Here is a 56,233-nt window from a genome sequence, read left to right on the forward strand (position 1 = left end):
TCCTCGCACGGCGAGAGTCTCGGGGCGGAAGGAGCGACCGGCGCCCTCGCTCACGTCAGCCCTGCTTCCACGGGAGGCCGGCGACCTTCCAGCCGGCCACGTTTCGGTGTCCGGCTGCGTCGTGGGGCCCTTCGAAACCTTCGAGGACGTTGTATGCCGGTCCGAGACCCGCAGCCGTCGCGGCTTCGGCTGCAGCGATCGACCTGACGCCGGAGCGGCAGATGAAGTAGAGCGGCGTTCCCTCCCCGACGCCCGCGGCGCGTAGGTCCTGGACAAAGTGCTCGTTGATGGCTCCGTCCGGGTAGCGCTGCCACTCAATGAGAACCGGCTGGTGCTGGTCATCAACGAGCGGGATGCCCACGTAGGACCACTCGGCGCGAGTCCGGACGTCGACGAGAACGGCGTCCTGGGAGGAGGCCACCGCGGCATGCGCCTCAGTGGGGCTGACGTCACCGGCGTAGGTCATGCGGCCAGCCTAGAAGGGCGCCACCCCGCGGGAGGTGGTGGTTCAGGGACCGGACTCGCAAGCGCCGAGAGGGGACCGGACGTCGGCGGATCACCGACGTCACGGTGCTGTGAGCGTCTCCGCGGTGCCGGGACCGAAATAGATGATCGCGTGGGCCCCACTCGCTCTCAGGGCTCGCCCGACCTCGAGGCGCTCGCCGAAGGAGCACGGGATGGTCACCAGCGCCTCACCTGCCTTGAGCCCCTCCTCGTGCACGAGCAGCATGTTCTGGTCGTAGCCAAGCTGCTGGAAGAAGCGCACCAACCGCGATCGGAAACCGTGCTCCTCGCCTGTGCGGTCAAAAATCCGGACTCCCTCGTCGCCCTGCAGGACCTGAACGGCGGTCGGGTCCACGAGACCCTCGGGAAGTTCCGCGAGCACCGCTGTGATGGAGGTCGGGTCGGGCAGCAGCGCCGAGACCTCGTTCACCGGCCGGTGACGGAACACGTCGACGTTGATGTGGGGACCGGTCATGGCTGCCTCCGCTCGTCGGGCTGCATCCCCCACGCTAGTGGGGAGAACCGTGGTCCGCTTCGGTCAGAGACCGGACTCCGGTGTGCGCACCAGGATGCGTCGGCACTCCTCGTGGCGGAGCACCTCGTCCTCGGGGGCGTCCTTGATGGTGCGCAGTTCGACCGGGTTGAGCTCGAGTTGGCAGCCGCCACAGCGTCGCTGTCGCAGGGCTGCAGCACCGGTGACGCTGGTGGCACGGATCTTGTCGTAGAGCGCCACGAGGTCCGCGCCGACATCAGCCACGAGGTCGTCCCGAGGGGCCTCGATCTGGGCGGCCTCGGCATCGAGCTCGGCCAGTCGCTCGTCACGGGCAGTCTCCAGCGCCGTGAGGCGATCGGTCAGTTCGCCTCGCCCGCGCTCCAGTTCGGACACGTCGGACTGGATGGCCTCGGCGCGCTCCATGATCTCGAGCTCGACGTCCTCGAGTTCGGCCTGGCGCCGACCGAGCGACTCGAGCTCATGCTGGATGGCCGTGAGGTCCTTGGCCGTGCCCACCCCGGAGTCGAGGCGCTCCTGGTCACGGGTCGCCCGTGCGCGGACCTGCTGGACATCCGCGTCGGCCTTCGTCACCTCGCGCTGCACGTCGCCAAGTTCCGTGCGCGAGCGCACGAGCTGGTCGTCGAGGAGTCGGGCCTTGCCCTCGAGGTCGGCGATCTCGGCGTGCTGCGGGAGGTTCTTGCGCGCGTGCGCGATCTGCGACAGGCGCGTGTCGAGGGCCTGGAGGTCGAGCAGCTTGGCTTGACGCGCTGGGTCGGCTTTCACGGCATACCTCCGAGGTTCTCTGCCCCGACCGTAAACGTCCACGGGTCGGTGCGCACTGTGCTGATGTCGATGTCCACCCTAAGCGCTCGCCCGAGCTCCTCCCGCACGCTCGGCAACCACACGGCCTCGCTCGACCAGTGGCCGGCGTCGATCAGGTAGGGCGCGTCGCCGCGCGCTTCCTCGCGCGCCTCGAGCGCGGGGTGGTGGCGCAAGTCGGCGGTGACGTAGACGTCAGCACCGGAGGCACGAACTGCGGCGAACTGGTCGTCCCCCGCTCCCCCGAGCACCGCCACCGTCTGGACGGGAGCATCGGCAGGGCCCGCGACCCGCAGGCCGACAGCGGACGCCGGCAAGGCGGCATACAGGGCGGTGGCGAAGGCGCCCAGCGTCGTCGGTGAGCCGAGGCGACCCACGCGACCCAAGGGTTGGTCCTCGACCAGGGAGAGCGGCACCGTGTCCGTCAGCCCTGCGGCGGTGGCGAGTGCCTCGCACACTCCAGCAGCCGCGACGTCGGCGTTGGTGTGCGCAACGTAAAGCGCGATGTCGCCCACGATGAGTCCCGTGACGCTCGCACCCTTGGCGCTCGTCGTGGCGACGGAGTGGACGCCACGCATCAGGAGCGGGTGATGCGTGATGAGCAGGTCGGCATGCTTCCCCCGAGCCTCCTCGATCACTGCCAACGTCGGATCGACCGCGAGCAGGATCCGCTCCACCGGCTGATCCGGGTCTCCCGTGACGAGACCGACCTGATCCCACGACTGGGCACTGGTGGGCGGATAGAGACGCTCGAGGACGTCCACAACGTCCCGAAGGGTGGGGGTCACGTGGGCCCGGCCGGCCTCGAACCGACGACACCCGCGGTGTAAACGCGGTGCTCTACCAACTGAGCTACAGGCCCTGGACGTTGCCGCCCCAACCGTGGGGCAACGTGTCCGCCGGGCCATTGTGCCAGTGCGCGTGTGAGCTCCTGCGCGGCCGTGTGAGGATTCGGCCATGCGGGTACTCGTGGTCGGCGCCGGCGCAGTGGGCCAGGTGATCGGATACCACCTGCGAGCCGCCGGCGCCGAGGTGACCTTCTTCGTCCGCCCGCGCCACGTTGACGAGGTCCGTCAAGGCTTCACCCTGTTTCCCTTGCACGTCCACTGGCCCCGAGGCACGGTCGATGCCGTGGCGCTGAGCGACTTCTCGGTGGTCAGCCGCCCCGAAGACGTTCTCGCGGAGGACTTCGATCAGGTCTATCTCGCGATCCCCTCGACCGGCCTCGGGGGCGCGTGGCTCGGTGAGCTCCTGCGCGCCACGGGCGAGGCCACCGTGGTCGTCTTTCCGACCGGTCCGGAGGACGTCGCGACCGTGCGAGCCGCGGGTCTGCCGGAGAGCCGCACGGTCGAGGGAATGCTGTCCCTCGTGAGCTACACGGCCCCGATGCCCGGCGAGACCCGCTTTGCCCGGGAGGGCATGGCGTTCTGGTTTCCGCCACTGGCGCCGAGCCTGCTGTCAGGGCCGGCCGACCGGGCGCACGCCATCGCCACCACTCTCCAGCGCGGCGGCATGCCGGCCAAGCGCCTTCGTGATCTGGCTCGCGTGCGCGCCTACCCGATCGCGGTGTCGTCCGTGTGGCTGCTCGCACTGGAGTCGGTCGACTGGAGCTTCCGTGAACTCTTCACAGGGCCCGCCTGCGAGCTGGCTTCCCGAGGAGTGGTGGAGGCCACCGCAGTGCTCTCCGCGGAGGGTCTACGACCGCGCTTCCCCCTCCGGGCCATGGGTCACCCTGGCGCGTTGCGCGCCCTCGTTGTGGTGGCCACGCGGATCGTCCCGTTCCCGCTCGAGACCTACGTGCGCCAGCACTTCACCAAGGTCGGTGACCAGACCAGGGGCACGATCAGGGCCATTGCTGCGCGCGGGCGGGACGCGGGCCTGAGCGTCGAGACGCTGGAGCAGCTCGCGGACGATTCCGCCACATGATCGAAGGAGTCGGCGAAGCCATCACCGATGCCTCGCCCGCGGCCTTCATCAAAACGACCGCGACGAGTCAGGCACGGGCGAGCGCTGCGTGATAGCCGCTGAAGTCACGCCGCTCGCCGATGCCCGTCACGAGCGACCAGCGGATGACACCGTCGGGGTCGATGAGAAATGTGCCGCGTCGCGCGACTCCGGCCTGTTCGTCGAAGACGCCGTAGGCCCGGGCGACGTCACCATGGGGCCAGAAGTCGGACAGCAGCGGGAAGAAGTATCCGTCGCGGTCGGCATAGGCCCGGAGGGAAAACATCGCGTCACAGGAAATCGTGAGGACCTGGACGTCCTCAGAGACGAAACTCCCGAGGTCGTCTCGAATCTCGGTGAGCTCGCCAGTGCAGATGCCGGAGAAGGCCCACGGGTAGAACACGAGAAGGACATGACGACGGCCAAGGTGCTCGCTCAGCGAGACGTCCTGGCCGTTCTGGTCACGCAGCGTGAACGCCGGCGCCTTCTCCCCCACGGCAAGCGCACCCCGAACCACAGGGTCCACGTTCTCCGTTGCCTTGGTCATGCCTGCAGTCTGCCGCAGGGCTCTGTCAGCGCCGACCCTTGGGGGTCACGAGCTTGGTCGCCCGCCAGCTCGGGGACGCGTTGAAGGCTCCAGCCGTGTGCAGCCCAGCGGTGCCCGAGGCCTCGTCGATCTCCGCCGGATCGACCGCGCCCGCGTCCCGGTCCTTGGGGGTGAGCGCAACGACGAAACCACCCTCTTCGACGACACCGACGAGGTTGATCAGAGCATCGGTGAGGTCGCCGTCGTCGGCCCGCCACCAGAAGACGACGGCATCTGTCTCGCCCGTGTAGTCCTCGTCCTCCAGTTCCGAGCCGATGAGATCCTCGACCGCGAACCGGAAGTCGTTGTCCACGTCCTCGTCCCAGCCGAACTCCTGCACGATCTGCTCGGCGGCGAACCCGAGGCGCTCGACGGTTCCGGAGCCGTCAGACCCCGAGTCGGCGGACGGTGGGGCGGGGGTGTTCACGGTAGGGCTACCTCTCGTCGGTGATGTCTGGGGGCACTAGTTGACTAGGAATATCGTCCGCTGTGCAACCGCTTCGCGCTATTTGGCGTGCATCGCGGGCTCGGCCCGACTCGTCGCGCAGCAACTCGGTCGCCGTCCCGACCTCGAGGTGGGCGATCGTGACGTCGACAGGGCCCGGGGTTGAGACGAGGGTGACCGTGGCCATCTCGAGCCGGCGTTCGAGAGGGCCCTGGTGCAGGGTCATCGACTGGACCCGCGCGTGGGGTATCACCGAGACGCGCCGCCACCACCGTCCAGTACGCAGCATCAGCGAATGCTCCGACGCGGCGAATCCGTTGCGTCGCCAGCTGAGCCAGTCGAAGACCTTTGCACGCGACGACACGAGCGTCCAGCCGCCCTTCTCGCCCTCGCCGAGGGCTGCCCGTCGCAGGTCGGTCTCGGACACCGCGGGGTCGAGGAGGGTGAGGACGTCGAGCGCCTGCTCGAGCGTCCCTGCAGGGAGGACCGTCGTCTCGTGGCCCTCGCTGCCCGAGGGGTCCTGTGCAATGCCGGCGACATTGACCTTGCAGCGCCACCAACCGAACGGACGCCACCAAAGCGGCTGAACCATCCCGATGGCCTGGATGCGGTGCAGTGGGATCGTCGTCGTCCGCTTGTCGGTGAGTCCGTGCTGGATGCGGGCGGAGGTGCCAGTGTCGGCCAACCTGAAGTTGCCGTGCTTGAGCAACTCCTGCACCCGGTTCACCGCGACACCCAGGGCCAGTGGGCCCAGTGCCGGGAGGGCGATCGCGACGCCTGTCAGCGCCTCAAGACTCGACCCGTAGGCGGCAAGAGCGACGGTTCCGGCGACCAGGGCGACCACCCCGACGAGAATCGTGCCGCCATGCAGGATCGTGGCCACGAAGAGCCTCGAATTGGGAACCCGCAACACCTCACGACCCAGGTCGATGTCCCCGTCGTCAGCGGACGACGCCAGGCCGTCTGCGCGCGCCGGTCGGGCTTCGTCCCGCCGGCCGGCCAGGACCAGAAGCTCGCGCCGGACCTCGTCGGCCCGGCCTGCGCTGAGGAAGGCCAGCTTGAGGTTGGAGTCCCCGCCGCCAGCCGACTGGACGATGACCTGGGAGAGCCCCGTGATCTGGGCGAGCAGCGGGCGGCTGATCTCGATCGCCTGAACCCTCTCGAGCGGCACCTGACGGTGCTCCCGGAAGAGCCAGCCCTTGCGGAACTCGAGCTGGCCTCCTGTCACGCGGAACTTCGAGAACCGCCATGTGAGCCAGCCGACCAGACCGATGACGGCAAACACTCCGAGGATGACTGCGGCGGTGACAAGCGAGTGCTCGAAGAGGAAACCGATTCCATTCCGCAGCCCGTCCTCTGCGGCCTCGTCGCCGGGGTCGCTTGGTCGCTCGCCTCCACCCAGCCCACGGAACAGGTCATCGACGAACTGCGTCGCGGCATACCCGAGCATCGCGACGCCGACCACACCGCCACGGAGGACGGGCGAGAGCGGGTGGAGGTGCTGCCACTCGTGGAGCTCAAGGTCTCGACGAGCCGACGCCGGTTCCGAGTTCGACTGTGTCACAGGCCCGCTCGCTGTGCTTCCCCGTGTGCGGCGAGGCGGCCACGGAGCGCCTCGGCCTCGGCGAGGGGCAGCCCTGGAAGGGTGCCGCCACTCTGCGGTGATGCCGTGTGGAACTCGCAGGAGGCGATGCCCCGGGATCGCATGAGCGGACCCGACTGGACGTCGATGTATTGAAGGCGACCGTAGGGGATGCTCACGAGCGAGCGGAAGAGCCGGCCCTTGCGGATGACGATCTCGTCCGGGAGCTCGATCCACGAGATGGCCGAGACTTGCCGGAAGATGAGCCACGCGCCCCACGCGAGGACGACACCAGCGACGACCGCGCCGATCCAGAACCATGGAGACAGGACGATGGCGAGGACTCCGAACACCACCACGACGGGCGTCAGGAACGCGAACAGGGTGATGAGACGGACGGTGCGCAGTGCCGGGCTCACCGGCTGCCAGGGCAACTCGTCACCCCGGAGCGTCACGGCGGTGGGATCGAGCTCGGTCGTCATGGCCCCAGCCTGCCAGCCGACCCGAGTGTGACGGCGACCACTCCCCAGTGACAGGATGTGATGACGACCTCACCGGTCGGATCCGTCAGTAGAAGGGACAGCGTCGTGACGTTTCGCGAGGAAGCCGGACCGATCCTCAATGGCCTCCCCAGCAGCCTCACCGACATCGACCCCGAGGAAACCTCGGAGTGGTTGGCGTCGCTCGACGCGGTGATCGACGAGGGTGGACGCCAGCGGGCGCGCTATCTCATGCTGCGCCTGCTGGAACGGGCCCGCGAAAACCAGATCGGTGTCCCCTCCCTCACAGCGACTGACTACGTCAACACCATCGACGCCGAGCAGGAGCCGTGGTTCCCCGGCGACGAGGACGTCGAGCGGACGTACCGCCGCTGGATCCGCTGGAACGCGGCCGTCATGGTGCACCGCGCGCAGCGCCCCGGGGTTGCCGTCGGCGGCCACATCTCCACCTATGCCTCGGCGGCCACGCTCTATGAAGTCGGCTTCAACCACTTCTGGCGCGGACAGGACCATCCCGGTGGCGGGGACCAGATCTTCTTCCAGGGCCACGCCTCCCCCGGCATGTATGCCCGGAGCTTCCTCGAGGGTCACCTCACGCAAACCCAGCTCGATGGCTTCCGCCAGGAGAAGAGCCACGTGGTCGACGGCTCGATCCAGGCGCTGTCGTCCTACCCGCACCCGCGGATGATGCCGGACTACTGGCAGTTCCCGACCGTCTCCATGGGACTCGGGCCGATGAACGCCATCTACCAGGCACAGTTCAACAAGTACCTCCACGCGCGCGGCATCAAGGACACGAGCGACCAGCGCGTCTGGGCCTTCCTCGGCGACGGCGAGATGGACGAGCCGGAGTCGCGCGGACTCCTGCAGCTCGCCTCCTACGAGGAGCTCGACAACCTGACGTTCGTCGTGAACTGCAACCTCCAGCGTCTCGATGGTCCGGTGCGAGGCAACGGCAAGATCATCCAGGAGCTCGAGGCCTTCTTCCGCGGTGCGGGCTGGAACGTCGTCAAGGTCATCTGGGGGCGCGGCTGGGACCCGCTGCTCGCCGCCGACCGCGACCACGCCCTGCGCCACATCATGAACACGACCACTGACGGTGACTACCAGACGTTCCGAGCCAACGATGGCGCCTACGTCCGTGAGGAGTTCTTCGGTCGCGACCCGCGCACCCGCAAGATGGTCGAGAGCCTCACCGACGACCAGATCTGGCACGACCTGCAGCGCGGCGGACACGACTACCGCAAGGTCTTCGCGGGCTACCAGGCCGCGGTGCACCACACCGGTCAGCCGACCGTGATCCTCGCCCACACGATCAAGGGCTACTCCCTCGGCAAGGGCTTCGCCGGTCGCAATGCAACGCACCAGATGAAGAAGATGACGGTGGAGGACCTCAAGGGGTTCCGCGACGTCCTGCGCCTGCCCATCACCGATGCGCAGATCGAGGAAAACCCCTATCAGCCGCCGTACTTCCACCCGGGCGAGAACGACCCGGCCCTCGAGTACATGTTGGAGCGCCGCCGTGAGCTGGGTGGTCCGATCCCCGAGCGGCGGAGCAAGTACACCCAGATCACGCTGCCCGGAGACGACGCCTACACGCAGGTGAAGAAGGGCTCAGGCAAGCAGACGATCGCCACGACGATGGCCTTCGTGCGCCTGCTCAAGGACCTCGTGCGCGACAAGGAGTTCGGCAAGCGCATCGTGCCGATCATCCCCGACGAGGCGCGGACGTTCGGAATGGACAGCTTCTTCCCGACCCTGAAGATCTACAACCCGCACGGGCAGAACTACACCCCGGTCGACCACGACCTCATGCTGAGCTACCGCGAGTCCGAGCAGGGCCAGATCCTGCACCTCGGCATCAACGAGGCCGGCTCGGTGGCGGCGTTCACTGCGGCAGCGACGAGCTACTCGACACATGGCGAGCCGATGATCCCGATCTACATCTTCTACTCGATGTTCGGGTTCCAGAGGACGGGTGACTCGATCTGGGCCGCTGCGGACCAGATGGCACGAGGCTTCCTCATCGGAGCCACCGCCGGCCGGACGACGCTCACCGGAGAGGGAACGCAGCACGCCGACGGGCACTCCCCGCTACTCGCCTCGACCAACCCCGCCGTCGTGGCCTACGACCCGGCCTACGGCTACGAGATCGGTCACATCATGCGCGACGGTCTCCAGCGCATGTACGGCGAGAGTCCCGAGGACCTCATCTACTACCTCACCGTCTACAACGAGCCCATCCTGCAACCCGCTGAGCCCGAGGGCGTCGACCGTGACGGCATCCTGCGGGGCATGCACCTCATCGAGAAGGCGGACACGTCCGGCTGGACGCACACACCCGCGCGCGCGCAACTCCTCGCCTCCGGCGTCGGCGTGCCCTGGGCCCTCGAGGCCCAGCGACTGCTCGCGGACCACTGGGGCGTTGCGGCCGACGTCTGGTCGGTGACGTCGTGGGGCGAGTTGCGCCGCGACGGCCTCGACTGCGACGAGCAGGCCTTCCTCCACCCCGAGGAGGACGCTCGCGTTCCCTACGTGACCCAGAAGCTCAAGGATGCCGCCGGTCCGGTGCTCGCGACGTCCGACTACATGCGCGCGGTCCCGGACCAGATCGCCCAGTGGGTCCCCGGCGAGTTCCACTCGCTCGGTACGGACGGTTTCGGGTTCGCCGACACCCGTCCGGCGGCCCGGCGGTTCTTCCACGTCGACGGTCCGTCCCTGGCTGTCCGCACCCTTCAGGTCCTCGCGGCGCGCGGCGAGGTTGCTGCCGACGTCCCGGGCAAGGCCGCGGAGAAGTACGACCTGCTCGACGTGCGTGCCGGCACGAGCGGCAACGAGGGCGGCGACAGCTGACCTGACCCGGTTGTGTCCGCAACTTTGGTCGCCACTGCGACCAAAGTTGCGGACGCCAAAAACCGGGTATGCCGTCCGCTCGCCTTTGAGCGTCCGCCGCTGCGGTCAGTCGAGGAGGCCGAGGCGCCGCGCGGTAGCGACGGCTGCCGTCCGGGAATCCGCACCGAGCTTGCCGAACAGATGCCCCAGGTGGGTTTTCACGGTGGCCCGGCTGATGAAGAGTGCCTTGGCGATTTCGTCGTTGGACAGCCCCTCCGCAACGAGCACGAGGACCTCGCGCTCACGGTCGCTCAGCTGTCGTTGTCCGGCCCGCATGGTCTCGACGACCCGCTCCGTCAACTGGGCCGACAGCACGGTCTCCCCGACTGCTGCCGCCCGGATCGCCGCGACGATCTCCTCGGGGAGCGCGTCCTTGAGCAGGTAGCCCGCAGCACCGGCCTCGACAGCGCGGACGATATCGGCGTCGTGGTCGAACGTGGTGATGATGAGGACTGCGACATCGTCGTGAGCGGCTCGCACCGCCCGGGTCACGCCCACTCCGTCGAGCCCGGACCCCAGTCTCAGGTCGGTGAGCACGACGTCGGGGGACGTTGTTTCGACGAGGCCGAGGGCTTCGCGCCCGGTCGCAGCCTCGCCGACGATCTCGATGCAGGGGGACGCCGCAAGAAGGGTGCGCATGCCTGATCGCACCACGGGGTGGTCATCGACGATGAGCACCCTGATGGGCTTCTCGGGGGGAGTTGCTTCGGCCGCCGACATCATGTGGCTGAGCCGATGGGCAGATGGGCTGACAGAGCCGTGCCGTCCCCGGGTGCGGACTCGAGTTCGAGGTCACCGCCCAGTTCACGCAGTCGGGCCCTGCTCGACGGCAGCCCGTACCCCCCGAGGCTGTAGGCGCCGGCGCGTTCGGTCAGCGCGTCGGGGTCGAAGCCGCGCCCGTCATCGAGGACCTCGAGGAGCACCCGGTCCTCCAGTCCTGAGAGGGTCACGACGACACGGCCCGCCCCCGAGTGGGACCGGACGTTGGCCAACGCCCCCTGCGCCGTGCGCAGCAGCGCCACCTCTGTGGCAGTCGGGAGATGCAACGGCTCTCCCTCCACCCGCAGTTCGGTCCGGATCCCCGTCTCTGTCTCCAGTGCCTCGAGGATCCGACCGAGCGCCTGGGTCAGGCCATGGTCCGACAAGGACGTCGGCGCCAGGGCGCCGACGACACTGCGTGCCTCGACGAGGTTGGCACTCGCGGTGGACTCGATCTGGTTGAGCAGCTGGTTCAGGTCCCGCTCGCCCGCGACCACGGACCTCCCCCGGGCGAGCAGGACGATCGACGAAAACCCCTGGGCCAGCGTGTCGTGGATGTCCCGTGACAGCCGACCTCGCTCCTGGAGTACACCGGACTCACGCTGCGCCGCGGCGAGCTCGTCGTGCAGAGCCGCCATCTCGTCCTGCGCCCGGACGAGCGAGTCGACGAGACGCTGGCGCTCGATCGCGTCCCGCACGAGCTGGTGCTGTCCGCGTGACAGGGCGAAAGCGAACATGGCACCGATCGCCGGCCCGATCGCTTCGGCGACCGAGAGGTCGCCGGTCGCGAACCACGGCCGCCAGATCACGACGGCGAGGACGGCGAGGCTCAGGACTGCCGCCCATCGCACTGGAAGGAAGTGCGGGATGAGGAGCCAGAGGCTGAACGCAAGCCAGACGTTCTCGGCAGAGACGAGGACGAGTGCCAGCCAGCAGGCGACGAGACCGACGAGCCACCACCGAGCCTGCGGGCTGCCCTCACCCACGCCGGAGAACCCGGCCGACCGATCAGTGCTGCGCGCACTCCACCGCAGGCCCACGGCATACCAGGCAATGAGAATCATCGCGGCGACGACCAGCGGGACGCGCGGGGCGCCGGTGGACCAGGACCGCGTCACGCAGACGGCAGTCAGTACCCCGAAGAGAATGTGCTGGACCACGGTCAGGGTGCGCATGACGCGGTGCATGTGGCGACGCTACTTCAGCCGACGGTGACGAAGTCTGCAGCCTCGGAGTGCGTAGGCGCCATGTCCACGTCAGGTCCACGAACCGGCCACCAGATCCGATCGCCCAGCAGGGCGAAGATCCCTGGCACGAGCACCGTGCGGACGAGGAAGGTGTCGATGACGACACCGAGTCCGACGATGAGGCCCAGCTGGCCCAGGGCGACGAGCGGCAGGACACCGAGCGCGGCGAAGACCGCGGCGAGGACGATGCCGGCACTCGTGATCACGGCGCCGGTCCCGTGGACCGCTCGCACCATGCCGCGGCGAGTGCCGAGGGCTGCTGCCTCCGAGCGGGCGCGATGCACGAGGAAGATCGTGTAGTCGATGCCGAGCGCGACAAGGAAGAGGAACGACAGGAGCGGCACCTGCAGGTCGAGCGCCGACCAGTCGAGCACATGGCGCCCAATCCACGAACCGGCTCCGATCGTCGCCAGCGCGCTGACCAGGTTGACGCCCAGGAGGACCGCCGGGGCGACGAGCGAGCGGGTCAGGGCCATGAGGACGAGCGCGTTGACCAGCAGGATCATGGGCACGATGAGCAGGAGGTCGCGACGGTTGCCCTCCCTGGCATCGACGTCGGTGGCCTGCTGCCCACCCACGAGCGCCTCTGCACCCGACACGGCGTGGGCGGCGGCACGCACATCGGCCACCGTCTGCCGCGCCGTCCCCGTTCCCGGGTCGGCCGTGGTGACCACACTGATGCGCCCGAGAGACCCCCGCGTGTTCGGAGCGTCCTCGAGAGGTCGGGCATGATCCACGCCCGGGACGGACGAGACTGCCGCCGCGACGTCCTCGACTCGGTCGGCCCTGGCCACGATCATCAGGGGTTGCGCCGCACCGGCCGGGAAGTGCCGACTCAGGACCTCGAGCCCAGTGGCCGATTCGGAAGGGACTCGGAACTGCTCCGTCTGGGCGAGGCCGACCTTCGTGCCCAAGAGTCCGCCTGCGAGCAGCCCAAGAGCGAGCAGTCCCAACGTGACGACGACCCCGGGCCGGCGCATGACGGCCGTCGCAATGGAGCCCCACGTCGACGAAACGGGCTCGTCCTTGCGGGCGGCCCTCGGGATGTAGGGCCAGAAAACGCGACGACCGGTGACGGCGAGCGCCGCCGGGAGGAGGGCGAGCACGGCGACCAACGCCACCACCAGACCCGCCGCAGCGGCAATACCCAACCCCCGAGTGCCCGGGATGACCGCCGCCGCAAGGGTGGCCAACGCGAGCACCACCGTGACGTTGCTCGCAACGATGGCCGGCAGGGTTGCGCGCCAGGCACGAACGAGCGCGACTCGGTGGTCGCTCTTGTGCCACAACTCCTCGCGGTAGCGAGAGATCAGGAGCATCGCGTAGTTCGTGCCCGCCCCGAAGACCAGGACACTCACGATCCCGGTGTCGAACGAGAAGTCCAGCGCCGATCCCAGCGCTGTGGTGAGGACGGTGGCGACCTGATCGGCCACGCCGACGACGAGCACGGGTACGAGCCACAGGACCGGTGACCGATAGGTGAGGAGCAACAGGAGGGCGACGACGCCGATGGTCACGAGAAGCAGCGTGACGTTCGCTCCGTCGAAGGCCTGGGCGATGTCGGCGCCGAACGCGGGTCCCCCCGTCACGAGCACTGAGAGATCGTCGGGTGCCCGCTCCCTCACGAGATCGCGCAGGTGAGAGATCGTCTCCGCGTTCTCACCGTTGTCCGCCGATGCGGTCATCGGTATCTGGACCAGGGCTGCGCGGCCGTCCTTGGACGGCATGGCAGGGCTCGTCGGATGCCCGGGGGTCGCGGGCAACGAGGTCGCGAGAGAAGTCAGCGCTGCCATGTCGCTGGTGGTCAACGCGGCATCGTCGTCCCGCGTGGCCACGAGGAGCACGCTCTGGACGTCGGCGTCGGGGAACCCTGCGACGAGCTCCGCGACCCTGGCGGACTCCGAGGTTGTCGGAGCGGCGTCGGCCCGCGGCGGCGCTTCCGCCCCGCGAAGTCCGCCGATGACTCCGAGGCTGAGGAGGAGGCCGAGCGCGAGTGTGATCCACGCTCCACGGCGGGAGGTGAAGCGCGAGATGAAGGGCATGCCTCGACGGTAGGAATGAGGTGTCTGCCGACGCCTCCGCCGGGCATCAACCTTTCGGACGATGACGGACCGACTTTGTGCCCGAATGGGACACGCTTCGTCGGCCGTAGGCCTCCATCAGCGTGTCCCATTCGGGCACAAAGTCGAGCAGCGGGGTGTGTCAGAGCCAGCCGCGGTCGCGTGCGTGAACTGCGGCTTCGGCCCGCGTCGAAGTAGCTGTCTTGGCCATCGCCGACGACAGGTAGTTGCGCACCGTCCCCTCGGACAAGTGAACAGCCTTGGCGACAACGGCGATCGGCGCACCGCCCAGGGCGGCACGCAGGACGTCCTGCTCACGGACGGTGAGCGGGTTGGCGCCCTCGATGAGGGACTCGGCCGCGAGCGCGCCGTCGATGACGCGCTCCCCCGCGTGCACTCGTCGCACCGCGTCAGCGAGCTCGGATGCAGGCGTGTCCTTGACGACGAACCCCGCAGCGCCGGCTTCCAGGGCCCTCCGGACGAACCCCGGTCGCCCGAAGGTCGTGACGATCAGTGACCGCACTCCCATGCCCGAGGCGATCAACGACCGACACACCTCGATGCCGTCCATGCCGGGCATCTCGACGTCGAGCAGGGCGACGTCGACGTCATGTGCCCGGACCAGGTCGAGCACCTCGTCACCACGACCTGCCTCGGCAACGACGTCGAGGTCCGGTTCGAGCCCGAGCAAGGTGACGACCGCTCCGCGCACGAGCGCCTGATCGTCGGCGACGAGCACCCGGATCACAGGGACACCTCGAGCCGGACTCCGGGCGACACATCGATCACTCGCAGCTCTCCCCCGGCTGCGTCGACCCGCTCGCGAACCCCCCTGAGCCCGTTGCCCTCTCGCAGGCCGGACGGGCCTCGTCCGTCGTCCTCGACGGTGAGTGAGGACGGCCCCAGGACCACACGGCATACGGTGGCATTGCTGTGCCGCACGACGTTGGTGACGGCCTCCCGCAGCACCCAGGCGAGGACCACCCGATGGCGCGGGTCGACGATCGTGAGGTCACTCGGCATCTCCGACCGGATGCCGGCCGAGGCGAGCACCCGCTCGGCAGAGGCGATTTCGTCGCTCAGACTCGCCGAACGGATTCCGCCCACTGCAGCCCGCACCTCAGCGAGCGCCTGACGGCTCAACGCGGCGACCTCAGCAATCTCACGCCGGGCCCGTTCGGGGTCGGTCGCCACCAGGCGCTCCGCCACGTCGGCTTTGAGGCTCATGGCGGTGAGGGTGTGCCCGACGACGTCGTGGACGTCCCGCGCGACCCTGTCACGCTCGGCAGCCATGGCCAACTCGCCCGTCAGCTGCTCATAGAGGACCGTGCGCCGGTCGAGCCCGCGCACCACTCCGGTGACCACGGCGATGAGCACGACGATCCCCATGAGGAACCACTCGTCCGCCCCGCCTGCCCCCGTGGTCAGCCAGAACGTGAGGACGAGGACCGCCGCTGTCATCAGCACCCCGGCCCAGAGCGGCAGGACGAACATCGACAGGGCGACGAGATAGGGGCCAGCGCCGACGGAGAACGCACCGACGAGGGCATGGATGGCGCCACAGATGAGGAGCAGCGCGACGAGATGGGCGACTCCGTCACGACGCACCGACCGCTCCGTCGAGGGACGGCCCATCCGGACAAAGGCTCGGATATAGACCAGCCCGAAGAGGACGAAGAGTGCGACGGCGCCGACGGTGCGCGGTCGACTCTCGTCGCTGGCCACGACACCCGCTATCGGGAAGGCGAGGAAGACGAGCCACACCGCGCCCATGACCCACCCCCAGCGCCGCCACGGATCGGTGGGCTGGGAGTGGGTCGACACTGCCTCGGCGTTCACTGTCGGCCGCGACTGCGCTGCACCAGCCACGTCGCGAGCACTGCGAAGATCACCGTCCACACCACAACGTTAGTCACCGGCATCCAGAGGGGCTGGTGCGTGAGGTTGCCGGCGGTGTCGACCACGTCGCCCCCGGTCAGGGGGTAGCGCGCCAGGGAGACATAGCCGTACAGCGGGGTGAACCGGGCGAGGTCGAGGAGGAAACCACTCAGCGGGAAGAAGATGTTGCCGAGGAAGCCGAGGATGACGAGCGAACCCGATGCGGCCGAGACCGAGGACTCGGACCGGAACGCCATCCCGAAGATCAGCCCGTAGAGCGCGAACATGACCGCGCCCGCAACCAGGATCGCTGCGCTGCCCGCCCAGGCCATCAGGCTTCCCTTGGCTCCGGTGAAGGCCCCGAGGACATAGACGACGAGGATCGGCAGGATCGCGATGAGCAGGGCGACGGTCGCCTTGATCGCGACGAAGGTGCCGTCGCCCAGAGGGGTGAGTCCCAACTGCCGGCCCCACCCCTGCATGCGCTCCACTGCGGCCGTGCCGCCGACGCCGACCGTCGCGGTGACCGCACCGTAGGCGGCCATCGAGATCATGACGTAGAGGGCGACGTTGCCGTTGCCGGCCGATTGCTGGGACCAACCGGCGCTCGCGCCGAAGAGCAGGTACATGAAGGCCGGGAGCGCCACGACGAAGAACATCGTCACGAGATCGCGCGTCACGCGCTTCAGTTCAAGACGGAGGTATGCCGTCCGCTTGCCTCGCTCGGTCGGCTCTCCGAGCCCGGTCACCCGAGGCTTCCGTGCCGGGGTCTCAAGGGTGCTGCTGGGCTTCGTGGTCGCGGTGGTCATGCCACTGCTCCTTCGGTGTCTGAACGGGTGAGTGCGATGAAGGCCGACTCGAGTGAGCCGCTTGTGATCTCGAGGTCGTGGGCGCCCCATGACGTCAGGAGCTCTCGAGCCACCGCGTCCGAGTCGGAGGACTCTACGGTGAGGCGGTTCTGCTCGACGGCGACGTCATGCACGATGGCCATGACACGCAGGTGGGCGACGGCGTCAGGTAGGCGTTCCGAAGGCACCCGGGCTGACACGCGGCGGCCAAGCGCGCGGGCCCTGATCTCGTCAGTGGGGCCATCGGCGACGATCTCCCCGTCCGCGACCAGGACGATGCGGCCCGCGAACGCATCGGCCTCTTCGAGGTAGTGCGTTGCGAAGAGGACGGTCCGGCCTGCGTCGGCCTCGACCTTCATCGCGTCCCAGAAGGCGCGCCGGGACTGGACGTCCATGCCCGCGGTCGGCTCGTCGAGGATGAGTAGGTCCGGGTCGGGCAGCAGGGCGAGCGCGAACCGCAGCCGTTGCTGCTCTCCACCCGAGCACTTGGACACGCGCCGCTTCTCGATGGGGGTGAGACCCGCGCGACGCACGACGTCGTCGACAGGCGCGTGGACGGCATACGTGCTCGCGATCATCTGGACCGTCTCGCGGACGGAGAGGTCACGCAGGAGACCGCCGGTCTGGAGCACGGCCGAGACCTGCCCGGCGCGAACCGCTTCCCGAGGTGACCGTCCGAGCACACGCACATCGCCGGACGTGGGGCTGGTGAGTCCGAGGACGAGGTCGAGCGTCGTGGTCTTGCCGGCGCCGTTGGGGCCGAGGAAGGCGACGATCTCTCCGCGCCTGATGGTGAGGTCGATGCCCTTCACTGCCCGGACCGCTCCTGCACGGCTCGGGAAGGACTTGCTGAGGCCCGTCAGTTCGACGGCGGCTGAGTCGGTGGGTGTCATGCATCAAGCGTGCGGCGGCGAGGGCGGCTCCCGGCAGTGCCGGAAGCCACCAACTCACCATGACATCTGTCAGGTGCAGTCAGCCCGCGACGAGGGACCGCCTCAGCTCGTCGGCCCCTGCACCTTCAAGCTCATCGATACGGGCCGTGCGGCCGGTCATGAGAAGCAGGAGGGCTCCCGCCGACGCGCGCACGTCGAGGCCCTCGCCAACGGACCAGTCGGTGTCCGTTGCAGTGAGTCGGTAGGGGTCCAGCGAGTGGTTGCGGAAGACGACGCCCAGCCAGGTGTGGCGCGTCGCCCAGACCCGCTCGGCGGCCTCCGCGGCTGCCTCCGCGGGCATGTCGAGAGTCAGGCCCAGTGGGAGGGCGATGTCCTGACCGTGCACGAGGATGTCGATGAGGGACCCACGCTCGGTGACGAAGGCATTGTGCCGACGCAAGCCCTCCATGCCCCGGATGCGTCCGATGATCTCCGCCTCGGACAGCTCTGCGGCAAGGAGCACCGCCGAGTCGTGAATGATGCCGTTCAGGGAACCGGCTCGGAGCACCTTGGGGTGACTCGCCATGAAAGAGATGGCATCCCTGATCCGCTGTTGCTGCATCGTTGGGGTCAAGTGGGCTGCGACGTGGCGGACCGACCACCCGTCACAGAGGGACGGGTGATCCCACTGCTCGGCCGTGAGCGTCTCGAGCAGGTTGGCGGTGCGCCGCCGCTGGTCATCGATGGCGGCCCAGATCTCGTCGCTGTTCATGTGCGGACCCCTTCGTCGTAGCGCTCCTGCGGCGCGTACCAGACATCAGGTGGAGCGATTCGGCTGCGCTTGAACTCGAAGAAGTCCTGGCTCTCGGACACGAGCCGGATTCCGTCGAACAGTCGGACGGCTGCATCGCCCATCGGGACCGCATTGAGGATCGGGCCGAAGAAGGCAACGCCGTCGATGTGGACCACCGGTGTGCCGACGTCGAATCCGACCGGCAGGATCGCCGCGTCCGTGGAGGCGCGAAGCGCGTCGTCGTACGCATCCGACACCGCGACCTCCGCGAGCGCCGCCGGCAGTCCGGTCGCGACCAGCGCGTCGAGAGCGGCAGCGCGATACTCCCTGGGCGTCGGAAAGCGCCAGTGGTCGAAGATCCGGTGGCCGAACTCGCGGTGCCAGGTGGCGAATGCCTCGCGCCCGTGCTGTTGGACGACGGCCATCGCCACGCGAGAGGGCCCCACCATCCCGGCATACCGCTTCTCGAGGACACCGCCGGCGTTGAGCAGGTGCAGGCTCATGACGTGGTGACGGACGTCGATCGCGCGCAGTCTCCCTACCTCCCGCAACCAGCACGAAGCGATCCAGGTGTAGGGGCAGATCGGGTCGACGTAGAGGTCGACGACAGTCGGTGCGCCTGGAATGGTCGCGTTGCTCGCCCGCGCGGCCTCGATCCGCTGGAGTGTGCCCCTGGGCGGAGCGTGACGCTGGACCTTCTTCAGATAGGCCGTCACCGCGATCTCCCACTTCGCCAGATCCGGGGCGCCGTTGCTTGATACGAGTCTTTCCATGTCCCCAGCGAATCGGTTGAGCGGCCGCGCGCGCATCGTGCGAATTGCTCATTCCGCCTGCTCATCGGGAACGGCCGCGTTCGGTCCACGCCGCGATCTGCGCCCGGTTCACGAAGCCGAGCTTGCCCAGGATGTGCTGCACGTGGTTCTGGGCGGTGCGCTCGGAGATGACCAGTCGCGCCGCGATCTCCCGATTGCTGAGACCATCCGCGACCAATCCGGCGATCTGTCGCTCTCGAGGGCTGAGTGGATCGTCCCGCACAGCCAACTGCTCCAGCCTCCTTGCCCATGGCACCATCCCGAGCGTGCGGGCAAGTGGGAGCGCCTCCCTCGCAACGACTGCGGCCGCGACCGGATCTCCCGACCCGTCGAGCGCCTCGGCGAGCAGGCAGTCGGCCTCCACTCGAAGACCTGGCACGCCACCCTCGTGGCACAAGGCTGAGGCCCGACGCAGATCCTGCTCAGCCGCAGTCCAGTCGCCGAGTGCCCTCGCACATGCCCCGACAGCCAACTCGACCGGCCCCATGCACGCCGTCGCCCCGCCGCCAGCCACGACATATCGTCCGCGATGGCGTTCCAGACGAGCGCGGAAGTACCGGACATCGTCGGCCGCACCCACAGCCGCAGCCACTCTGGACGCGATCGCCCACACGAGGAGCACGCCCGTTCGCGGAAGATCCCACCCCTGCGGGGCACCGCAACGCTGGTAGAGCGCGGCCGCTTCTTCGGTACGGTCACAGTCGACCAGCACGAACGCGCGGATCAGCCGCGTGCCCAACGCCCAGCGTGGATCAGTGCCGAAGTCCCAGACCGCAGGGCCGAGCAGTTCGTTCGAGTGCCCGACGTGGTGACCCAGCAAAGTCCGGAACGACACCCACGCACCGTGCACCGCCGGGTGACCGAGCTGCTCCAGGATTTCGATGACCTCAGCGTGCAGCCGCTCGGCCTCCGTGAAGTCCGCCCGGGCCAACGCCAACGCGGCACGCGCGCCGAGAAGGTGCCATCGGCTCGCGCCACCGGGGATTCGTCCGACACAGCTCTCCAATCGACTCGACTCCACCTCGATGGCCGCCAGGTCGCCCAGGAACCACAGCGCGTCGATGCGCCAGAGACAGGCCCACATCTCGACGTCGGCGCGACCGGTCGACGTCCCGAGATCCGCCATCCGATCGGCGAGCCGGAGCAGTTCATCGATGTCGTCCGGACCGCTTGTCGCGAGCTGCCGTGCCGTGAGCGCCTCGATGAGGAGCGACGCATCGCCGAGCACGTCGGCACCGCGGAGGGCTTGGCCGCTCGCGGCGAGCGCCTCCGTCCAGCGGCCGCAGTAGACCGCCGCCTGTGTCTGCCGGGCCAAGAGCCGGACCCGGGTCGCGCCATCGAGCGCCGGGGCCGCCAGAGCCTCGGCGCACCATTGGTACACGTCACCGTCCCATGAGGACTCGCCCAGTGGCTCAAGGGTTGAGGCCGCATCCGCCAGCAACGCAGCGGAACCGGAGGTGCGTGCCACACCCATCGCGGCCTGCACGGCGGCGCGTGCAGTTCCGAGATCTCCGGCGGCCACGGCATGCGGAGCCAAGCTGATCTGCGTTCGAGCCCGCTCCAAGGGATCCACGGTGGCTGCGGCAGCGGCCAAGAGATGCCTGACGATCTCCCCGTGATCCTGATCGGGTTCAGATGCCAACGCCTCCGCGAACCTCCGGTGAAGGTCGGCCCGATCCGCCAGGGCCAGTTGTGTTTCGACAGCACGGCGAGCACCCTCACCCGTGAACCACCCTTCGCCGGCATCCGGTGCCAAGGCCAGCACACCCGCGCGAACCGCCCGGTCCACGGCCGCCAGACCGTCTCCCGCATCCAGCTCCAGGACCTTGGCGACCACGACGAGCCGGAAGCGGGGACCAGCCACGGCAGCGGCACCCAGGAGCCGCGCCACAACCGGATCTTCAGCCCACGTGCTGGTCACCCTCGGAGTCTGATCGCCCGGCGACCCCAAGGCAATCGGGTCGCCCTGGCTGCGGGCTCCCCGAACCTTCGCGGACCGTTCAGCGGTCGCCACCCCGGAGTCCCAGCAGTGCCATCGCGATCGCCCCAGCGAGGCCCGTCGCGAACACCGGCGTGGCGAGCGCATCCCGGTGTCCACTCCACAGGGGCGTCTCCCGCTCGATGAGGTAGCCCCCGATCATGATGGCGCCGAGGACGCCAAGGGTTCGTCGCGCGCGCGGGCTTCCGTCGCGTGCCAACTGGGCGGCGGCGACGGCCTGCGTCATCATCATGATGTTCGGTGCCGACTGACCTGTCCCGAGGACGATGGCGTTGCGAACCATGTGGTCACGAGGGAGGTTCCAGTGACCCAGCATCGGGTCGGAAGGGCGCCCCCTCCGGGCTGCGATCGCCTCACCCACGAGGCCCGCGGTCAGTTGTGCCGCAGCTGTGGCGACAAGGGCAGCGTTCCGTGCCATGCCTCCAGTGTGCTCCCGCGCGTCGTTCCGCGTCAGCCCCGTGCACACCGGAGCCGAACGGCCAGTTCGGTCGAGGATGTCGGGCTGGTCGCAGAAGACGCCACGAGTCCCCGACACCTGCGCGGACGGCATACGGTCAATTTGTGGTTATACGCCCGACTGTATAGTCTTGCATCGTGTCCAAGGTACTCACTTCCCTGCCCGTCGGCGAACGCGTCGGCATCGCCTTCTCCGGAGGTCTCGACACCTCTGTCGCCGTTGCCTGGATGCGAGAGCGAGGGGCCGTGCCGTGCACCTACACAGCGGACCTCGGCCAGTACGACGAGCCCGAGATCGACACCGTGCCTGACCGCGCCGGGCAGTACGGCGCCGAGATCGCCCGGCTCGTCGACTGCCGCAACGCACTCGTCGAGGAAGGACTGTCCGCCCTCGCGTGCGGCGCCTTCCACATCCGCAGCGGCGGCAAGACCTACTTCAACACCACGCCCCTGGGCCGCGCCGTCACCGGAACCCTTCTCGTGAGGGCGATGCAGGCCGATGACGTGTCGATCTGGGGAGACGGTTCCACCTTCAAGGGCAACGACATCGAGCGGTTCTACCGCTACGGCCTGCTCGCCAACCCCAGCCTGCGGATCTACAAGCCGTGGCTCGACCCGGCGTTCGTCGGCGAACTCGGCGGCCGCCACGAGATGAGCGAGTGGCTCACCGCCCGCGACCTTCCCTACCGGGCCAGCGCCGAGAAGGCCTACTCGACCGACGCCAACATCTGGGGCGCCACCCATGAGGCCAAGACGCTCGAGCACCTCGATGAGTCGATGGAGATCGTCGAGCCCATCATGGGCGTCAAGCACTGGGACCAGTCCATCCTCATCGAGCAGGAGGACGTGCGGATCCGCTTCGTTCAGGGGCGGCCCGTCGCGATCAACGGTGAGGACCTCGAGCCGGTGGCTCTGGTCAACGTGGCCAACACCATTGGTGGTCGGCACGGGTTGGGCATGTCCGACCAGATCGAGAACCGCATCATCGAGGCGAAGTCGCGCGGCATCTACGAGGCCCCGGGCATGGCCCTGCTCCACATTGCCTACGAGCGGCTGCTCAACGCCGTCCACAACGAGGACACGATCGCGAACTACCACGCAGAGGGTCGGCGTCTCGGTCGCCTTCTCTACGAAGGCCGCTGGCTCGACCCGCAGTCCCTCATGATGCGCGAGTCGATCCAGCGCTGGATCGCCTCGGTGGTCACCGGCGAGGTGACGCTGCGACTGCGGCGCGGCGATGACTACTCGATCGTCAACACCCAGGGTGAGAACTTCAGCTACCACCCCGACAAGCTGTCGATGGAGCGCGTGGAGAACGCGGCATTCGGTCCACTCGATAGGATCGGACAGCTCACCATGCGCAACCTCGACATCGCCGACAGTCGGTCCAAGCTCGAGCTCTACGCCGGACAGCCGGTGACCCAGGGACAGCTTCTCGTCGAGAACGGCACCCTCTTCGGGGAACTCCCCGCAGGCGGCTCAGACCGCATCACCGCCAACCCCTCGCCCGCGGGGCCCGACGACGAGTCCCTGGACCGCGCTGCCATGGAGTTCGGCACCGACTGACACCCCGCGCCGTTTGGGTGGATGCTTCGGGGATGGACGGACGAAAGTTCCTGGAGCGCATCGCGGCTGCCCTCGGCATCGCCGGGCTGTTCGTCGTGTTGCCGTTCTACATCTCGTCGGGCCTCGCAGCGCCACTGTGGGCCATCGTGCTGCTGCTGGCCTTCTGGTTGACGCTGCTCGTCCTCGCGATCCGGTGGTTCACCCTGCGACCGTGGTGGATCCTGGGCTTCCCCTTCCTCGCGGCGGCGGTCTGGTTCCTGACCATCACGCTCGGCGAACAGGTCCTCGGCTGGCAGGCCTGAGCCAGTCCGCAACGACACCGCACGTATGCCGGGTGGTTGTGTACGGCATACAAATAGACTTCCGAGGTGGCCACCTCCAAGAGCCGACCATCGGCGGCGACTCGACGACGCGTCGAGCAAGCTGCGGGCGACCTCGGTGCCGCTGCGGTGCAGCAGATGGAGACGCAACACGAGTGGTATCGCGCGCTGCCCGCCGAGGAACGATCCTGGGTCGGCCTCGTCGCGCAGGCGGGCATCCGCTCGTTCATCGAGTGGTTCACCGGACCCCAGGACCACGCACACGTCACCGCCGACGTCTTCGGAACCGCTCCCCGCGAGTTGACCAGGTCCATCAACCTGGGCCAGACCCTCGACTTGGTGCGCACCGTGGTCGATGTCGTGGAGCGGGAGTCGACCGGTCTCGCGGCGCGCGGCGACGAGGTCAAGGTCCGGGAGGCGGTCCTGCGCTACAGCCGTGAGATCGCCTTCTCGGCCGCTGAGGTCTACGCGCACGCAGCCGAAGCACGGGGAGCCTGGGACGCACGACTCGAAGCTCTCGTCGTCGACGCGGTGATTCGCGGGGAGGCTGACGACTCGATGCAGTCACGGGCCTCGGCGCTGGGTTGGGGCACGACGACGGATGTCTGCGTCATCGTCGGATCGACGCCCAGTTCAGGCCCTTCTCAGGTCGTCGAGGAGTTGCATCGTGTTGCCAAGAGGCATGGTGTCGAGGTCCTTGCCGCCATCCAGGGTCGTCGCGTCGTGTGCATTGCCGGGCAGGTCGCCGATGCGCTCGAGAGCGCGTCCGAACTTGGCCCGGTCTTCGGCGACGGCCCGATTGTCGTCGGTCCGGTCGTCCCCCACCTGTATGCCGCGGGGCGGAGTGCGCGTGCGGCGCTCAGTGGGCACATGGCGGCGCCTGCCTGGCCGACGGCGCCTCGGCCCGCGCGGAGCGACGACCTGCTCGCGGAGCGGGCCCTCCTCGGGGACCTGCCGGCACGGGCGGCTCTGGTGTCGTCGGTCTACGCCCCCCTGTCCGCGAGCGGGGGCGGGAACCTCCTCGAAACAGCGGCGGCCTACCTCGACGGTGGGCTGGGTCTTGAAGGCACCGCACGCACGCTGTTCGTCCACACGAACACCGTGCGATATCGCCTCGCCAAGATCGCGGATTCGATCGGCTACGACCTCACCGACCCTCACGATGCACAGACGGTGCGACTTGCTCTGGCCTACGGACGAGTAGCCCCTGAACCGTCGCAACGCGTTTCCCGCGCGTCCGCGGCACGTTCATCGGAGTTGTAGGAACCCTACAGATCTTGGCGCACAGAATCGTCTCGAACCGTCACGCCCGGAGGCCACCCGAAACGCGACGCTGAAGGGGTGCTCGTGATCGTCTGCCCTGGACAGGGCTCCCAGACCCCCGGATTCCTCACCCCCTGGCTCGCCATCCCCGGCGTCCGCGAACGCCTTGGCTGGCTTTCCGCGGTCGCGGGGATCGACCTGCTCAAGCACGGCACCGAGTCGGACGAGGAGACGATCAAGGACACGGCGGTCGCCCAGCCCCTCATCGTGGCTTCCGGGCTCGTGTCGCTGCTCGCCCTCTTCGAGCACCCCGCCGACGGGTTCCGCCTCGTCGGGGCGGGCGCCGGCCACTCGGTCGGTGAAATCACCGCAGCTGCGGCTGGCGGTGTCATCTCCGCCGAGCAGGCGATGGTCTTCGTTCGCGAGCGTGGGCGCGCGATGGCCGAGGCCAGCGCCGTCCGGCCGACGGGCATGAGCGCCGTCATGGGCGGGGATCCCGCGGAGGTGACTGCGGCGATCGAGAGCCACGGCCTCACCCCCGCCAACATCAATGGCGCAGGTCAGGTCGTCGCTGCCGGGACGATGGAGCAATTGGCGGCCCTCGCTGCCGAGCCGCCAGCCAAGGCGCGGGTCATCCCCCTCAAGGTCGCTGGTGCCTTCCACACCGAGCACATGGCCCCCGCGGTCGATGTGCTGTCCGGCTATGCCCGGGCCATGTCGACGCACGACGCGCGCGTCCCCCTCGTGTCCAATCGTGATGGCGCTGTGGTCCACAGCGGGCGTGAGGTCCTCGGCCGGCTCGTGAGCCAGGTGAGCAACCCGGTCCGCTGGGACCTCACGATGGAGACGTTCAAGGAGCTCGGCGTCACCGGGATCATCGAGATCCCACCAGCGGGCACCCTCGCCGGTCTGGCGAAGCGTGCCCTCAAGGGCGTCGAGATCCTTGCGCTCAAGACCCCGGACGACCTCGAGCAGGCGCATCGGATGGTCAAGGAGCACGGCGTGGCGTCCGGGGTGGCACAGGACCCCACATGGCGACTCGTCATCAGCCCGGCCAAGGGCATGGTCTCCTTCGCCGCAAGTGAGGTGGGCGCAGCAGTGTCCGCGGGCACCGTCGTGGCGACCGTAGGCACGCTGCGTGACACCTACGAGGTCGTGGCCCCGCACGGTGGCCGCGTCGTGGAGTGGCTCGTCGAGGATGGCGACCCGGTCTCCCCCGGTCAGCCCGTGCTCCGTCTGCACCCCCAGGAGGCCTGACATGTCTGGACTCATCACGCCGGCGTCCGGCGCGGCCCACACACGCATCTCCGGCGTGGGCGCCTACCGACCTCGCCGTGTCGTCCCCAACTCCGAGATCGTCGAGGCCATCGACTCCTCCGACGAGTGGATCCAGGAGCGCTCCGGCATCAAGACCCGCTACCGCGCTGAGGACGGCGAGAGCGTCATCGAGATGTCGGCCGAGGCTTCCCGTGGCGCGCTGGAGATGGCTGGCCTCGAGCCGTCCGACGTCGATGCCGTCCTCGTCGCGACCGTGACGCACCCATACCAAACTCCCGCAGCGGCACCGGCGCTCGCGCAGGTGCTCGGCATGAGCAGTCCGGCCGCCTTCGACATCTCTGCCGCCTGCGCCGGCTACTGCCACGGCATCTCGCTCGCCAGCGACATGGTCAGGGGCGGCAGCGCGCAGAACGTCCTCGTGGTGGGCGTCGAGCGACTCTCCGACTTCACGAGCCCGACCGACCGTGGCACGGCGTTCATCTTCGGCGACGGGGCAGGAGCAGCCATCGTCTCCGCCTCCGACACCCCGGGTATCGGCCCCACCGTGTGGGGCTCCGAGGGCGACAAGTGGGACGTCATCGCGCAGAACGACAGCTGGGTCGAGGTGCGCGACCAGGACCTCGGCTGGCCGACGATCGGCATGCAGGGCCAGAGCGTGTTCCGCTGGGCCGTATGGGGCATGGCCCCCGTGGCCCAGAAGGCCCTCGACGCGGCCGGAGTCACCGCCGACCAACTCGATGCCTTCATCCCGCACCAGGCCAACGTTCGCATCATCGACGCGATGTGCAAGCAGCTCAAGATGCCCGAGCACGTCGTCGTCGCCCGCGACATCGTCGAGACCGCCAATACCTCTGCTGCCTCGGTCCCCCTCGCCACGGAGCGCCTGCTCCGCGAAGGCCTCGTGCCGCGAGGCGGACTGGCGCTCCAGATCGGCTTCGGCGCCGGTCTGGTGTATGCCGCGCAGGTCGTCGAACTGCCCTAGAGACTCCCGCGGTCCGCGGGTCATCCGGACCACTGCACCAACGCACCACCAGCACACCCGCACCACCAGAGCGTCCGCATCCGGCGGATGCGCATCACGAAGGAGACAGGACATGGCTCAGAGCGAGCAGGAGATCCTCGCGGGTCTCGCAGAGATCGTCAACGAGGAGACCGGACTCGAGCCCGAGGCCGTGCAGAGCGACAAGGCGTTCACCGACGACCTCGACATCGACTCGCTGTCGATGATGACGATCGTCGTCAACGCCGAGGAGAAGTTCGGCGTGCGCATCCCCGACGACGAGGTCAAGAACCTCCGCACCGTCGGAGACGCCGTCTCGTTCATCAAGTCCAACCAGAGCTGATCCGTCGGCGCCGCCCCACGACCTGGGGCGGCGCCGGGACCATCCATTCCTAGGAGTCATCGAACATGAGCACCGAACGTCGCGTCGTCGTCACCGGTCTCGGCGCCACCACCCCCCTCGGCGGCACCATCACCGCGACATGGGACGCCCTTCTCGCCGGCACCCCCGGTGCGCGTCCGCTGACTCAGGACTGGGTCGCGGAGCACGACCTCCCCGTGACCTTCGCCGCCTCGATCCACACCTCCCCCGAGGAGGTGCTCACCAAGGTCGAGTGCCGGCGCATGGACCTCAGCGCGCAGTACGCCATGGTCGCCTCGCGTGAGGCGTGGGCCGACGCGGGCGCCCCCGAGGTCGACCCCGAGCGCTTCATGGTCGCCATCGGATCCGGGATGGGCGGCGTCACCACCCTGCTTGACCAGTGGGACAACCTGAGGGAGAAGGGCGTCCGCCGTGTCTTCCCACTGACCGTCCCGATGATCATGCCCAACAGCAGCAGTGGCAACGTCTCGCTGCACCTCGGTGCGCGTGCAGGGGCACACACCGCGGTGTCCGCGTGCGCCTCCGGCGCCGAGTCGATGGGCCTGGCCGTCGACCAGATCCTCGCGGGCCGGGCAGACATCGTCATCGCCGGCGGCACCGAGGCCGCCATCCACCCGCTGCCCTTCGCCGGGTTCGCGCAGATGCAGGCCCTCTCGACGCGCAACGACGACCCGGGGCGCGCCTCCCGGCCCTACGACACCGAACGCGACGGCTTCATCATGGGCGAGGGTGCGGCGGTGATCGTCCTGGAGTCCGAAGAGCACGCCAAGGCCCGCGGCGCCAAGATCTATGCCGAGCTCGCGCCTGCCGGCATGTCCTCGGACGCGCACCACATCACGGCCCCCGAGCCGGAGGGCGCGGGCGCCTCACGCGCCATGCGCGAGGCAGTCCAGCGGGCCGGGCTCACCCCGGCCGACATCGTCCACATCAACGCGCACGCGACGTCGACGCCCGTGGGCGACGTTGCCGAGGCCAACGCCATCCGCCGCGCCTTCGGTGATGCCACCGACGGCATGTGCGTGAGCGGCACCAAGTCCATGACCGGTCACCTTCTCGGTGCTGCCGGTGCACTCGAGGCACTCTTCACGATCCTCTCGGTCCATCACCGCATCGCGCCGGCGACGATCAATATCGAGAACCTCGACCCCGAGATCCACCTCGACGTCGTGCGTGACGAGCACCGCAAGCTCCCCGAGGGCGACATCGCCGCGCTGAACAACTCCTTCGGCTTCGGTGGCCACAACGTCGCCCTCGCCGTGAAGAGCATCTGATGGCGCACCAGCCCAACGAGGCTTCGGCCACGGCGTCAGCCGCGACGAAGCCCAAGCCGGACCGCGCCACCGACCCGCGCAACCCGCGGCTCCGCCTTCAGGCCTTCTTCGACGAGGATTCCGTCGAGTTCATCACCCCTGAGGACGATTCCGGGATGCTCGCGGCCGTCGGCACGTGCCAAGGCACTCGTGTTGTCGCCTTCTGCTCGGACGCGACGATCATGGGCGGGGCGATGGGCGTCGCCGGCTGCAAGGTCATCGTGGCGGCCTACGAGCGGGCGCTCGCGGACGGCATACCCGTCGTGGGCATTTGGCACTCAGGGGGCGCTCGTCTCCCTGAGGGTGTCGTGAGCCTCCACGCCGTCGGCGAGGTGTTCGCGATCATGACCCGCGCGTCGGGCAAGGTCCCTCAGATCTCGGTCGTCATCGGGGCTGCCGCCGGTGGGGCGGCCTACGGTCCGGCGCTCACCGACATCGTCGTGCTCGCCCCCGAGGGCCGCATCTTCGTCACCGGTCCCGATGTCGTCCGCTCGGTGACTGGTGAGGCCGTCGACGCCCTTCGACTGGGAGGACCCGAGCCCCACGGGCGCCGCAGCGGCGTCGTCCACGTCGTCACGGAGTCGACCGAACAGGCCTACGAGCGCGGCCGACAGCTCTGCTCACTGCTCGCCGACCAGGGCACGCTCGACGTCGGGAGCATCGAGGACTTCGACCTCGAGGAGACCTTCCCGGAGTCCGAGAAGCGCGCCTATGACGTCCACCCGGTCGTCGACAACGTCCTGGACAAGGGCGCGGATTCCATTGAGCTGCACCCGCGTTGGGCTCCCAACATCGTGACGCAACTCGGCCGCTTCGGTGGTCGCACGGTGGGCGTGATCGCCAACAACCCGATGCGTCTCGGCGGTTGCCTCGACTCCCCATCCGCCGAGAAGGCCGCGCGGTTCGTCCGCATGTGCGACGCGTTCGGTGTGCCGCTCATCGTCCTCGTCGACGTTCCCGGCTACCTGCCCGGCGTCGGCCAGGAGTGGGATGGCGTCGTGCGCCGCGGGGCCAAGTTGCTCCACGCCTTCGCCGAGGCGACCGTGCCCCGAGTCACGCTGGTCACCCGCAAGACCTACGGCGGCGCCTACATCGCGATGAACTCGCGTTCCCTCGGTGCGACCCGTGTGTTCGCCTGGCCCACGGCTCACGTCGCCGTCATGGGTTCCGTGGCCGCCATCCGGATCCTCCACCGACGTCGCCTGGCGGAGGTCGACGACCACGAGCGCCCGACGGTCGAGCAACAACTGGCCGACGAGCACGACCGTCTGTCCGGTGGTCTGCCGCGGGCGGTCGAGATCGGTGTCGTCGACGAGATCGTCGAGCCGTCGGTCACACGGTCCGCCCTCGCCAGGGCGATCGCCGAGGCACCCCAACGGCGAGGCGAGCACGGCAACATCCCCCTGTAGCCCCCTACTTCCCCGCCGGAAGTGGGTTGCTCGGACTTCGCCCACCTTCGTTTGCCATGCGAAGTCCGAGGTTCCGCGCCGGACAGCGCGAGGCCCGCTCCCCCTGTACGGGAGCGGGCCTCGCGACGTCTGAAGGTGCCTGCTGTCAGGCGGTCGGGTGTATCAGCCGACCTTGTGCAGCCAGCGGACGGGCGCACCGTCGCCGGCATAGCGGAAGGGCTCGAGCTCGGCGTCCCACTCGGTGCCGAGCACTTCCTCGAGCATCTCCTCGATGGCGTCGGTCGAACCCTGGGCCAGCATGAGGATCTCCTTGAGGCGCTCCTCGTTCACGACGGCATCACCACTCGCGGAGGTCGTCGCGTGGTGGATCCCGAGGCTGGGGGTGTGCGACCAGCGAGACCCGTCGCACCCCGCGCTGGGGTCCTCCGTGACCTCGTAGCGGAGACCCTGCCAGCCGCGCAGCGTCGAGGCCAGGTGGGCGCCCGTGCCCTGCTCGCCGATCCACGACCACTCCCCGCGCATGTGTCCGGGCGCGGCGGGCTGAGCGGTCCAGTCGATGACAACCCTGGATCCCGTGGCCTTCTCGAGGGCCCAGGCGATGTGAGGGCACAGCGCTGCTGGGGCTGAGTGGATGAACACCACTCCCCGGGTCGACACACGTCGCGTCGCGACAGACATCCTGGCCTCCTTCACGTGCAAGGGACGTCTTCCCCAACGCCGTCGCACGTTCGTTCTTGGAGGGCACAGATCTGTATGCCGGCCAGCTCACTGTGAGGGCACCTTGCGTGCCGCTGTTTGTCGCCTCACGAGCGAACTCGTGACACGTGAGGCTCATCATGCCGCATGAGCACCACGAACATCACGCGCGACACGAACCAACTTCCACCCCGCCGGGGAAGCTCACCAAGCCTCGGCTGCACAGTCGAGGTAGTAGGAAACGCCGAAGCAGCACCACTGACTTCGGCGTGTCTTACTACCTCGACTCAGCGCCGGCGATGCGGAAACTCGAACCGTGGTGGGGCGACTCGGGCTTGAACCGAGGACCGACGGATTATGAGTCCGCTGCTCTGACCGACTGAGCTACCGCCCCTGAAAGCGGAGCCGAGCCTACCTGCGGAGGGTGAGCACACGGCATACGCCATGGAACGTGGCGACACCAGACATTGCGAATCGGTGTCGCATCGACGCGTATAAGCGTGACGGGCACCACGTAGCGGTAGGTTTCCGAGCATGACTGAGCCTCTGGTCGTCCTCAAGGACGTCAACAAGCACTTCGGCGACCTCCACGTCCTCAAGGACATCAACATGGAGATCGGCAAGGGAGAGGTGGTCGTCGTCATCGGCCCCTCCGGCTCCGGCAAGTCGACCCTCTGCCGCGCGATCAACCGCCTCGAGACGATCGAGTCGGGCACGATCACCATCGACGGAAAGACCCTCCCGGAGGAGGGCAAGGCGCTGGCCCACCTGCGCGCGGACGTCGGCATGGTCTTCCAGTCCTTCAACCTCTTCGCGCACAAGACGATCCTCGACAACGTCACGCTCGGCCCGATCAAGGTCCGCAAGCAGAAGAAGGGCGAGGCCGAGAAGCGCGCCATGGAGTTGCTCGAGCGGGTCGGCGTCGCGCACCAGGCACAGAAGTTCCCGGCACAGCTCTCCGGTGGCCAGCAGCAGCGCGTCGCGATCGCACGGTCGTTGGCCATGGATCCCAAGGTCATGCTCTTCGACGAGCCCACGTCGGCCCTCGACCCCGAGATGATCAACGAGGTTCTCGACGTCATGGTGAGCCTCGCCAAGGAGGGCATGACGATGGTCGTCGTGACCCACGAGATGGGCTTCGCCCGCAAGGCCGCCAACCGCGTCGTCTTCATGGACGACGGACAGATCGTCGAACAGAACACGCCCGAGGAGTTCTTCACCAATGCCCAGAGCGACCGGGCCAAGGACTTCCTCGGCAAGATCCTCACCCACTGACCCAGCCCAACCCAGGAGGAAAAAATGAAGGTTCGTCAGTTCAGCGCGATCATCGCCGCGTCGGTGCTCACGCTCGGTCTCGCCGCGTGCGGCGACAGCGCCGACGACGGAGGTGCTGACGCCGGCAGCGGCAGCACGGGCGGCGGCGGCAAGGCCGTCAAGATCGGCATCAAGTTCGACCAGCCAGGGCTCGGCCTCAAGGAGGGTGAGAACTACACCGGCCTCGACGTCGACGTCGCCAAGTACGTCGCGAAGGAGCTGGGTAGCGAGGAGGGCGACATCACCTGGGTGCAGGCGCCGTCCGCTCAGCGCGAGACCCTCATCTCGACCGGTCAGGTCGACATGATCTTCGCGACCTACTCGATCACGGACAAGCGCAAGGAGACCGTCTCCTTCGCCGGCCCGTACTTCATCGCCGGTCAGGACCTCCTCGTCCGCGCCGACGACACCTCGATCACCGGCTCGGAAGCCCTCAACGGCAAGAAGCTGTGCTCGGTCACGGGATCCACGTCCGCCCAGAAGGTCAAGGACGTCGTGCCCGGAGTTCAGCTCCAGGAGTTCGGCACCTACTCCGAGTGCGTCGCCGCGCTCACCTCTGGCGGCATCGACGCGCTGACGACGGACAACACGATCCTCGCCGGCTACGCCGCGCAGGACCAGTACAAGGGCAAGCTCAAGGTCGTCGGCAAGACCTTCTCCGAAGAGCGCTACGGCATCGGCATCAAGAAGGGTGACACCGCCCTCTGCGAGCAGATCAACACCGCTCTGAAGAAGATGGTCGACACCGGCGAGTGGCAGAAGGCCGTGGACGCGAACCTCGGCCCGGCCGGCTTCAAGGTCGACACCACGAAGAACCCGCCGACCGCGGACGCCTGCTCCTGATCCACACCGAGACGCTTGAAGGTATGCCGTCCGCTCACCGGGGCGGGCGGCATACCTTCGTGCGAATCACGTTCCCCCGCAACGGAAAGGTCTCTGCATGCAAGAGATCCTGAGTGACTATGACGTGCTGGCTGCGTTCTGGGGCACCATCAAACTGTCGATCCTCGGAACGATCGGTGCCTTGATCCTCGGGACGATCGTCGCCGTCCTGCGCCTGTCACCGGTGCGTGTCTTCCAATGGATCGGGACGTGGTACGTCAACACGTTCCGCAACATCCCGCTCACCCTCCTCATGGTGTTCAGCATCCTCGGGTTGACGTTCATCCTGGGGCTGCAGCTCAACTCCGAGGACATCAGCAGCAACGTCTTCCGGTGGGCAGCCACGATGCTGGCCGTCTACCACGGCGCCTTCATCTGCGAGGCGCTCCGATCGGGCGTCAACACGGTTCCGGTGGGACAGGCCGAGGCGGCCCGTGCGATTGGCCTGACCTTCGGCCAGAGCATGCGCCATGTCCTCCTTCCACAGGCGTTCCGGGGCTCGATCGCGCCGATCGGGTCCACGATCATCGCCCTCATCAAGAACAGCACCGTGGCAGCCGTCATCGGTGCCGGGGAGGCAGCAAACCTGATGTCTGTCGTCATCGAGAACGAGGGCAGCCGCTTCAGCGTGTTCCTCGTCTTCGCCATCGGCTTCGTCATCCTGACCCTGCCGCTGGGTCTGTTCTTCACGAGCCTGTCGCGTCGCTTGGCGGTGAAGCGATGAGCGCCTCCGTCCTCTTCGACGCCCCGGGCCCCAAGGCCCGTCGCCGGCACGCGATCCTCGCCGCGGTCGGAGTCGTGGTGGCTCTCGCCGTGCTCTACGTCGTCGTGCGCAAGATGCAGACCGCGAACCAGTTGCAGGGCTTCATGTGGGAGCCCTTCCTCACCGACCGCTCGGTGTGGCGCGACTACCTGCTCCCCGGCCTCTGGGGCACCATCAAGGCGGCCCTGATCTCGATCACTTTGGCCGGCATCTTCGGGCTGATCTTCGGTGTCGGACGGCTCTCGACGATCGCCCCGATCCGGTGGATCAGCAGCGTCGTGGTGGAGTTCTTCCGCGCCGTCCCGGTGCTGATCATGATGATCTTCGCCTTCGGTGTCTACACCCGCAACGGTGTCTTCGCCAGCGACATCAACCCACTCGCCGCGGTCGTCACAGGCCTCACCCTGTACAACGGCGCGGTCATCGCCGAACTCGTCCGATCCGGCGTCCACTCGCTGCCCAAGGGTCAGGGTGAGGCGGGGCTGTCCGTCGGGCTCACCTCGGGACAGGTGCTCCGTTCGATCCAGTTGCCGCAGGCGCTCACTGCGATGCTCCCGGCGTTGATCGGCCAGTTCGTCACGGTGCTGAAGGACTCCGCGCTGGGAACTGCCATCACCTACACAGAGCTCCTGACGTGGTCCAAGACGTTAGGGTCGGCCTTCAGCAACACCGTCCCCGCCTACATCGTCGCGGCCATCCTGTTCATCACGATGAACTACCTGCTGTCCCGGTTGGCGGTCACGGTCGAGAAGCGGCTGAACCGCCGGGGCAAGACGGCTGGCGGTGCGCACCTGGACGCGGTGCCCCTGCCCGGCGCCCCTCCGGTCATGGAAGCTGCTGCTGAACCGAGCACCACCGGTCGGTGACCACTGCCCCGCTCAACGCGCAGGCATGACGAAGGGCCCGGATCCATGCGGATCCGGGCCCTTCGTGATTGGCTCCCCCGGTTGGACTCGAACCAACAACCTGCCGATTAACAGTCGGCTGCTCTGCCAATTGAGCTACAGGGGAAAGGCGCTGACGTTGGTGCTGTGTCAGCGCGCTGCGCAACGATAGCAAAGGGTGGGGCCAGTCACGAAAACGGCCCCATCCGGCCACCTCCTGACTGGGCCATGACGGGGAAGTCGGGACAGGACGCGGCAATATTCGCGTCATCCGACGACTTCCGTGGCATCGCCCGCATCGGCCTCTTCAGATGAGTCCGACCTGCTCGCGCAGCCGGTCGAGCGCGGCTCGCGTCTCCTCTGCCACGCCGGGGTCGGACGAGCGCACACCACGCCCCAGGATCGTCTGACCCAGCAGCGCCTGAGTGGCCAGGTCCTTGCGCACCACGACCCGCGCCTTGCGCTTGTCGCCAAGGTCGACCTCGTCCGACAGCACCACGGTGGCCTGGACGCGCTCGCGCAACACCTGCGGGAACGTCGACGGCAGTTCGATCTCCCACACTGACGCGGGGGCCTTGTCGACCCAGTTCACGGTGAGGCGCCTCGTCTCGTCGTTCCAGGAGCCGGTGTCGACCATGTGCCACGGTCGGTCGAGGTCCACGGAACCGGACCGGACGGCATACACATGAGTTTTGGTGGCGACGACGTATGCCGTGGAGCGCACGTCCCGCGCGATGCTCAGCACGTCGCGGGCTCGCTCGCCAAGGACCGACGCCACTTCCGTGGGAACTTCGGGTCCGCGCCGTCCCAGTCGGCCGAGCTTCACGACGTCAACCGATCGCGGAGACGGGCGCGGCTCATCTCGAGCTCGATGAGTCGGCGGGAACGTTCACGGATGGCCTCCGGGTCGGGGTCGGGTGAGTTCTGCAGGCGGCGAATCGCCGCCGTCTCGTCAGCGATCTGGCGGCTCAACCCGGCGTCGTGGACGCCGATGACGAGCGAGTCGAGGTAGCGCTGCGGCGGCAGTCCGGTGGTCGGGTCGACCTTGGTCGGGAGCGGTGCAACGGACAGTTCGGCGAGGAGACCACGCACGGCGAGCGGACCGGCCTCGGCCACGGCCGCGGCCCACCCTGCGGTGGACAGTTCCGCGGCGCGGGGCGCCACCGAGCGCACCCCGTCGAAGATCGCGGCGTGTGCCGGCGCGGTGAATGCCACCGGCGGCAGCGCGTCGATCGTGGCCGTCGAGAACCGGGTGGGGTACTGCAACAACGCCTGCAACAGCTGCCTCTCGGTGTTGACCACGGGGTCGCGCAGGTTGGGCACCGGCATGGCCGCGGCACCCTCTTGGACGCTCGGCTCCGGGACGTCGTCGGTCGAGGCCGGGGTCCGGTCACCGGGCCGCGCCGGCGCGCCCGCAGCGGCCTCTCGGGCGCTGATCCGACCAGCACGCTGAGCCTCATTCAGAACCTGCTCGACCTCGACGCCGAGCATGCCGGCGACGGTGCGCATGTATTCGGGGCGCAGTGACGAGTCCCGGATCGAGTTGATGATCGGTGCGACCGCGCGCATGGCCTGGACGCGCCCCTCGGCGGTCTCGAGGTCGAAGCGTTTGATCGTCGTGCGCACCGCGAACTCGAACATCGGGACCGCGTCCTCGACCAGCGCCTTGACCGCCTCGTCGCCGCGCGCGAGCCGCAGGTCGCACGGATCCATTCCGTCCGGCGCGACGGCCACGAACGACTGCGAGGCCCACCGCTGGTCCTCGCCGAAGGCCTTCATCGCCGCCTTCTGTCCAGCCGCATCACCGTCGAAGGTGAAGATGACGCGCGCCGGCGCACCGTCGGTCTCGTCGCGCATGATGCGCCGAAGGATCTTGATGTGGTCGACACCGAACGCCGTGCCGCAGGTGGCCACTGCCCCGGTGACGCCTGACAACTGAGCAGCCATGACGTCGGTGTAGCCCTCGACGACGACCGCCTGCCGCTCCCCCGCGATCGCCTTCTTGGCGAGATCCAGCCCGTAGAGAACCTGCGACTTCTTGTAGATCGGGGTCTCTGACGTGTTGAGGTACTTCGCCGCGATCCGATCGTCGTCGAGGATCCGCCGCGCGCCGAACCCGACGGTGTCGCCAGTGACGTCGCGAATCGGCCAGACGAGTCGCCCGCGGAACCGGTCGTAGAGTCCACGGCTCCCCCGCCCAGACAGACCCGCCGTGACCATCTCGTCCTCGGTGAAACCCTTCTCCCGCAGGTGGCGGGTCAGGTCCTCGCCGCCCCTGGGAGCAAAACCGATCCCGAACTGCTCGGCAATCGCCCGGTTGAAGCCGCGGTCCCGCAAATAGTCGCGTCCCGGACGGGCGTCACCACGGTCCACGAGAACGGTGGCATAGAACTCCTCGGCGACCCGATGGGCTTCGATGAGCCGCGAGCGCCGACCCAGTCCGCCCTCGGAGCGCGGCCCGCCGCCCTCTTCGTAGCGGAGCTCCATGCCGATCTTGGCGGCGAGCCGCTCGACGGACTCGGAGAAGGTGAGGTGCTCGACCTTCTGGACGAACGAGATGACGTCGCCGCCCTCGCCGCAACCGAAGCAGTGGTAGGCACCCACCGCCGGGCGCACCGTGAACGACGGTGTCTTCTCGTCGTGGAACGGGCACAGCCCCTTGAGCGACCCGACACCGGCGGGACGCAGCGTCACGTGGTCGCGTACAACGTCCTCGATCGAGGAGCGCTCCTTGACGGTCTGGATGTCATCAGCATTGATCCGACCCGCCACGTGCGCTCCTCTCGTCCTGGTTCGGTCCCGTGTCGTAAGAGTTCAGTATGCCGTCCGGTCGCCGTGGCGGTCGCTGCCCGTCCCCAGCCCACTCCCGTCCGGTGTCGAAAACGCCCCTCGCCGTTCGGCACACAGGGTGTCAGGCCACCACTGGCCGCCAAGAACCGGAAGGATCAGCACCATGCGCACTCTCATCGTCTCCGAATTCATCAGCCTCGACGGCGTCATGGAATCACCAGACTGGACGTTCGAGGTCGTCGAGATGGACGAAGCGGCCTACGAGATCAAGGGCCGCGAGCAGGAGGAGGCGGGGTGCCTCCTCCTCGGCCGGCAGAGTTATGACGAGTTCGCCCCCGTCTGGCCCACGATGGACGAGTTCGCCGAGTACAACGCCATGCCCAAGTACGTCGTGTCGTCGACCCTCGAGGACCCGGAGTGGAACAACACGTCCGTCCTCCGCAGTCTCGACGAGGTGGCCGCACTCAAGGAGTCGGACGAGCCCGGCACGATCCTCGTCCACGCCAGCGCGACCCTCGCCCAGGGCCTTGCTGCAGCCGGCCTCGTCGACCGCTACCACCTGCTCGTCTACCCGGTCGTCCTCGGGAGCGGCAAGCGCCTCTTCCCCACCGACAACGAGGGCGCCCGGCAGAAGCTCAGGCTCACCGAGCACGCGACTTACGGCAACGGGGTTCAGCTCAACGTGCTCGACGTCGTGCGCTGAGCCGGGCTCGTCCCCGTCGGGTCAGCACCATTGCCGATGGAGCTCGTGGGCGCGCACGTCCGTGAGCGAGGCGACCTGGTCGACGGCAACGCGCAATGCCGCCGCATCGTCGTCGGCCGCATCGTGGTCGGCCTTGAGCTCGGCGTCGAGCCGGGTCGGGTCCTGACGGTAGGCCCCGACGAGGTCGGCGACCACCTGACGCTCGCCCGCCATGAGCTCCACCCGTTCGGCCGCGTTCATGACGAAGTGCGCTGCCGTGGCCTTGAGCACGGCGCACTCGGCCCTGGTGTCGTCCGGAACGACGAGATCGGCCTGGTGACGGACGAGGTTGCCGGCGCCGTGCCGCTCGCGCGTCGCTGACTCGACGGCTTGGACGAATCGGCCGATGAGTCGTGACGTCATGTCCTTGAGATGGGCGAGGTCGCTGCGCGTGCCTTGGTATGCCGTCGGCACGGTGCCCGTGCCCACGATCCGTTCCAGCGCGGCACCGAGGGCGTCGCGACTCAGGTCCGGCGCGTAGCTCACCGTCGCGACGTCGAGCACGGCGTCCACGTCGGAGTGGTCACGCAGCAGTCGCGGGTCCAGCCGACCCGACGCGATGGCGTCCTCCACGTCGTGAACCGAATAGGCAACGTCGTCGGACCAGTCCATCACCTCGGCCTCGAAGGCGCGCCGCTGCTTCGGAGCCCCCGCACGGAACCACTCGAAGACGGGGAGGTCGTCGGCATACACTCCGAACTTGGGTGTGGGCGAGGGAGAATCCCCCCGCGCCCACGGGTACTTGGTCGTGGCGTCCAGCGTGGCCCGGGTGAGGTTCAGCCCAGCCGGCCTCCCGTCGGAGTGGAAGCGCTTGGGCTCGAGGCGGGTGAGGATGCGCAGGGTCTGCGCGTTGCCCTCGAAGCCACCGATCCCGGCCGCGATCTCGTTGAGTGCGGTCTCACCGTTGTGACCGAAGGGCGGGTGCCCAAGGTCGTGTGCGAGGCATGCCGTGTCGACGACGTCGGCGTCGCAGCCGAGCGCGGCTCCGAACTCGCGCCCGATCTGGGCCACCTCGAGGCTGTGGGTGAGCCGGTTGCGGATGAAGTCGTCGCTGCCCGGCTGGAGCACTTGCGTCTTGGCCGAGAGTCGCCGCAGGGACGCCGAATGCACCAGCCTGGCTCGGTCCCGGGCGAAGTCGTCGCGGTCGGCCCGTTTGTGCGCCGGGTCCTCGGCAACCCAGCGGTCGCGGTCACGCGCGGTGTAGCTCACGTGCTCGACACTAGGGGGTCGAGCCGTTGGCCTTAAGGTGACACCACCACAGGACTCGACGGACAGGGGTGGCGGTGCGCGGACGAACGCTGCGGCTCGCGGGGATCGCGATGACGCTCACGCTCGCACTGAGCGCGTGCACCGGGGACAACGCCGATGACTCCGGCACGTCTGGGGACGCTTCCCCCAAGAGGACTCAGCCGTCCGACATCACGGGTCCGATCAAGGCTGCGGCCCAGTCCGCTGGCTCGGTCGTGGTGAACCGCACCGAGGTCAGCGGCTCCGATGATGGCGGTGAGCCAACGCATGAGGAGATCGAGACGTCGTTCGCCGAACCTGTGTCGGCCCGGGTCCTCCACGTCGGCGACGAGATCTGGACTCTCGACGTCGTTGACGGAGTGGGCTACCTCAAGGACCAGAGCGAGCGGAAGTCCAACAACCGCTGGGAGAAGCTCGACGCGGCCGCGACGGCTGATCGACTCGAGCACGGCACCCTTGCAGGCCTTCTCGGGGTCCTGGACGGGGCCACGGCCCTGCCGGAGACGGCTACGGCGAGCGTCCGTGGGGTCGACGCCACCTGCCACACTTTCCCTTTGAGCGGCGGTGCGGACGCCACGGCGCGAGTCTGCGTCGACAACCAGCAACGGCCCGTCGAGCTGGTCGAGACGAACGGCGACCAGACCAACACGTCTGTTTTCACGAACTGGGGCGTCGCGATCGACGCCATCGCCCCACCCGCCCACCTCGTCGACTAGCTGGAGGCGGCCGCGGCAGCAGCGGCCCGAGCCACCCACTTGGGCTCGTCGCCGTAGCGCTGTGGCGGGATGAGCCGCCCCTGGGCGCAGTCGTCGATGAGCTGAGCGAGGCGCTTCTCGCGCGTGTCCTCACGCTTGGCGGTGACGACCCAGTTCTCTGCCATCTTGCGGTAGGAGGGTGTCGCCACCTGCCAGAACGCGGCGGCCGCGGGGTCTGCAAGCAACCGCGTCCGCTGCTCGTCACTCAGTGCCTGACCCGCCTCGTAGGCGTAGATCCCGCTGCGTTCGGGCTTGCGCTTCTCGAAGGCGGCGATCCCGGCGGGACGCATCCGCCCCTCTGCCGAGAGCCGCTCGACGTGGGCGATGTTGATGGCGCTCCAGATACTCGATGACTTGCGCGGCGTCCAGCGCTGGCGTCGCGCATCCTCGTCGATGCGCTGCGACACGCTGTCGATCCACCCGAAGCAGAGCGCCACAGGCACTGCCTGCTCCCACGTGAGGCCGGGGTCATCGACGTGCTTCTTGAACAACCCCATCCACAACTCGGTCGCTGTCTCGTGGTTCGCCTCGAGCCACATCTCGAATTCGGCCTCGTCGCGGAAGAAGAGCGCTGGCCGCTCGACGGAACCACCCGGCATACCGATCTGCACCATGTCAGGAGTCTGTCAGCCGCCTGAGACAGAGAGCTCCGCGTGTGCGATCTGCTCGCGCTGCGCATCGTCGAGCTTTCGCGACTTCAACCAGTTCTCGGGCAGGGCCACCACGCGCGGCGAGCCCGCGCGTCCCCGCTGCCCCTCGGCCGGGTCACCGGGCCACGGCGCGTCGAGGTCCATCGTGCCGATGAGGTCGTCGAGCGCCTGGAGGCTGTCGACGAGGGCGAGCTGGTTGCGCACCTGCGAGCCGGCCGGGAACCCCTTGAGGTACCACGCGATGTGCTTGCGAATGTCGCGGCAGCCGCGCAATTCGTCCCCGTCGTAGAACTCGACGAGGTAGGTCGCGTGGCGACGCAGCGTCTCGGTGACCTCGCGCAGGCTCGGTTGCACCCGGGCAGTCGTGCCGGCAAAGGCTGCAGCCAGGTCTGTGAAGAGCCACGGCCGACCCAGGCACCCACGACCCACCACGACCCCGTCGCATCCGGTCTCGGCGACCATGCGGAGGGCGTCCTCGGCGGACCAGATGTCACCGTTGCCGAGGACGGGGACCGTCGTGACAGCCTCCTTGAGACGCGCGATGGCCGACCAGTCGGCCTGACCTGAGTAGGCCTGCGCAGCCGTCCTGCCATGCAGCGCCACCGCGGCCGCTCCCTCTCCCTCGGCGATGCGTCCGGCATCGAGGTAGGTGATGTGGTCGGCGTCGATGCCGATCCGCATCTTCACGGTCACGGGCACGTTGTAGGGACTGGCCTCGCGCACGACGTTGCTGATGATCCCGCGGAACAGCTCGGTCTTCCAGGGCAGAGCCGCTCCCCCGCCCTTGCGGGTCACCTTGGGGACGGGACAACCGAAGTTGAGGTCGATGTGGTCGGCCCGGTCCTCGGTGACGAGCATCCGCGCGGCGGCCCCTGCGGTCGCGGGGTCGACGGAGTACAGCTGCACCGACCGCGGGTGCTCCTCCGGGCCGTGGCTGATGAGGCGCAGGGTCTCGGGGCTGCGCTCGACCAGCGCGCGACTCGTGACCATCTCGTTGACGTAGAGGCTCGTGGCGCCGCTCGCTCCACCCAGATCCGACCCCGCAGAACCGGATTCGCGGCACAGCCTGCGGAAGGCGCGGTTCGTGATCCCGGCCATGGGGGCAAGGACGACGGGTGACTCGATGGTGTGGCGCCCGATCTGCAGCGGGGGCAGAACGGGCTGGCTGGCTTCGAGAGTGGCACTCATGACCGCACGATTGTCCCACTGGTTGACTGATGTGCATGTCCACGCTCATCACGCCGGCCGAACTCGTGGCCGCAGCCGAGGCCGGAACCGTCCGCGTGCTCGACGTCCAGTACTCCCTCGCAGGAGACGGACCTGCCCTGTATGCCGTGGCGCACCTTCCCGGCGCACCTCACCTGGATCTGGACGCGGTTCTGGCCGGACCGCCCGGTGAGGGTGGTCGACACCCGCTGCCGTGTCCCGAGGTGCTCGAGGCCGGGTTGCGGGCCGTCGGTGTGCGGGCTGGCGAGACCGTCGTGGTCTACGACCAGCAGACCTCGCTTGCGGCCGCGCGGGCGTGGTGGGTTCTCCGCTGGGCAGGGCTCAAAGACATCCGAGTGCTGGACGGCGGTCTGGCTGCGTGGCAGGCCGCCGGCTTGCCCGTCACGACGGAGGTCCCGTCACCCGATCCGGGGGACGTGAACGTGACCCCCGGGTCGGTGCCCGTGCTGGAAGCCGACGGCGCTGCACGGGTGGCGAGTGACGGCATACTTCTCGATTCGCGTGTGGGTGAACGCTTCCGGGGCGAGACCGAGCCGATCGACGCCGTCGCCGGGCACATCCCTGGCGCACGCAACGCGCCCATGGCGGATCAGCTGCAGGCAGACGGCCGCTTCCGACCGGCGGCAGAGTTGCGCGACTTCTTCGCCGGTCTCGGTGCCGATGGAAGCACGGAGGTCGGAACAACGTGCGGGTCGGGCGTCACGGCGGCGCACACCGCCTTGGCGTTGCACTTGGCGGGCGTCGACGCGGTCCCCTACATCGGCTCGTGGAGTCACTGGATCACCGACCCCGCGCGGCCGGTCGAGACCGGCTCAGGGCGCGATCGCGACTGAAGCCGCAGCACTCCCGGGCACCGGGTCATCCTGAAGGCTGGGAAGCGTCGCCACCCTGTGGATCACACCGGTCACGGTGTCCCAGACGAGCAGGGCCGTGCCGTGCCAGCGGACCAGCACATGGTCGCGATAGACCCAACCCAGGACGTCGCAGCACCCCACCGCGAGACCCTCGCTGTTGGGCGCGAGGAGCAGGCGGGCCGTGGAGGGGCGCTCGGGATCGACGGTGAACACCCCTTGGAACAAGCGCTCCGGGTAGCGGCGATTCGCCTTCAGCGCCGTCGACTGCCCGAGGAAGCCACCCGTCGCGACGCGCGAGGAAGGACTGGTGAACGTCGTGCCCCACACCTTGGCGAGGACGTCCAGCCCTGGGAGCGTCCCGGTGTTCGCACCATCAGGTCCGAAGGACAGGATCCGCATGGACTCGCTTCCCCGCACCTGCACCTCGTGAGGCCCTGGATGGGCGCCTTGCGCCAGCCGGTTCACCGCACCCGTCTCGGGTGAGACCCGCCACACTTGGGTCCGTGACCACACGATGATCGACGATCCGACCCATCCGCCGCCCTCGAGATAACGGTCCTTGACCGGCATGGTCCGGACGACCCCGCTGAACGCATCAAGCACGTGAACCTTTCCCGGTTGGATGAACATGACCCGCCGCCGGTCATCCGCGATGGCCGTGACCTCCAGGGGGTCCGAGGTGCGGCCGGCCTCGTCGAGGTTCGGGACCAGCTGAAGGGTGTCCACGGCGACGAACGGGTCGCTGAGTGTGGGGCGCACGAGCACTGGATGCAGCGTTCCGGCCGTGTGCCGCAGAAGCACGGCACGCACAGGGGCACTGCTGTTCCCCAGCTCGCCGATGGTCGTGATTCGTGTGTCCGGGCCGAAGCCCAACACCTCGGGAAGTGCGAGCTGGCTTCGAGCCAGGTCGTCGATCCGCGGCAACGCCGCCACCTGCTCCGGATGGGGGCCCACCTGGGCCAACGCCCCGTCCAGGGTGAACTCGCGAGAGTCCCATCCCGGCAGCAAGGACTGCATGCTCGAAGGCGCGGGCAGTGGGAGGGACACCCGATCCGTGCTCTCCGTGTCGATCAGGGTCAGTGCCGCAATCGCGAGCGCCGCACTCGCCGCCACAGCCACTGTGGTGCGTCGCCCACGCGTACGACGGTGCGCTGCCCGGCGAATGGCTCGGTCGACGAAGTCCTTCTCGTCCACCTCAGCCGCGGTATCCTGCAGGGCGTCCGGACTGACCGGCTTCTCATGGTGCCGCACTGTCGGGATGGACACCCCGAGGATCTCGGCAGTCTCGGCCTCGGTGCGTTCTTCGTAGCGTCGCAGGATGGCGACGGCACGGTCCTTGTGGCCGAGCGCCTGCAGTTCGGCCAGGACGCGACTTGCGTCGCCGCTCGCCTGACGGGGTTCACTGGCACGTGGACCGGTGAGGCGTGCTCCGGGCCGATAAAGGGACCGCCGAACCTCGATGTCGGGCTTCTCGTCCCGGATCCGGTCCCAGTGCAGCGCGAGGTCGGCGAACGCTCTCTCGACGGCGTCGTCCCCGCGCCTCTCGTCACCGCACAGCAGGTAGGCCGCGCGCCTCAGATCATGCTGGCGCGCACGGACGAAGTCGGCGAACTCGTCGACGTCGGCTGCGTCAGACCTCCAGGCCACAGGTCCACTCTTCCAACGTGAAGGTGAGATCGGAAGAGAAGCGAGCAGAACGGCATACGAAGGAGACACAGCGAAACCCCCCGACAACTGTCGAGGGGTTTCGTGATGAGAGTCGAACTCTCAGAAGGGAGTGAGGATCAGAGACCCTTGACCTTCTCGGCCTGCGGGCCCTTGGGGCCCTGCGTGACGTCGAACTCCACCTTCTGGCCTTCGGTGAGCTCGCGGTAGCCGCTGCTCTCGATGGCCGAGTAGTGAACGAAGACGTCGGCGCCGCCGCCGTCCTGCTCGATGAAGCCGAAGCCCTTTTCGCTGTTGAACCACTTCACGGTGCCGGTTGCCACTGGTGTTGCCTATCTGTGTGTTGCGAGGGCTCCCGTATGGAGTCCTCAGGTGCCGCCTTCAGAGGCAACGAGGACAACGGTAGCAGCGGAGCACGGTCGACACCCCATCGTGAGCCGGAGATGTCGATCGGTGTGTCGCTCAGGAGGAAGCGCGGCGGAGCAGCTCGGCGAAGTCGGTGACCTCGTCGAAGCGGTCGGTGAAGCCGGCCTCGCGCTCCTCGCCCTCTGCCGGCAGGAAGCCGGAGCGCCCCGCGGCCGCGCCCGCCACCGATCCGAGCACCGCGGAGACGAGTTCCGCGGCGGCGCGGTCGATGCGCCGGTCGAGACCCGGCGTGCCGAAGTCGTCCGTGGCCGCCAGGACACCCGTCGGCACGACCGAGGCGTGCAGGTAGGAGAAGAGCGGACGCATCGCGTGGTCGATCATGAGCGAGTGCCGGGCCGATCCCGCCGTCGCCGCGACGAGGACGGGCTTGCCCTCGAGCGCGTTCACGTCGAGATTGTCGAAGAACGACTTGAACAGTCCGCTGTAGGACCCGGTGAACACCGGCGTCACGGCGATGAGGGCATCGGCCGAGATGACCTTCTCGACGACCGCGGTCAGTTCCCCGCTGGGGAAGCGAGTGAGCATCTGGTCGGCGATGAGCTTGGCCAGGGGCCGCAGCTCGATGACCTCGACCGTCGCCGCCTCGCCATGCGCGGTGACGTGCCGGTCCACGGCCTCGGTGAGGCGGTCGGTGAGCAGGCGCGTCGAGCTGGGCTCGGACAGGCCGGCGGTGACGGCGACGATGCGACGGGTCATGTCAGACCTCCACAGGGGTTCCGTCGAGCGCGACGAGGCGCTCGGCGTGGCGGGGTGCCGTGGCCGGCACGTGGGCGGGACGACGGGCGTCCGCGATCTTGCGCAGCTCGGGGACGACCTCGCCGCCGAGGATCTCGAGTTGCTCGAGGACGGTCTTGAGCGGCAGGCCGGCGTGGTCCATGAGGAACAACTGGCGCTGGTAGTCGCCGACGTGGTCGGCCATGGTCGCGTAGCGATCGATGATCTGCTGCGGCGAACCGACAGTCAGCGGCGTCTCGCGGGTGAACTCCTCCAGCGACGGGCCGTGGCCGTAGACCGGGGCGTTGTCGAAGTACGGCCGGAACTCGCGCACCGCGTCCTGGCTGTTCTTGCGCATGAACACCTGGCCGCCAAGTCCGACGATGGCCTGGTCGTGCTTGCCGTGACCGTGGTGCTGGTAGCGGCGGCGGTAGAGGTTGACCATCTGCTTGGTGTGCGACAGCGGCCAGAAGATGTTGTTGTGGAAGAAGCCGTCACCGTAGAAGGCTGCCTGTTCCGCGATCTCGGGGCTGCGGATCGAACCGTGCCAGACGAACGGTGGGATGCCGTCGAGCGGGCGCGGCGTCGAGGTGAAGCCCTGGAGTGGCGTGCGGAACTTGCCCTCCCAGGTCACGTTTTCCTCGGTCCAGAGGCGGCGGAGCAGGGCGTAGTTCTCGACGGCGAGGTTGAGGCCCTCGCGGATGTCCTTGCCGAACCAGGGGTAGACGGGGCCCGTGTTGCCGCGGCCCATCATGAGGTCCATGCGGCCGTCGGACAGGTGCTGCAGGTAGGCATAGTCCTGCGCGATCCGCACCGGGTCGTTCGTCGTGATCAGCGTGGTCGACGTCGAGAGGACGATCCGCTCGGTCTGGGCGGCGATGTTCGCGAGGAGGACCGGCGGGTTGGCCGGCGCGGCGAACGGCGGGTTGTGGTGCTCACCGGTCGCGAAGACGTCGAGGCCCACCTCCTCCGCCTTCTTGGCGATGGCGACGGTGGCCTTGATGCGCTCGTTCTCGCTGGGCGTGATGCCCGTGGTCGGGTCCGTGGTGACGTCCCCAACGGTGAAGATGCCGAACTCCATCTCAGTCGCTCCTTGTGAGGTAGTTGAATGTTCATCTACTTGAACAGGGTAGCGCCGCCGTCCATTCCCACAGGCGACTTTGTGCCCGATTGGGACATGACGAGCGCAGCGAGACGTGTCCCAATCGGGCACAAAGTCGCTGCGAGTCCCGGCTACTGCAGGGCAGCGCGGGCTGCATCAAGGCGCTTCTGTGCGGCGATGACGGCCTTGCGTGCCACCCGGGCGGCATCCTCAGCCGCCTCGAGGTCGGCCTGCGCCCCCGCCATCTGCGCTTCGGCTTCGTCCACCTCGGCCTCGGCTTTGCGCCGCTCCCTGGCCGCAGCTTTCACAGCCCTGGCTGCGACCACCGCCGCCTTGAGCTCCTCCTCGGTCAGCTCGTCATCGTCGAGGTCCTCGCCGGCCTGGGGTTCCGGCTCGACTTCGGGCTTCCCACCCTTGAGGACCGACATGATCGAGCCGGAGCTCGTGACTCCCACGGCTCCGGAGAGGTCCACCTCGCCGAACCCGCTGTAGCTGAGCGCGCGTGTCAACTGTCCAGACGCGAGCGCCTCCGCAGCACTCTCGTCGGCGAGTGCCGCGATCGCGGTCGCCCGCACTTCGTCGCGACCACTCGCGCTCAACGCGCCACCCGCCGTCGTGGCCACCTCCGCGACGCGTTCGACGTATGCCGTGAGGGCCGCGTCCCGCTCCCCTCTCACCGAGGTGAGGACACTGGCGTCCAGGCGAGCCTGGGCGGCCCGCATCCGCGCCCCGAGGCCGACGAGGTCGGCGACCACTCCCCCGTCGTCGCGCGACGTGAGGTTCATGGCCCACGCGGTCACGGTGGGCTTGCGCAGCGCCAGGATCTCCTTGGCCGCGGCGGCGCCACCGGCCGACTTCGCTGAGGCGGCCAACGCCTTCCGGGAGGTCACGAACTCGGCCAGCGGGACGGCATACAGGCTGGCAGCCGCGTCGGCGACGGTGCGGTCGCCAGCCACGTCGCCGTCTGGATCGCTGGCCATGCTCAGAGCCTAGTGGTCGCGCGCGTCGGTCAATCGTGCGTGCGCAGGTGCCAGCCCCAGATGAGGCACCCGAGACTGATGAACACCAGACTGGTCACCGCGAGGGTCGTCACGGAGCCGGTGACGAGGGGGGTGAGGAGGGTCGCGACGACGGCATTGGTCGCCAGGGGCATGACCCCCGCGACGGACGCCGCCGCACCCCGCATGTGCGGGAAGCGGTCCAGCAGGGCCACTTGGATCGTGGGGAAGGCGACCCCTGTCCCGATGGCGATGAGGCTCGGGCCGACGACGGCCCACGGGAGATTCGGCCCGAACACCACGGCAAGCGCGACATTCGCCACGGCTGCCGCGAGCGACACGAAGAACGCGACGGTGATGAGCCGACGGGCGCTCACGCGGCCTGCGGCGCGACCGCTGATCCACGAACCGAGGATCACACCGCCGATCATCGGGACGAAGAACTGCCAGAAGTCCTGCTCACCCTTGCCGAGGAGCTCGACGACGAAGATGGCCGCCCCGCCGATGTAGATGAACTGGCCGGCGAAGACGAGGGTGATCGCCCAGCCCATCCGTTCGAAGGTGGCATCCCGCGCGACGTGGGCCAGGTCGCGGAGCATCGGGCCGAGCCGGAGAGGTCGCCGGCGCTCGGGTGGGTGGGTCTCGGGGATCACGGTGAGCACGACGACGGCGAGAACGACGGCGAACAGGCCGATGAACCAGAAGATCGTCGGCCACCGCCCAAACTCCAGGAGGAGTCCACCGACGACCGGGGCGATCGCCGGCGCCAACCCGAAGATCATCATGACGCGACTCATGGCACGCTGCGCCTCGACGCCGTCGAAGAGGTCGCGGATGATCGTGCGCCCGATGATCGTCGAGCCACCGGCGGAGAGCCCCTGGAGGACGCGGAAGCCGAGCAGCACCGGCAGGCTCGGTGACAGGGCGCACCCGATGCTCGCCAGCGCATAGATGCCGAGTGCCCCGATGACGACCGGCCGCCTGCCCACGGCATCCGAGAGCGGTCCGTGGAAGGGCGTCATCACTGCGAAGGCGAGCATGTAGGCACTGACGACGAGTTGCATGTCGTCGATGCCCACGCCGAACTCGCCGCGCATCTGCGCGAAGGCGGGGAACGGCGTGTCGATCGAGAACGGCCCGAGCATCGCCATGCCAGCGAGGACCAGCGTGACGAGCCACCCGGCACGCCGGCGCGAGACTCCGTCCGGATGGCCCGAACCCGCGGCAGACCCCGCGCCGGGATCTGAGGCTGGGACGGAGCCGCGTGGCATTCGGTGCGTCAGCAGCCGATGAGGCGCTGCGCGAGGTAGCCCTCCACCTGGTCGAGGGAGACCCGCTCCTGTGCCATCGTGTCGCGCTCGCGGATCGTCACGGCCTGGTCCTCGAGGGTGTCGAAGTCGACGGTGATGCAGAAGGGTGTGCCGATCTCGTCCTGGCGGCGGTAGCGCTTGCCGATGGCGCCGGCGTCGTCGAAGTCGACGTTCCAGTTCTTGCGCAGGGTCGCAGCGAGGTCACGGGCCTTGGGCGAGAGGTCGGCATTGCGCGACAACGGGAGCACTGCGGCCTTGACGGGCGCGAGGCGACGGTCAAGTCGGAGCACGACGCGCTTGTCGACACCACCCTTGGTGTTGGGGGCCTCGTCCTCGGCGTAGGCGTCGACGAGGAAGGTCATGAGGCTGCGCGACAGACCGGCCGCGGGCTCGATGACGTAGGGCGTGTAGCGCTCTCCGGTCGTCTGGTCGAAGAAGACGAGGTCGGTGCCCGAGTGCTGGCTGTGGGTGCCGAGGTCGAAGTCGGTGCGGTTGGCGATGCCCTCGAGCTCGCCCCACTCGGACCCGGCGAAGTTGAAGCGGTACTCGATGTCGACGGTGCGCGTCGAGTAGTGGCTGAGCTTGTCGGCCGGGTGCTCGAAGTGGCGCAGGTTGTCGGGGTTGATGCCGAGGTCGACGTACCAGCGGGTGCGCTCGTCGATCCAGTACTGGTGCCACTCGGCATCGTCGCCGGGCTTGACGAAGAACTCCATCTCCATCTGCTCGAACTCGCGCGTGCGGAAGATGAAGTTGCCCGGCGTGATCTCGTTGCGGAAGCTCTTGCCGGTCTGGGCGATGCCGAACGGCGGCTTTTTGCGCGACGTCTGCATGACGTTGAGGAAGTTGACGAAGATGCCCTGCGCCGTCTCCGGGCGGAGGTAGTGCAGGCCGGACTCGTCCTCGATGACGCCGAGGTGGGTCTTGAGCATCATGTTGAATTCGCGGGCCTCGGTCCACTCACCGCGGGTGCCGCAATTGGGGCAGGCAATCTCGCTCAGCGGGATCGAGTCGGGGTCAACCTCTTTGCCCTTCTTGGCTTCCTTGTCGGCAAGCGCTTCCTGCATGTGGTCCACACGGAAGCGCTTGTGACAGCTGAGGCACTCGGTCAGCGGGTCGGTGAACGTGCCGACGTGGCCGGACGCGACCCACGTCTCGCGCGGCAGGATGATCGAGGAGTCGAGGCCGACGACGTCGTCGCGGCCGGTGACCATGGACTTCCACCACTGGCGGCGGATGTTCTCCTTGAGCTCGACACCGAGGGGCCCGTAGTCCCAGGCCGAGCGCGTACCGCCGTAGATGTCCCCACTCGGGAAGACGAAACCCCGGCGCTTGCAGAGGTTGACGACGGTATCGACGGTAGAGGTCTCCTTGGCCATGCGCGCAAGGTTACTGTCCGCGGAGCGTCGCCCCGAATCGGTTCCGCGCCACTGCCGCTGCCTTGCGTCCGGGGACGCGGTCGCCCGAGCGACCAAGCCTGCGGACGCCGTTGTATGCCGCCCGCTCACGTAGGCTCTCCGCTCGTGTCACCCCTTCGCGAATCCTTCGAGCGCGCGAGCGCGCCTGTTCTCCAGAAGTTGGCCGGGCTCCCCCGGGCCATCCCGTTCCTTCTGGTCCTCGGACTCTTGCTCGCCGGGGTCCTCATCCCGGGGTGGGGCTGGATCCTCGTCGCGCTCGTGACGCTGTTCCTGTTGTGGCTGCTCTTCCTCGGCTGGCCCCGGCTCACACCGCCCGAGCGGGTGATGCGTGTCGCCGTCGTCGCAATCGCCGCGGCCATCACCGTCACCCAGGCCTTCCCCCGCTGAGCCTCCGACCTTGTGCCCCGTTGGGACGGCGAGCGCCAGCGAGTTGTCCCAACGGGGCACAAGGTCGGATCAGGATTGACAATCATTCTCATCTGGAATGAGAATGATTGTCATGAAGCGCTCCCTCGTCACTCTCTGGGCTGTGGCCGGCCTCGCACTCGGAGCGTGCGGCGCCTCGGCCGACTCGGCGGGCGACGGGAAGGGCGTTGAGGTCGCCGCCGCCTTCTACCCCTTGGCGTATGCCGTCGAGCGGGTTGGCGGCGACCGCGTCGACGTGACCAACCTGTCCAAACCGGGCACGGAGCCTCACGACGTCGAGCTGACCCCCAAGGCCGTCGCCACCCTGAGCGGATCGGACCTCGTGGTCTTTGAGAAGGGCTTCCAGCCCGCCGTCGACGAGGCCATCGGGCGGGCCGACGACGCACGGATCCTGGACGTGGCGAGCACGGTGGACCTGACCGTCGTGGCTGCCGATGACGGGCATGACCATGGCGGCGAGCACACGGAGGAGCACGCTGACGAGGCGGCCGTCGACCCGCACTTCTGGCTGGACCCGACTCGGTATGCCAAGGCCGTGGAGGCGATCGCAGCGGAACTGGCGGCGGTCGACCCGGCCGGTGCGACGGCATACGCAAGGAACGCCGAGACGTTCGTCGCCGAGTTGACAGCTCTCGACGCGGAGTTCGCGGCGGGCCTCAAGCACTGCGCCAATCGCGATCTCGTCACGGGGCACGTGGCCTTTGCCTATCTGGCAGACCGCTACGACCTTCATCAGTCCGGGATCGCCGGCCTGTCCCCCGACGCCGAACCGAGCGCGGGCGCGATGAAGGAGATCGTCGAGCACATCCGCGAGCACGAGGTCACGACGATCTACGCCGGGGCGCTCGTCAGCAAGGACCTCACCGAGACGATCGCGAAGGAGACCGGCACAACCGTGGCCGTCCTCGACCCCCTCGAGGGACTCACGGAGTCGTCCGCTGGCAACGACTACCTCGAGGTGATGAGGTCCAACCTCGCCACTCTGAAGAAGGGACAGGTGTGCCGATGACGAGCACCCCGCTCATCGAGCTCCGGTCGGCGTCCTTCGGCTACGCCGACCGCAAGGTTGTCGACGGCGTCACCCTGTCCCAGGGACCGGGCGAAGTCATCGCCCTCCTCGGCCCCAACGGGTCCGGCAAGTCGACGCTGGTCAAGGGCCTTCTCGGGCTGTCCGATCACCTCGGCGGTGACGTGAAGTTGTTTGGGACGGCGTTGGCGAAGTTCCGCGACAAACCGCGCATCGGCTATGTGCCGCAACGACATTCGCTCTCGACCTCCGTGCGCGTCACGGTCCGCGAGATCGTCGAGACCGGACGGCTTCCCCTGCGGCCATGGTGGCGTCCCAGCGGCGCCGCCGATGCGGCCGTCGTCGACAAGGCGCTCGACGCCGTCGGACTCCGGGATCGCGAACGTGAGGACGTCGCAGCGCTCTCCGGGGGCCAGCAGCGACGAGTTCTGATCGCCCGCGCCCTCGCTGCACAGCCGGACGTTCTCGTCATGGACGAGCCCACGGCGGGCGTCGACGTCGCCAACCAGCGCATCCTCGCGGACGTCCTGGCCCGACTCGCCGAGCGCGGAACGTCGATGCTCATCGTCACGCACGAACTCGCGGCCCTGAGCGACGTCGTCACCCGCATCGTGTGCATGAACGCCGGGCACGTCGACTTCGATGGTTCGCCCACGGCATACGCCGCTGGTCACCGTCGCCACGAGTTGGGTGACGGGCACCATCATTCTCCGTCCGCGGACGAGCGCGAGCCCGGACTCGCTGCAATCGTCACCGACGCCCTGCCCTCTCGGGAGGTGCGCCGTGGGTGACCTGCTCTCCCTCGACTTCATGCGCCAAGCGCTCATCGCGGCGGTGCTCGTCGGGCTGGCCGCTCCCCTCGTGGGCGCGTTCCTCGTCCAACGCCGCATGTCACTCATCGGCGACGGCATCGGCCACGTTGCTTTGGCGGGTGTGGCGGTGGGGATCCTCACGGGTTCGATGCCGGTCCTCACGGCATTGGTCGCCGCCGTCGCCGCTGCCGTCGGAGTCGAATTGATCCGGGCAGCCGGGCGGACGAGCGGTGACATCGCACTCGCCGTGATGTTCTATGGCGGCATCGCACTCGGCGTCGTCCTCATGTCGAAGTCGACAGCTTCCTCGGGCAACCTCACCGGCTACCTGTTCGGTGCGATCCTCACGACCACGAGCAGCGACATCGTCGTCTTCGCCGGTCTCGCCGTCGTCGTGGTCGGCGTGACCTGGGTGCTGCGTCACCGGTTCTTCGCGGTGGCCAACGACGAGGAGTATGCGCGAGCGGTCGGGCTGCCGGTGATGGCCTACAACATCGCCCTGTCCGTGCTCACCGCCGTCACGGTCGTGGTCTCGATGCGCGTCGTCGGATTGCTCCTCATCACCGCACTCATGATCGTCCCCAACGCCACCGCCCAACTCGTGTCGCGCAGCTTCCGGAGCAGCCTGGTCTGGGCCTCCCTCATCGGCGTGCTGTCCGCGGTCGGTGGCGTCGTCGGCTCGTTCTATGCCGAGACCCCGTCGGGCGGGACCATCGTGCTCCTCGCCATCGCGACCTTCCTGGTCGTGAGTGTCGTCAGCGGACTCGTGACGCGGGCCCGGCGTGCGGCCCACGAGCGCGCCGAACGCCACGACCACGAGCATGGACCTCAGTGCGGCCACCAAGCGATTCCCCATGATGGCCACATCGACTACCTGCACGACGGCCATCGTCACGCTGCCCACAAGGATCACTACGACGAGCACGACGAGCACCCACACGAGCGCCCTCACGATGACCACGCGCAGCCCGAGGAGGTCTCGCGATGAGTTCTTCCACGACGGATTCCGGCCCCACCAGGCGTCCGACCCGCCAACGGGCCGCGCTTGCCGAGGTCATGGCTGCAACGTCCGAGTTCCTGTCAGCCCAGGACCTGCACGCCAAACTGCAGTCACGTGGCGACTCGGTGGGACTCGCGACCGTCTATCGGAACCTGCAAGCCATGGCTTCCGATGGTGACGTCGACGTGCTGCGCACCGATGACGGCGAAGCGGTCTATCGCTCCTGCGGCACGGCCGAGCACCACCACCACCTCGTGTGTCGGGAGTGCGGGCGCACCGTCGAGGTGGACGGTCCGGCGGTCGAGAAGTGGGCCGCCGAAGTCGCACGGGCCAACGGCTTCACCGACGTCACGCACACCATCGAGATCTTCGGCACCTGCACCTCCCACTGACCCCACACGTCGACTTTGTGCCCCAATGGGACACGTGACGGCGGCCTTCGGCCGATGGAACGTGTCCCATTGGGGCACAAAGTCGCCTTGGGCGAGACGGGCAGCGGGGGATCAGCCGCTGGCGGGGGCGGCCTTGTCGACGGCGCCGCCGTAGCGACGCTCGCGGTCCGCATACATCTCGATCGCCTGCCACAGGTCGCGCCGGTCGAAGTCGGGCCAGAGCGTGTCGAGGAAGACCATCTCGGCATAGGCGCTCTGCCACAGCAAGAAGTTGCTCGTGCGCTGCTCCCCCGACGACCTCACGAAGAGGTCGACATCCGGCATGTCCGGCTCCGGCAGGTAGCGCGCGAGAGTCCGATCGTCGACGTTCTTGGCCTTGATGCGGCCCCGCGCGACGTCCTCGGCCATCGCTCGAGCGGCGTCCCCGAGTTCGGCACGCCCGCCGTAGTTAACGCAGAAATACAGCGTCAGCCCCGTGTTGTGCTGGGTCAGCTCTTGGGCGATCTCGAGTTCCTTGATGACCGAGCTCCACAGCCGCGGACGGCGACCGACCCAGCGCATCCGCACGCCCCACTCATGGAGCTGGTCGCGTCGGCGCCGGATGACGTCGCGGTTGAAGCCCATGAGGAAGCGCACCTCGTCCGGCGACCGCTTCCAGTTCTCGGTCGAGAAGGCATAGGCGGACAGGTGCGTGACTCCGGCCTCGATGGCCCCGGCGACGACGTCGAGCAACGCCGCCTCACCGGCCTCATGACCCTTGGTCCGCGGCAGCCCGCGCTGGTTGGCCCACCGACCGTTGCCGTCCATGACGATCGCAACATGTCCGGGGACCTGTGCGGGTGCCAGGGCTGGCGGCTGGGCTCCACTGGGGTGCGGGAAGGGGCGGCTCGTCACCGCTCCACCATACGGAGCGAGCGCACACCGCGTTCGAGGTGCCACTGGAGGAACGCCGTCGTCAGACCGCTCCCCTCACGCCGGTGCCGGACGTCCGATGCGTCGGCGATCACCCAGTCCCCGGCCAGCAGTGCCGCAAGGAGGCGAAGCGTCTCCGGAGCGGGGGCACTTGAGCCGGGCGGACGGCATACGGAACACACTGCGCCACCCGAGACGACGTGGAAGGCACGGTGTGGGCCCTCGGCGCCACACTTCGCGCAGTCGTGGAAGCTCGGCGCCCAGCCAGCGATCGCGAGCGCGCGCAGCAGGTAGGCGTCGAGGACGAGGTTGGGGTCGTGCTCCTTGCCGGCGAGCGAGCGCAACGCGCCCGTCACGAGGAGGTATTGCTGCAGCGCCGGCTCACGCTCCTCGGTGAGCCGATCGCACGTCTCGAGAACGGCGTTGGCGGCGGTCCACGCGTCGTAGTCGCGCGCACACACATCACCCCACGACTCGATCGTCTCGGCCTGGGTCACCGTGTCGAGGTTGCGCCCCTCGTAGCACTGGAGGTCGACGAGCATCCCGGGCTCGAGTCGCGCCCCGAAGCGTGACTTGGTGCGGCGCACGCCCTTGCCGACGGTGCGGACCTTGCCCATGCTTCGCGTGAGCACGGTGATGATGCGGTCTGCCTCGCCCAGTTTGTGGGTGCGCAGCACGATCCCCTGGTCACGGTAGAGCGGCACCCCCCGATTGTCCCCCGCCCCTCTGACATTCCCGGTATGCCGTGCCGCTGGGTTGCGATCCCTTGTCGCCGTGGCTGCCGGGGAGGACGATTGAGTCGTGGGCGTGGAGGAGCGCTGGCAGCGACTCGCCCGGTGGGCTGGTGCCCTCGGGCTGCTGGGAATCGCCCTGCTCTACGCGCCGATCATCGCCATCTCGACCTTGGGCGAGCCGCCCCTGCACGCGTCGGAGGCCGAGATCGCCGAGTTCTACCGCAACACCTCGACCACGTCCTGGTACGAGGCTGCCGAAATCACCTCTGTCATCGGCACCCTCGTGCTGACGTGGGCTCTCGTCGGCGTTGCGATGGTCCTCGGACGGGCGGAGGGCGCACCGTTCTGGCGCGCCGCCATGGCGGTGCTCGCCGCCGGGATCCTCTCCGCCAACAGCGTCGGAAACGTGGGATGGGCAGTGGTGGGGAGGCACGGGCCAGAGCTCGACATCGACGTCGCCCACTACGCGTTCGACTCC

General features: G+C 68.3%; 58 protein-coding genes and 3 tRNA genes (2 of these 61 only partly in view). 23 read left to right on the forward strand and 38 right to left on the reverse strand.

Annotation, left to right across the window (positions count from 1 at the left end; translation table 11 throughout):
• The 6 genes from N802_RS00265 to N802_RS00290 form a co-directional block, all read right to left on the reverse strand.
• A protein-coding gene (locus N802_RS00265; RefSeq protein WP_035910622.1) for an O-succinylhomoserine sulfhydrylase crosses the window boundary here: on the reverse strand, positions 1-54 show its beginning. The gene continues 1,146 nt to the left of window position 1, outside the view; the window shows 54 of its 1,200 coding nt (coding positions 1-54); its start codon is at positions 52-54; its stop codon lies beyond the left edge, outside the window.
• A gap of 1 nt (position 55) precedes the next feature.
• The gene (locus tag N802_RS00270; RefSeq protein WP_035910625.1) at positions 56-466 is read right to left on the reverse strand and encodes a rhodanese-like domain-containing protein; all 411 of its coding nucleotides are present in this window, start codon (positions 464-466) and stop codon (positions 56-58) included.
• A gap of 99 nt (positions 467-565) precedes the next feature.
• Positions 566-979 (reverse strand): hypothetical protein, encoded by a 414-nt coding sequence (locus N802_RS00275; RefSeq protein WP_035910627.1) that lies wholly within the window; start codon positions 977-979, stop codon positions 566-568.
• Positions 980-1,042: 63 nt separating this feature from the next.
• Positions 1,043-1,780: a zinc ribbon domain-containing protein gene (locus N802_RS00280; RefSeq protein ID WP_035910629.1), complete on the reverse strand. Its 738-nt coding sequence runs from the start codon at positions 1,778-1,780 to the stop codon at positions 1,043-1,045.
• Positions 1,777-2,604 carry a Nif3-like dinuclear metal center hexameric protein gene (locus N802_RS00285; protein ID WP_035911647.1) on the reverse strand — a complete coding sequence of 276 codons (828 nt, stop codon included), beginning with the start codon at positions 2,602-2,604 and terminating at the stop codon, positions 1,777-1,779. Before N802_RS00285 ends, N802_RS00280 begins: the two co-directional genes overlap by 4 nt.
• Before the next feature lies 1 nt (position 2,605).
• Positions 2,606-2,678: transfer RNA gene (locus N802_RS00290), tRNA-Val, on the reverse strand.
• A gap of 95 nt (positions 2,679-2,773) precedes the next feature.
• On the opposite strand from N802_RS00290, the gene N802_RS00295 reads away from it, so the two are divergent.
• A complete protein-coding gene (locus tag N802_RS00295) occupies positions 2,774-3,742 on the forward strand; it encodes a ketopantoate reductase family protein (protein WP_035911650.1) in 969 nt (322 codons plus the stop codon).
• Between the two features lie 67 nt (positions 3,743-3,809).
• Here the strand turns inward: N802_RS00295 and N802_RS00300 are convergent, their stop codons facing one another.
• Genes N802_RS00300 through N802_RS00315 form a run of 4 tightly spaced genes read right to left on the reverse strand, consistent with a single transcriptional unit; the run spans position 3,810 to position 6,855 of the window.
• Positions 3,810-4,307 carry a peroxiredoxin gene (locus N802_RS00300; RefSeq protein WP_035910631.1) on the reverse strand — a complete coding sequence of 166 codons (498 nt, stop codon included), beginning with the start codon at positions 4,305-4,307 and terminating at the stop codon, positions 3,810-3,812.
• Positions 4,308-4,332: 25 nt separating this feature from the next.
• On the reverse strand, positions 4,333-4,773 hold the full coding sequence (locus N802_RS00305) for a DUF3052 domain-containing protein (protein WP_035910634.1): 441 nt from the start codon (positions 4,771-4,773) through the stop codon (positions 4,333-4,335).
• Positions 4,774-4,780: 7 nt separating this feature from the next.
• Positions 4,781-6,355: a PH domain-containing protein gene (locus N802_RS00310; RefSeq protein WP_035910636.1), complete on the reverse strand. Its 1,575-nt coding sequence runs from the start codon at positions 6,353-6,355 to the stop codon at positions 4,781-4,783.
• Positions 6,352-6,855 carry a PH domain-containing protein gene (locus N802_RS00315; protein WP_052109249.1) on the reverse strand — a complete coding sequence of 168 codons (504 nt, stop codon included), beginning with the start codon at positions 6,853-6,855 and terminating at the stop codon, positions 6,352-6,354. The genes N802_RS00310 and N802_RS00315 overlap by 4 nt, the downstream gene beginning before the upstream one ends.
• Positions 6,856-6,915: 60 nt before the next feature.
• Between N802_RS00315 and aceE the strand changes: the two genes are divergently transcribed.
• Entirely contained in the window at positions 6,916-9,726 is a 2,811-nt protein-coding gene (gene aceE, locus N802_RS00320; RefSeq protein WP_052109250.1) for a pyruvate dehydrogenase (acetyl-transferring), homodimeric type, read from the forward strand.
• 105 nt (positions 9,727-9,831) lie between these two features.
• Here the strand turns inward: aceE and N802_RS00325 are convergent, their stop codons facing one another.
• The 11 genes from N802_RS00325 to N802_RS00375 all read right to left on the reverse strand — a co-directional run bounded on the left by N802_RS00325 (position 9,832) and on the right by N802_RS00375 (position 21,451).
• Positions 9,832-10,488 carry a response regulator gene (locus N802_RS00325; protein WP_245613775.1) on the reverse strand — a complete coding sequence of 219 codons (657 nt, stop codon included), beginning with the start codon at positions 10,486-10,488 and terminating at the stop codon, positions 9,832-9,834.
• On the reverse strand, positions 10,485-11,711 hold the full coding sequence (locus tag N802_RS00330; protein ID WP_035910642.1) for a sensor histidine kinase: 1,227 nt from the start codon (positions 11,709-11,711) through the stop codon (positions 10,485-10,487). Before N802_RS00330 ends, N802_RS00325 begins: the two co-directional genes overlap by 4 nt.
• A gap of 14 nt (positions 11,712-11,725) precedes the next feature.
• The gene (locus tag N802_RS00335; protein WP_035910645.1) at positions 11,726-13,813 is read right to left on the reverse strand and encodes an MMPL family transporter; all 2,088 of its coding nucleotides are present in this window, start codon (positions 13,811-13,813) and stop codon (positions 11,726-11,728) included.
• A gap of 160 nt (positions 13,814-13,973) precedes the next feature.
• Positions 13,974-14,579, reverse strand: a complete 606-nt coding sequence (locus tag N802_RS00340) for a response regulator transcription factor (RefSeq protein ID WP_035910648.1) — start codon at positions 14,577-14,579, stop codon at positions 13,974-13,976.
• Entirely contained in the window at positions 14,576-15,730 is a 1,155-nt protein-coding gene (locus N802_RS20700; RefSeq protein WP_245613776.1) for a sensor histidine kinase, read from the reverse strand. Before N802_RS20700 ends, N802_RS00340 begins: the two co-directional genes overlap by 4 nt.
• The gene (locus N802_RS00350) at positions 15,667-16,518 is read right to left on the reverse strand and encodes an ABC transporter permease (protein ID WP_245613777.1); all 852 of its coding nucleotides are present in this window, start codon (positions 16,516-16,518) and stop codon (positions 15,667-15,669) included. The genes N802_RS20700 and N802_RS00350 overlap by 64 nt, the downstream gene beginning before the upstream one ends.
• Positions 16,515-17,450, reverse strand: a complete 936-nt coding sequence (locus N802_RS00355; protein WP_035910651.1) for an ABC transporter ATP-binding protein — start codon at positions 17,448-17,450, stop codon at positions 16,515-16,517. Before N802_RS00355 ends, N802_RS00350 begins: the two co-directional genes overlap by 4 nt.
• A gap of 79 nt (positions 17,451-17,529) precedes the next feature.
• The gene (locus tag N802_RS00360) at positions 17,530-18,201 is read right to left on the reverse strand and encodes a maleylpyruvate isomerase family mycothiol-dependent enzyme (protein ID WP_035910654.1); all 672 of its coding nucleotides are present in this window, start codon (positions 18,199-18,201) and stop codon (positions 17,530-17,532) included.
• On the reverse strand, positions 18,198-18,995 hold the full coding sequence (locus N802_RS00365) for a mycothiol-dependent nitroreductase Rv2466c family protein (RefSeq protein WP_211254319.1): 798 nt from the start codon (positions 18,993-18,995) through the stop codon (positions 18,198-18,200). Before N802_RS00365 ends, N802_RS00360 begins: the two co-directional genes overlap by 4 nt.
• 61 nt (positions 18,996-19,056) lie before the next feature.
• Positions 19,057-20,955, reverse strand: coding sequence for a helix-turn-helix domain-containing protein (locus N802_RS00370; RefSeq protein ID WP_169743368.1), 1,899 nt, complete (start codon positions 20,953-20,955; stop codon positions 19,057-19,059).
• Between the two features lie 79 nt (positions 20,956-21,034).
• Positions 21,035-21,451 (reverse strand): hypothetical protein, encoded by a 417-nt coding sequence (locus N802_RS00375; protein WP_156971217.1) that lies wholly within the window; start codon positions 21,449-21,451, stop codon positions 21,035-21,037.
• Between the two features lie 176 nt (positions 21,452-21,627).
• On the opposite strand from N802_RS00375, the gene argG reads away from it, so the two are divergent.
• The 8 genes from argG (at position 21,628) to N802_RS00415 (ending at position 30,017) form a co-directional block, all read left to right on the forward strand.
• Positions 21,628-23,055: an argininosuccinate synthase gene (argG, locus tag N802_RS00380; RefSeq protein ID WP_035910663.1), complete on the forward strand. Its 1,428-nt coding sequence runs from the start codon at positions 21,628-21,630 to the stop codon at positions 23,053-23,055.
• Positions 23,056-23,087: 32 nt separating this feature from the next.
• Positions 23,088-23,357, forward strand: coding sequence for a hypothetical protein (locus N802_RS00385; RefSeq protein ID WP_035910666.1), 270 nt, complete (start codon positions 23,088-23,090; stop codon positions 23,355-23,357).
• A 66-nt stretch (positions 23,358-23,423) separates the two neighbouring features.
• Positions 23,424-24,638, forward strand: coding sequence for a PucR family transcriptional regulator (locus N802_RS00390; protein WP_035910669.1), 1,215 nt, complete (start codon positions 23,424-23,426; stop codon positions 24,636-24,638).
• A 78-nt stretch (positions 24,639-24,716) separates the two neighbouring features.
• On the forward strand, positions 24,717-25,895 hold the full coding sequence (locus tag N802_RS00395; RefSeq protein WP_035910672.1) for an acyltransferase domain-containing protein: 1,179 nt from the start codon (positions 24,717-24,719) through the stop codon (positions 25,893-25,895).
• A gap of 1 nt (position 25,896) precedes the next feature.
• A complete protein-coding gene (locus tag N802_RS00400) occupies positions 25,897-26,898 on the forward strand; it encodes a beta-ketoacyl-ACP synthase III (protein ID WP_035910675.1) in 1,002 nt (333 codons plus the stop codon).
• Between the two features lie 112 nt (positions 26,899-27,010).
• Positions 27,011-27,259: an acyl carrier protein gene (locus tag N802_RS00405; RefSeq protein ID WP_035910678.1), complete on the forward strand. Its 249-nt coding sequence runs from the start codon at positions 27,011-27,013 to the stop codon at positions 27,257-27,259.
• A gap of 65 nt (positions 27,260-27,324) precedes the next feature.
• Positions 27,325-28,569, forward strand: coding sequence for a beta-ketoacyl-ACP synthase II (gene fabF / locus N802_RS00410; protein WP_035910681.1), 1,245 nt, complete (start codon positions 27,325-27,327; stop codon positions 28,567-28,569).
• A complete protein-coding gene (locus N802_RS00415; protein ID WP_035910684.1) occupies positions 28,569-30,017 on the forward strand; it encodes an acyl-CoA carboxylase subunit beta in 1,449 nt (482 codons plus the stop codon). Before fabF ends, N802_RS00415 begins: the two co-directional genes overlap by 1 nt.
• A 162-nt stretch (positions 30,018-30,179) precedes the next feature.
• Here N802_RS00415 and N802_RS00420 read toward each other — a convergent pair whose 3' ends face one another.
• Positions 30,180-30,695: a DUF3145 domain-containing protein gene (locus tag N802_RS00420; RefSeq protein WP_035910686.1), complete on the reverse strand. Its 516-nt coding sequence runs from the start codon at positions 30,693-30,695 to the stop codon at positions 30,180-30,182.
• A gap of 335 nt (positions 30,696-31,030) precedes the next feature.
• Positions 31,031-31,107 (reverse strand) — tRNA-Ile (locus N802_RS00425).
• Between the two features lie 140 nt (positions 31,108-31,247).
• Between N802_RS00425 and N802_RS00430 the strand changes: the two genes are divergently transcribed.
• From N802_RS00430 to N802_RS00445, 4 genes are all read left to right on the forward strand, one after another.
• Positions 31,248-31,988 carry an amino acid ABC transporter ATP-binding protein gene (locus tag N802_RS00430; RefSeq protein WP_035910687.1) on the forward strand — a complete coding sequence of 247 codons (741 nt, stop codon included), beginning with the start codon at positions 31,248-31,250 and terminating at the stop codon, positions 31,986-31,988.
• A 24-nt stretch (positions 31,989-32,012) separates the two neighbouring features.
• The gene (locus N802_RS00435; RefSeq protein ID WP_035910688.1) at positions 32,013-32,870 is read left to right on the forward strand and encodes a glutamate ABC transporter substrate-binding protein; all 858 of its coding nucleotides are present in this window, start codon (positions 32,013-32,015) and stop codon (positions 32,868-32,870) included.
• A gap of 97 nt (positions 32,871-32,967) precedes the next feature.
• Positions 32,968-33,633: an amino acid ABC transporter permease gene (locus N802_RS00440; RefSeq protein WP_035910690.1), complete on the forward strand. Its 666-nt coding sequence runs from the start codon at positions 32,968-32,970 to the stop codon at positions 33,631-33,633.
• The gene (locus tag N802_RS00445) at positions 33,630-34,538 is read left to right on the forward strand and encodes an amino acid ABC transporter permease (protein WP_035910692.1); all 909 of its coding nucleotides are present in this window, start codon (positions 33,630-33,632) and stop codon (positions 34,536-34,538) included. The genes N802_RS00440 and N802_RS00445 overlap by 4 nt, the downstream gene beginning before the upstream one ends.
• A gap of 69 nt (positions 34,539-34,607) precedes the next feature.
• Here the strand turns inward: N802_RS00445 and N802_RS00450 are convergent.
• The 3 genes from N802_RS00450 to dnaG all read right to left on the reverse strand — a co-directional run bounded on the left by N802_RS00450 (position 34,608) and on the right by dnaG (position 37,328).
• Positions 34,608-34,683, reverse strand: a tRNA-Asn gene (locus N802_RS00450).
• Positions 34,684-34,863: 180 nt separating this feature from the next.
• Entirely contained in the window at positions 34,864-35,382 is a 519-nt protein-coding gene (locus tag N802_RS00455) for a hypothetical protein (RefSeq protein ID WP_035910694.1), read from the reverse strand.
• Positions 35,379-37,328, reverse strand: a complete 1,950-nt coding sequence (dnaG, locus tag N802_RS00460; protein ID WP_035910697.1) for a DNA primase — start codon at positions 37,326-37,328, stop codon at positions 35,379-35,381. Before dnaG ends, N802_RS00455 begins: the two co-directional genes overlap by 4 nt.
• 181 nt (positions 37,329-37,509) lie before the next feature.
• Between dnaG and N802_RS00465 the strand changes: the two genes are divergently transcribed.
• Positions 37,510-38,049, forward strand: a complete 540-nt coding sequence (locus N802_RS00465; RefSeq protein WP_035910699.1) for a dihydrofolate reductase family protein — start codon at positions 37,510-37,512, stop codon at positions 38,047-38,049.
• Between the two features lie 21 nt (positions 38,050-38,070).
• On the opposite strand, the gene N802_RS00470 is transcribed toward N802_RS00465, so the two are convergent.
• A complete protein-coding gene (locus N802_RS00470) occupies positions 38,071-39,297 on the reverse strand; it encodes a deoxyguanosinetriphosphate triphosphohydrolase (protein WP_035910702.1) in 1,227 nt (408 codons plus the stop codon).
• A gap of 74 nt (positions 39,298-39,371) precedes the next feature.
• On the opposite strand from N802_RS00470, the gene N802_RS00475 reads away from it, so the two are divergent.
• The gene (locus tag N802_RS00475) at positions 39,372-40,052 is read left to right on the forward strand and encodes a hypothetical protein (protein ID WP_156971218.1); all 681 of its coding nucleotides are present in this window, start codon (positions 39,372-39,374) and stop codon (positions 40,050-40,052) included.
• Here the strand turns inward: N802_RS00475 and N802_RS00480 are convergent.
• Together N802_RS00480 and dusB are read right to left on the reverse strand one after the other, a co-directional pair.
• Entirely contained in the window at positions 40,049-40,705 is a 657-nt protein-coding gene (locus tag N802_RS00480; protein ID WP_084071736.1) for a YdeI/OmpD-associated family protein, read from the reverse strand. The two genes, N802_RS00475 and N802_RS00480, sit on opposite strands and share 4 nt — an antisense overlap.
• A gap of 12 nt (positions 40,706-40,717) precedes the next feature.
• Positions 40,718-41,929 (reverse strand): tRNA dihydrouridine synthase DusB, encoded by a 1,212-nt coding sequence (gene dusB / locus N802_RS00485; protein ID WP_035910710.1) that lies wholly within the window; start codon positions 41,927-41,929, stop codon positions 40,718-40,720.
• Positions 41,930-41,964: 35 nt separating this feature from the next.
• Between dusB and N802_RS00490 the strand changes: the two genes are divergently transcribed.
• Complete coding sequence (locus N802_RS00490) at positions 41,965-42,801, forward strand: sulfurtransferase (RefSeq protein WP_035911663.1); 837 nt, start codon at positions 41,965-41,967, stop codon at positions 42,799-42,801.
• Here N802_RS00490 and N802_RS00495 read toward each other — a convergent pair.
• The 7 genes from N802_RS00495 to N802_RS00525 all read right to left on the reverse strand — a co-directional run bounded on the left by N802_RS00495 (position 42,781) and on the right by N802_RS00525 (position 50,413).
• Positions 42,781-44,469, reverse strand: coding sequence for a SigE family RNA polymerase sigma factor (locus N802_RS00495; protein WP_035910712.1), 1,689 nt, complete (start codon positions 44,467-44,469; stop codon positions 42,781-42,783). The two genes, N802_RS00490 and N802_RS00495, sit on opposite strands and share 21 nt — an antisense overlap.
• Before the next feature lie 137 nt (positions 44,470-44,606).
• Positions 44,607-44,810 carry a cold-shock protein gene (locus tag N802_RS00500; protein WP_035910714.1) on the reverse strand — a complete coding sequence of 68 codons (204 nt, stop codon included), beginning with the start codon at positions 44,808-44,810 and terminating at the stop codon, positions 44,607-44,609.
• Between the two features lie 139 nt (positions 44,811-44,949).
• Positions 44,950-45,609 carry an FMN reductase gene (locus N802_RS00505; protein WP_035910716.1) on the reverse strand — a complete coding sequence of 220 codons (660 nt, stop codon included), beginning with the start codon at positions 45,607-45,609 and terminating at the stop codon, positions 44,950-44,952.
• 1 nt (position 45,610) lies between these two features.
• Positions 45,611-46,708 carry an LLM class flavin-dependent oxidoreductase gene (locus tag N802_RS00510; protein WP_035910717.1) on the reverse strand — a complete coding sequence of 366 codons (1,098 nt, stop codon included), beginning with the start codon at positions 46,706-46,708 and terminating at the stop codon, positions 45,611-45,613.
• 152 nt (positions 46,709-46,860) lie between these two features.
• On the reverse strand, positions 46,861-47,709 hold the full coding sequence (locus tag N802_RS19195) for a hypothetical protein (protein WP_052109253.1): 849 nt from the start codon (positions 47,707-47,709) through the stop codon (positions 46,861-46,863).
• 29 nt (positions 47,710-47,738) lie between these two features.
• Positions 47,739-48,998, reverse strand: coding sequence for a multidrug effflux MFS transporter (locus N802_RS00520; RefSeq protein WP_084071737.1), 1,260 nt, complete (start codon positions 48,996-48,998; stop codon positions 47,739-47,741).
• A gap of 8 nt (positions 48,999-49,006) precedes the next feature.
• Positions 49,007-50,413 carry a glycine--tRNA ligase gene (locus tag N802_RS00525; RefSeq protein WP_035910721.1) on the reverse strand — a complete coding sequence of 469 codons (1,407 nt, stop codon included), beginning with the start codon at positions 50,411-50,413 and terminating at the stop codon, positions 49,007-49,009.
• Positions 50,414-50,557: 144 nt separating this feature from the next.
• Here N802_RS00525 and N802_RS00530 point away from each other — a divergent pair, with 144 nt between their 5' ends.
• The 5 genes from N802_RS00530 (at position 50,558) to N802_RS00550 (ending at position 54,109) form a co-directional block, all read left to right on the forward strand.
• Entirely contained in the window at positions 50,558-50,839 is a 282-nt protein-coding gene (locus N802_RS00530) for a DUF6703 family protein (protein ID WP_035910723.1), read from the forward strand.
• Positions 50,840-50,951: 112 nt separating this feature from the next.
• The gene (locus N802_RS00535; protein WP_035910724.1) at positions 50,952-51,887 is read left to right on the forward strand and encodes a metal ABC transporter substrate-binding protein; all 936 of its coding nucleotides are present in this window, start codon (positions 50,952-50,954) and stop codon (positions 51,885-51,887) included.
• Positions 51,884-52,696 carry a metal ABC transporter ATP-binding protein gene (locus N802_RS00540; protein ID WP_035910727.1) on the forward strand — a complete coding sequence of 271 codons (813 nt, stop codon included), beginning with the start codon at positions 51,884-51,886 and terminating at the stop codon, positions 52,694-52,696. Before N802_RS00535 ends, N802_RS00540 begins: the two co-directional genes overlap by 4 nt.
• Positions 52,689-53,705 carry a metal ABC transporter permease gene (locus N802_RS00545; protein ID WP_035910730.1) on the forward strand — a complete coding sequence of 339 codons (1,017 nt, stop codon included), beginning with the start codon at positions 52,689-52,691 and terminating at the stop codon, positions 53,703-53,705. Before N802_RS00540 ends, N802_RS00545 begins: the two co-directional genes overlap by 8 nt.
• Complete coding sequence (locus N802_RS00550) at positions 53,702-54,109, forward strand: Fur family transcriptional regulator (protein WP_035910732.1); 408 nt, start codon at positions 53,702-53,704, stop codon at positions 54,107-54,109. Before N802_RS00545 ends, N802_RS00550 begins: the two co-directional genes overlap by 4 nt.
• 111 nt (positions 54,110-54,220) lie before the next feature.
• On the opposite strand, the gene N802_RS00555 is transcribed toward N802_RS00550, so the two are convergent.
• Positions 54,221-55,003: an isoprenyl transferase gene (locus N802_RS00555; RefSeq protein ID WP_035910734.1), complete on the reverse strand. Its 783-nt coding sequence runs from the start codon at positions 55,001-55,003 to the stop codon at positions 54,221-54,223.
• Positions 55,000-55,725: a DNA repair protein RecO gene (recO, locus tag N802_RS00560; RefSeq protein WP_035910737.1), complete on the reverse strand. Its 726-nt coding sequence runs from the start codon at positions 55,723-55,725 to the stop codon at positions 55,000-55,002. Before recO ends, N802_RS00555 begins: the two co-directional genes overlap by 4 nt.
• A gap of 97 nt (positions 55,726-55,822) precedes the next feature.
• Here recO and N802_RS00565 point away from each other — a divergent pair, with 97 nt between their 5' ends.
• On the forward strand, positions 55,823-56,233 hold the 5' portion of the coding sequence (locus N802_RS00565) for a hypothetical protein (RefSeq protein ID WP_035910740.1). The gene runs 288 nt beyond the window's last position; the window shows 411 of its 699 coding nt (coding positions 1-411); the start codon lies at positions 55,823-55,825; the stop codon falls past the right edge of the window.

This window comes from Knoellia sinensis KCTC 19936 (genome assembly GCF_000768705.1).
In the GTDB taxonomy this organism is placed as follows: domain Bacteria; phylum Actinomycetota; class Actinomycetes; order Actinomycetales; family Dermatophilaceae; genus Knoellia; species Knoellia sinensis.

What these genes read in the sequence shown, in the direction of transcription:
- aceE (WP_052109250.1), top strand. Translation starts at nt 6,916, where the DNA reads ATGACGACCTCACCGGTCGGATCCGTCAGTAGAAGGGACAGCGTCGTG.
- N802_RS00480 (WP_084071736.1), bottom strand. Translation starts at nt 40,705, where the DNA reads ATGGTGCAGATCGGTATGCCGGGTGGTTCCGTCGAGCGGCCAGCGCTC.
- fabF (WP_035910681.1), top strand. Translation starts at nt 27,325, where the DNA reads ATGAGCACCGAACGTCGCGTCGTCGTCACCGGTCTCGGCGCCACCACC.
- N802_RS00325 (WP_245613775.1), bottom strand. Translation starts at nt 10,488, where the DNA reads ATGATGTCGGCGGCCGAAGCAACTCCCCCCGAGAAGCCCATCAGGGTG.
- N802_RS00405 (WP_035910678.1), top strand. Translation starts at nt 27,011, where the DNA reads ATGGCTCAGAGCGAGCAGGAGATCCTCGCGGGTCTCGCAGAGATCGTC.
- N802_RS00415 (WP_035910684.1), top strand. Translation starts at nt 28,569, where the DNA reads ATGGCGCACCAGCCCAACGAGGCTTCGGCCACGGCGTCAGCCGCGACG.
- N802_RS00430 (WP_035910687.1), top strand. Translation starts at nt 31,248, where the DNA reads ATGACTGAGCCTCTGGTCGTCCTCAAGGACGTCAACAAGCACTTCGGC.
- dusB (WP_035910710.1), bottom strand. Translation starts at nt 41,929, where the DNA reads ATGAGTGCCACTCTCGAAGCCAGCCAGCCCGTTCTGCCCCCGCTGCAG.
- N802_RS00505 (WP_035910716.1), bottom strand. Translation starts at nt 45,609, where the DNA reads ATGACCCGTCGCATCGTCGCCGTCACCGCCGGCCTGTCCGAGCCCAGC.
- N802_RS00330 (WP_035910642.1), bottom strand. Translation starts at nt 11,711, where the DNA reads ATGCACCGCGTCATGCGCACCCTGACCGTGGTCCAGCACATTCTCTTC.
- N802_RS00420 (WP_035910686.1), bottom strand. Translation starts at nt 30,695, where the DNA reads ATGTCTGTCGCGACGCGACGTGTGTCGACCCGGGGAGTGGTGTTCATC.
- N802_RS00440 (WP_035910690.1), top strand. Translation starts at nt 32,968, where the DNA reads ATGCAAGAGATCCTGAGTGACTATGACGTGCTGGCTGCGTTCTGGGGC.
- N802_RS00315 (WP_052109249.1), bottom strand. Translation starts at nt 6,855, where the DNA reads ATGACGACCGAGCTCGATCCCACCGCCGTGACGCTCCGGGGTGACGAG.
- N802_RS00435 (WP_035910688.1), top strand. Translation starts at nt 32,013, where the DNA reads ATGAAGGTTCGTCAGTTCAGCGCGATCATCGCCGCGTCGGTGCTCACG.
- N802_RS00360 (WP_035910654.1), bottom strand. Translation starts at nt 18,201, where the DNA reads ATGAACAGCGACGAGATCTGGGCCGCCATCGATGACCAGCGGCGGCGC.
- N802_RS00365 (WP_211254319.1), bottom strand. Translation starts at nt 18,995, where the DNA reads ATGGAAAGACTCGTATCAAGCAACGGCGCCCCGGATCTGGCGAAGTGG.
- N802_RS00355 (WP_035910651.1), bottom strand. Translation starts at nt 17,450, where the DNA reads ATGACACCCACCGACTCAGCCGCCGTCGAACTGACGGGCCTCAGCAAG.
- N802_RS00400 (WP_035910675.1), top strand. Translation starts at nt 25,897, where the DNA reads ATGTCTGGACTCATCACGCCGGCGTCCGGCGCGGCCCACACACGCATC.
- N802_RS00520 (WP_084071737.1), bottom strand. Translation starts at nt 48,998, where the DNA reads ATGCCACGCGGCTCCGTCCCAGCCTCAGATCCCGGCGCGGGGTCTGCC.
- N802_RS00540 (WP_035910727.1), top strand. Translation starts at nt 51,884, where the DNA reads ATGACGAGCACCCCGCTCATCGAGCTCCGGTCGGCGTCCTTCGGCTAC.
- N802_RS00375 (WP_156971217.1), bottom strand. Translation starts at nt 21,451, where the DNA reads ATGGCACGGAACGCTGCCCTTGTCGCCACAGCTGCGGCACAACTGACC.
- N802_RS00535 (WP_035910724.1), top strand. Translation starts at nt 50,952, where the DNA reads ATGAAGCGCTCCCTCGTCACTCTCTGGGCTGTGGCCGGCCTCGCACTC.
- N802_RS00510 (WP_035910717.1), bottom strand. Translation starts at nt 46,708, where the DNA reads ATGGAGTTCGGCATCTTCACCGTTGGGGACGTCACCACGGACCCGACC.
- N802_RS00270 (WP_035910625.1), bottom strand. Translation starts at nt 466, where the DNA reads ATGACCTACGCCGGTGACGTCAGCCCCACTGAGGCGCATGCCGCGGTG.
- N802_RS00295 (WP_035911650.1), top strand. Translation starts at nt 2,774, where the DNA reads ATGCGGGTACTCGTGGTCGGCGCCGGCGCAGTGGGCCAGGTGATCGGA.
- N802_RS19195 (WP_052109253.1), bottom strand. Translation starts at nt 47,709, where the DNA reads ATGGCCAGCGATCCAGACGGCGACGTGGCTGGCGACCGCACCGTCGCC.
- N802_RS00300 (WP_035910631.1), bottom strand. Translation starts at nt 4,307, where the DNA reads ATGACCAAGGCAACGGAGAACGTGGACCCTGTGGTTCGGGGTGCGCTT.
- N802_RS00275 (WP_035910627.1), bottom strand. Translation starts at nt 979, where the DNA reads ATGACCGGTCCCCACATCAACGTCGACGTGTTCCGTCACCGGCCGGTG.
- N802_RS00445 (WP_035910692.1), top strand. Translation starts at nt 33,630, where the DNA reads ATGAGCGCCTCCGTCCTCTTCGACGCCCCGGGCCCCAAGGCCCGTCGC.
- N802_RS00465 (WP_035910699.1), top strand. Translation starts at nt 37,510, where the DNA reads ATGCGCACTCTCATCGTCTCCGAATTCATCAGCCTCGACGGCGTCATG.
- N802_RS00350 (WP_245613777.1), bottom strand. Translation starts at nt 16,518, where the DNA reads ATGACCACCGCGACCACGAAGCCCAGCAGCACCCTTGAGACCCCGGCA.
- N802_RS00525 (WP_035910721.1), bottom strand. Translation starts at nt 50,413, where the DNA reads ATGGCCAAGGAGACCTCTACCGTCGATACCGTCGTCAACCTCTGCAAG.
- N802_RS00335 (WP_035910645.1), bottom strand. Translation starts at nt 13,813, where the DNA reads ATGCCCTTCATCTCGCGCTTCACCTCCCGCCGTGGAGCGTGGATCACA.
- N802_RS00550 (WP_035910732.1), top strand. Translation starts at nt 53,702, where the DNA reads ATGAGTTCTTCCACGACGGATTCCGGCCCCACCAGGCGTCCGACCCGC.
- N802_RS00385 (WP_035910666.1), top strand. Translation starts at nt 23,088, where the DNA reads ATGGACGGACGAAAGTTCCTGGAGCGCATCGCGGCTGCCCTCGGCATC.
- N802_RS00490 (WP_035911663.1), top strand. Translation starts at nt 41,965, where the DNA reads ATGTCCACGCTCATCACGCCGGCCGAACTCGTGGCCGCAGCCGAGGCC.